Origin of the sequence: Bacillus sp. RO1, from assembly GCF_012524115.1 — a bacterium.
GTDB lineage: Bacteria > Bacillota > Bacilli > Bacillales > Bacillaceae_I > Sutcliffiella_A.
The window spans coordinates 1-44978 of sequence record NZ_JAAZWB010000038.1 but is presented as its reverse complement, the minus strand read 5'-3'; the positions used below and the strand labels follow the sequence as shown (position 1 = coordinate 44978).

Here is a 44978-nt window from a genome sequence, read left to right as displayed (position 1 = left end):
AAGTCACAGAGCCCAGCCGACGGGGTAGAAAGGGTAACAGAGATCGGCTCTCAATGCCTTGGTGCCGAGTTGCAGGAGAGAAACTGTAACAGAGAGCGGCCCACAAAGCCCGAATCCCGGTTGCCAGGAGAGAAACGGTAACAGAGAGCGGCCCTCAAAGCCCGAGGTCCGAGTTACAAGAGGGAAACGGTAACAGAGAGCGGCCCTCAAAGCCCGAAGCCCGAGTTGGAAGAGCGAAACGGTAACAGAGAGCGGCCCTCAAAGCCCGAGTTGTAGGAGGGAAACGGTAACAGAGAGCGGCTCTCAAAGTCCGAAGCCCGAGTTGCAGGAGCGAAAAAGTAACAGAGAGCGGCTCTCAAGGCCCGAAGCCCGAGCTGCAGGAGAGAAACGGTAACAGAGAGCGGCCATCAAGGCCCGAAGCCCGAGCTGCAGAAGCGAAACAGTAACAGAGAGCGGCTCTCAAGGCCCGAAGCCCGAGTTGTAGGAGCGAAACGGTAACAGAGAGCGGCTCTCAAGGCCCGAACGCCGAGCTGCAGGAGAGAAACGGTAACAGAGAGCGGCTCTCAAGGCCCGAAGCCCGAGTTGCAGGAGCGAAACAGTAACAGAGAGCGGCTCCCAAGGCCCGAAGCCCGAGTTGTAGGAGGGAAACGGTAACAGAGAGCGGCTCTCAAAGCCCGAAGCCCGAGTTGCAGGAGAGAAACGGTAACAGAGAGTGGCTCTCAAGGCCCGAACGCCGAGTTGCAGGAGAGAAACGGTAACAGAGATCGGCTCTCAAGGCCCGAACGCCCGAGCTGCAGGAGAGAAACGGTAACAGAGATCGGCTCTCAAGGCCCGAAGCCCGAGTTGCAGGAGCGAAACAGTAACAGAGAGCGGCTCTCAAGGCCCGAACGCCGAGTTGCAGGAGAGAAACGGTAACAGAGAGCGGCTCTACACCCCCGAGCATCTAACAAGTTAAAACAGGTAACAAAAACAAATCACTCAAAATAACTCCATCTATTACTTCCTTTATTGTTCAAATGTTTATCCAGTACGCGTCTTATTGTTTTTAGGGATTTTATCTGTCTGCACCATTCATGAATATTCTTTGTAGAAACAGGCTTCTCCGGAAACAACATCCTAAACTCCCTCACATGCCGCAATACAATCTCCTCAAGCGTCTCCACCTTATGACACCTCACACACCGCGCCGATCGCCCCTCAACAAATACAGACAAAGAGGCACATCCTGTACACACCAATCCCTTTTTAACTTGTTCATAAGAATAACCCGGCAAGTTCTTAAAAGGAGAATCCACCATATGAAGGGACGTCAGTTTTTCAGCAAGCGCGGTGTGCATGCTATTAAGCTTAGACGAAAAGTCATTTTCCAAGCCTTTAAGGTATCTGTTTATTTGGGTTGGATGAATTAATGGTTTATCAAGAGGGGATTGGTACAGAGTGAATTCGGAGTTGATGAAAACCACGGAAGCGAGAATGGGTAATTTGAATCCATAATTACTCAGCAGTTGGCGGAGCAACGAGTTGCATCGATTTAATTGAGTTAGGGGATTGGTAACTTCCAAGGGCTTAGATAACGATTTATAGTACATGTGATCAGACGAGGAATCATAATAGTAGTCCCCTTCAAAGTTCTTTACTTCAAAAAGATAACCATTCTGGGGAGTGATAATAAAGGAGTCAATTTGAAAAGTGGTGTTATTATGCTTAAGCAAGAGGTCATTTAAAATTAAGTGATTACCGCCCTCTAATTTTTCTGTCAGGGCATCAAACATGCACTCTCCTTCATAACCTTTCTCCAAATTCCACAAGTATTGCTTTTCTTTCTCAAGAAGTGTCATTCGTGCGTTCAAAGATTGATAAATTTGTATTTCGACTGACAAATTACGTGATTTTACTAGCATGTCCCACATCCTTTCTAATAATCTACTTAACTATAACAGTTCCACACTATTAATGACATAATTTTCAGTAAATAATTCGCGGTCCCATTTCCTTATTTTACCCTACTCCTTTTTATATAAATTAGATAGTCTATTAAAACCCTTTCAGTTATGATGAATGAAGTATGTTTTATTGGAGGAACTGAATGATTAAATTAATGGCGGATTCAACTTGTGATTTATCAAACGAAGTGTTGGAGATGTATGACATCAGTCTGGCACCTTTAAGTATAAACATTGAAGGAAGAACATATAAGGACCGAGTGGACATAGAGCCAGATGAATTTTACGGAATGATGGAGGCGCTTTCGGAATTTCCGACGACGGGGATGCCGAGTCCGGTAGAGTATTTGGCTATTATTAAGGACGCTGTTGAGAGCGGCTACAAAGAAATTCTGTGCATTTGCATGTCGAGCGGCACAAGCGGGTCTTATCAATCGGCGGAATTAGCCAAAGGCTATTTTTTTGAAGAATACCCAGGTTCACCTGTGAAAATTCATGTAGTAGATTCAAAGTGTATGAGTCATGGAAGCGGCTGGCTTGTGCTAAAAAGTGCGATGATGAGGGAGAGCGGTGCTTCTTTTCAGGAGTTAGTAAATTTTAACGAGAACCACAAAACCAATGTGAAGCATTTCCTCTCCGTAGATGACCTTGATCACTTAATTAAAAGCGGAAGGCTGACGAATGCGAGTGCATTCCTCGGTAAGTTACTGATGCTGAAACCAATCATGACGATGAAAAATGGTAAAGGGGCCATTGTCGCAAAAGAGAGAGGCTTAAAAAGGGTCCTCAAGCATTATGTGGAAGAGTTTAGTAAGCGAATGGACAAAAAGGTGACGGATTTTATCATTATCGGGTATACGTCAGATATCAAAATCGCGGAAAATCTGAAAATAAAAATAGAAAATGAAACAGATTTCACAGGGACCATCCACATCATGCAGATGGGGGTATCTGTTGGAACACATGTTGGACTTGGAGCACTTTCCATGTTCTTTGTAGAAAAAAATTAATGGCCACCTAATCCAAGGTGGTTTTTTTATGTGAATTTTTATACTTGCCTCTTTTATGGTAGTGTTAATTTATCAAAAAAATAGTGGGAATTTTAAAAAAGGAGGGTTTTAATAATGTCTTCAAAACAGAAGAATACATACACAGATTTACAACAGCCTACCAAGAGTAACTGGAGTGTCCTGCTTGGAGCGGCTTTCTTGATGGGGGCATCTGCTATAGGACCCGGATTTTTGACCCAGACGGCTGTCTTTACAGAACAGCTATTGGCAAGCTTCGGTTTTGTTATTTTAATGTCGATCATTCTAGACATCGGGGTACAGGTAAATGTGTGGAGAATCATTGCCGTTTCTAAAAAAAGAGGACAAGATATAGCGAACATGGTCTTGCCTGGACTTGGGTATTTCCTCGCTTTCGCAGTTGCATTGGGGGGGCTTGCATTTAACGTTGGTAACATAGGTGGTGCTGGGCTTGGAATGAACGTCCTTTTCGGCATAGATGTGCGAATTGGGGCCGTCATCACGGCTGCTATTGCCATAGGGATTTTCCTATCCAAAGAGGCAGGTGTGGCTATGGACAAAATTGCTCGTTACTTGGGATTGATGATGGTTTTGCTCACCCTTTATGTGGCATTCCAAAGTAATCCTCCTGTTGGAGAGGCTGTTTTCCGTACGTTTGCGCCGGAAACGATTGATGTGTTTGCCATTATCACCCTGGTTGGTGGTACAGTGGGTGGCTATATCACGTTCGCTGGTGGGCATCGACTGTTGGATGCAGGGATCAGTGGAAAAGAAAACCTTCATCAAGTTACAAAGAGTTCGGTATCAGGAATTGTTATCGCCTCTATCATGCGTATTTTCTTATTCCTTGCTGTGCTTGGTGTGGTGGCAACGGGCTTCAAGTTAGATCCAAACAATCCTCCGGCATCCGTGTTCATGGAAGCTGCGGGAACGGTTGGTTATAAAATGTTTGGCCTCGTCCTTTGGGCTGCAGGAATCACCTCTGTTGTCGGGGCAGCATACACATCGGTTTCCTTTTTACGAACATTATCCAAGAAAGTTGATCAGAATAACTCGAAGGTCATCATAGGCTTCATCATTGTCTCTACTATCATATTTGCTTTTATCGGCGAGCCAGTTCTGTTGTTGATACTAGCTGGTGCGTTTAACGGCCTTATTTTACCTGTTGCACTTGGGACGCTACTGATTGCTGCATATAAAAAAGAAATTGTAGGCGACTATAAGCATCCACTATGGTTAACTATTTTCGGTGCTATTGTGTTTATCGCAACCGCATATCTGGCGGCAATTACGCTGATCAACCAGGTTCCGAAGTTATTTTCCTAAATAAAAATTGAGGGGGGAAACAAATTGAAAATTGAATTTCACCCCTTGGGGGATACAGGTATACAGGTTTTATTTGGGTCCGACATATCGGAGGAAACCAATCAGCAAATCAGGATGTTTGCGGATTACCTTAAGAAGATTGAAATAGAGGGAATTACAGAGTTGGTTCCGGCATATACGACTCTAACCGTTTTTTATCGTACTGATAAAATCAGCTACAAGGATTTGTGCAACACGCTTGAGGCTATTAAGGAAGTATTGCAGAAGGAAGAAGTGAAATCGAGTGCCATCATCTATGAAATTCCTGTCCTTTATGGGGGAGATGTGGGGCCGGATTTATCAGAGGTGGCGAGCTACAACGAAATGACGGAGGACGAGGTGGTATCCACGCACTCAAGTCAACCATACCTTATTTACATGATGGGTTTTGTTCCAGGTTTTCCTTACCTAGGAGGCATGTCAAAGGAAATAGCTACGCCAAGACGGGAGAACCCACGAGCGAAAATTGAGGCAGGCTCTGTTGGGATTGCAGGGCAACAAACAGGGGTGTATCCATTAGAAACTCCAGGCGGCTGGCAGATTATCGGAAGGACTCCTGTGAAGCTTTATGATCCAGAGAGGGAGGAACCTATCCTTCTTTCTGCCGGTGCATATATCCGTTTCGTACCTGTTGGCCAGAAAGAATATGATGAGATAGAAGAAGCCGTTTCACGTGGAGAATACAAGGTGAAGAGTTATGCAAAAGGGGGAGCACACGATGAAGACCGTTGATATAAACAGTGATTTAGGGGAAAGCTTTGGTGCCTATACGATTGGAAATGACAAGGAAGTACTTCAGTATATTTCCTCTGCTAATATCGCCTGCGGTTTTCATGCTGGTGATTATAACGTTTTGATGAAAACGGTCCAGACCGCTGCGGACCTTGGAGTCTCTATCGGAGCTCACCCTGGTTTCCCAGATCTTGCAGGCTTCGGCCGCAGGGATATGCATATGAGCCAACAGGAGATCTACAACCTTGTCGTTTATCAAATTGGGGCAATCCAAGCCGCTGCGACGGTAGCTGGTACAAGTGTGCACCATGTAAAACCGCACGGCGCTTTGTATAATCTCGCCTCCAAAGATGATGTGGTTGCTTCAGCAATAGCAAAAGCAGTGCACGCGGTTGATCCAGACCTGATTTTATTCGGTTTGGCTGGAAGTGAACTTGTTCGGGCAGGGGAAAAAGTGGGGTTAAAAGTGGCGCAGGAAGTTTTCGCCGACAGGACATATCAACCTGATGGTACACTTACTCCAAGGTCCCATGCTAATGCGATGATCCATGAAGCAGACCTTGCTGTCAAGCGTGTGCTGAGGATGGTTACGGAAGGGAAAGTGACGGCTGTCAATGGAGAGGATATTTCCATCCAGGCAGACACCATCTGTGTGCACGGAGACGAGCCGGAAGCGTTGGAGTTTGTGCGGAAACTAAGAGCGAAACTTGAAGAAAACCAAGTAGAGATTCAAGCTTTTGGGGCGGTGGATCAACTATGAGCAGTCCGCTTTTTCAAGTAATGAAACCAGGCCTACTTACGACTCTCCAGGATTTGGGCCGAACAGGCTATCAGGAGTTTGGTATGGTAGTTGCCGGAGCGATGGATGCTTTTGCTCTTCAGATAGGTAACCTTTTAGTTGGAAACGATAAAGGAGAAGCTGCTCTGGAGGTCACCATCATGGGTCCGGAATTAAAGGCGCTCAAGGACGTGGTGGTTGCCATTAGTGGAGGAAACCTGTCTCCGAAAGTTAATGGAAAGCAAGCACCTATGTGGAAGAGCTTCAAAGTGAAAAAAGGGGAGCTTATCGAGTTTGGAAGGCCAGTGGAAGGAGCCCGCGCCTATATTTGTGTAGAGGGTGGGTTTGACGTACCAGTTGTTATGGGAAGTAAGTCGACATACTTGAAGGCTCAAATCGGTGGATTCCAAGGAAGGGCATTGGAAAAAGATGATGTATTATACGGAGAACCATCGCATGAGGCAACTACAGGTCGTTCCATCCATCCTGATGAAATACCATCTTATAAAAAAGAGATGGAAATCAGAGTATGCCTTGGCCCGCATCTTGATGCCTTTCACGAATCTTCTGTGGAAACGTTTTTGTCAGCGACATACGAAGTTACTCCACAATCCGATCGCATGGGGTACAGATTGAAAGGACCAAAAATCGAGCATAAAACTTCTGCAGATATCATATCAGAAGCGATTCCTCTAGGGGGAGTCCAAGTGCCTGCAGATGGAAGTCCGATTCTTTTAATGGCAGACCGCCAGACGACTGGGGGATATACAAGAATTGCCACGGTCATTTCCTATGATATTCCGCTTTTAGCTCAAGCTCAGCCAGGTGATACCATCCGATTCAGGGAAGTTTCGGTGGAAGAAGCACAAGCATTGTACTTGAAGAGAGCACAGCTTTTTAGTGTGTTAGAGAAAGTGACATAAATTTTGCTTATAAAAAAGCCTGCCCCCAATCGATTGGAGGCAGGCTTAGTCTTTATTTTAAGAACGCTTAGTTTGCATCTCCCACAGCTTTCCCCACACCTTTTCCAGTATTACCACGCTTCCAGAAAATCTGCAGTGCAAGCATGATACCAAAAGCAATGAATCCGAAGATATCTGTATTGGCTTCAGGGTAGATCAATAACAATCCAGTAGAGACGGTAAGAATTCGCTCAATCCAGTGAAGTTTTCTATACCAGAATCCGATAAGCCCGGCTCCGATAGAGATCATTCCAATGATGGACGTGACGAGTATCCAAGAAACCTCAGGAATCGTTGTATCAATCATCAATAACTGTGGCTGGAACACAAACATGTATGGAATGATGAACGCAGCGATTGCAAGCTTAGATGCATTAATACCTGTACGGATCGGCTCCCCTTTAGAAATACCTGTAGCAGCAAATGCGGCAAGGGCAACAGGTGGAGTGATATCTGCAACAATACCAAAGTAGAACACAAACATGTGCGCTGCAAGAACTGGTATTGCAACTTCCAATTGGTCGTTAAGTGCTAAAATGGCAGGAAGTGCAATCGTAGACGTAATGATATAGTTTGCAGTCGTTGGTGAACCCATTCCCAAGATGATAGATGCGATCATCGTGAAGAATAGAGTTAGTAATAATAGTAAGGTTGGTGTGGACGTAATGGCAGCAGCCATACTTACAAGACTGTTTCCAAGCTTAAGTCCAAGACCAGTTTTCGTTACAACCCCAACGATTATACCGGCACATGCCGTTGCAGCAGCGACACCAAGGGCGGTGCGTGCTCCGCTGGTTAGAGCAAGCATAAATTTAGCTGGCGTAATTCTAGTATCTTTTCTGAATAAGCTTACAATAATCGTACTTAAAATACCTAATAAAGCCGTTCTCTCGATACTGAAACCTTGGAACAATAGTACAACAATGACGATGATCGGCAGTAAAAGATGAATCTTTTTCAATACTTCCATTTTCTTCGGTATTTCTTCTTTCGGCAATCCAAGTAACCCTTGTTTTTTTGCTTCTAAGTGGGTCATGATCCAAATACCGGAGAAGTAAAGAATTGCAGGAATTGTTGCGGCTTTTGCTATCTCCCAATAAGGCACGCCTGCAAATTCAATCATCAAGAAGGCTGCTGCACCCATAATTGGTGGCATGATTTGCCCACCTGTGGAGGACGCTGCTTCTACCGCTCCAGCAAAGTTACGGTGATACCCTAGTCGTTTCATCAAAGGAATCGTGTAAGACCCAGTTGTAACGGTGTTAGCAACCGAACTTCCGGAAATGGTACCTTGTAAAGCACTAGAGAAAATTGCAACTTTTGCAGGACCACCTGTACGTCTGCCCGCTAATGAAATCGCCAAATCATTGAAATAGTTCCCGACACCAGTTTGAACCAAGAATGCACCAAATAATAAGAATAAGAAAATATAGGTGGATGATACCTGTAGTGGTGTACCAAGGATTCCGTCTGTTGTAAAGAACATAGATTGAATCAATTGTTCAAGACTAAGTCCTCTATGAATTAGCATTCCCGGCATGTAAGGACCGAAAAGGGCGTAAACCATAAACACAACGGCGATAATAGTAATCGGAAGTCCGATAGCACGCCTTGTTGCTTCGATAACTAAGAGGATGGCCAAGCCACCTATAACAGCCTGTGCGGAGGTGATGCTTCCAATCTGTTGCACTAACGTGTCATAGTAAACAGGCCAATACCCACATACAACAACGGTCAATCCCACTAAAATGTAATCATACCAAGCTATTTTCGTTTTATTTCCACCTTTTCTAGCAGGGAAAAGCAAGAATATTAACGTCAAAGCAAAACCTAAGTGAACAGTACGTTGAAGGTATGCCGTAAGCTGACCAAATATTCCAGTGTATAGTTGAAAAAGGGAAAAGGCAATCAACATAAAGAAGACAACTTTTGCTGCGTAACCGGAGAGATTTCTTGTTTGGGCATCCGGATCGTATTTTTCTAGCAATTTTTCTTGTTCTTCAGCCGTTAATTCCTGTCGGTCGTTTCTATCACTCATGTATTTTCATTCCTTTCATATACTGCCATAATGTCAACTCTTTAACTCTTACATTATACCAGTCTCCTGGAGTAAAGTATTCGTTAAACCATACCATCTTTTCTCCATTCACGCCCCAGGCAAGGCGGTTCTTGGAAACGGTTTTTCCGTTTCGGACATTCATGGAGGAGAATACGTTGTTTAAATCTTTTATATGATATTTTCCATTTTCATATACAAATTCTTCTCCCTCTTCCGCATTCGATGGCATGCCTATCCCGAATTCTTCGTAAATGATTTCTGTTTGGACGATGTGGTGATCATCTCGCACTCTATACTTTTCCACCACATCAGTCAAATGGATGGAGTGGGTAAAGATGATTTGGAATGTGTCCTCTTCATCGATGGGAAGGAATGCTTGTATTTGTTCGGTGTTTTGTACATGGAAAACTAGCGCGGTTCGAAAGGGGAGCAAAAAAAGCCCCAATAAGAGTAATACGGTTGTAGAGGATAATATAATGGCAATCACTTTCTTTTTCATGGTAACCCACCTAGCTTTTAAAAGCTTTGAAATAAAAAAAGAAGGACCGACAGCATAATGAAAATTAAGTGTCGGCCAATTTGGTCCAGTTTAGGATTCCTTAAACGCCGCTGTTGATTTGCGCATCGGGCTTCGCTTTCCTCGGGGCGCTTGCGGAGCCTCCTCGGCTTTGCAAGCGGGGTCTCCTCTAAGCGCTACCTCCCGTTGGAGTCTTCGTCCCATGCTCCAATCAACAGCTAGGTACCTCTAACTTTTAAATTATCAGTCTAATAGACCTTCTTCTTTAAAATACTTTTCAGCACCAGGATGGAAGTCGATACCGATTCCGTCTGTTGCTGTTTCAAGTGTGATGAATTCACCCTTAGCGTGGGAGATTGCATCTGTATTTTCATAGATTGCTTTTGTGATTTTGTAAACTAGGTCTTCAGAAAGATCTTTGGATACTGCTAACATAGCAAGAACCGCTACTGTATTTACTTCATTTTCCATGCCGTATGTTCCAGCTGGAATTGTATTTGCAGCATAGTAAGGATATTTTTCTACCAACTCATCTACTTTTTCTTGTGCAATTGGCACAATGCTTACAGGGTTTGTAGCGGATAAACCGTCAACCGCACCTGTAGGAGTACCAGAAGTGATGAAAGCTGCATCGATGTTACCATCTTGAATTCCACCAGTAGACTCACCAAAGTCTAAGTTTTGAGCATCAATATCATCCATTGTCATGCCATGAATCTCAAGGATTTGCTCAGCATTCACATAAGTACCAGAACCAGGAGCACCAACAGAAACTTTTTTGCCTTTTAAATCTTCTACGCTAGAGATACCAGAATCAGCAAGGGTAACAATTTGAACCGTTTCTGGATAAAGAGATCCGATTGCCAATACATTGTCAACCGCTTTCCCTTCAAATGCATTCGTACCTTCTACTGCGTTAGCCATAACGTCTGTCTGTACGAAAGCAAGCTCTGCTTCTCCCTCAGAAAGAGCGACTACATTATCAGCAGAAGCATTGGAAGAAACAGCGTCTGTTTGGATTCCAGTTTCATCAGTAATTACTTTTGCCATTGCGCCACCAAGCGGATAGTATGTACCACTCGTTCCACCTGTCAGCATGCTCATTAATTTAGGATCTTCAGAACTGCCTTCACCACTAGATCCATTATCCCCGCCACATGCAGCTAGAAATAAAGATAGTACTAAGACCATAGATAAGACTAGAAAACTATTCTTTTTCATCGAACTCCCCCTAAAAATTATTTTAACAACTCTATTTTACAGACATTACAGCCATTTATCAAATATTAACCCAGTATTTAGGTGGTTTACTGTTATAATCACGTATTTATTAGGTCGCGTGTGCTACTACACTTGTACTCTATCATGATAGAATCGTGTATATACAGATTAGCGGGGAGCGTTCATTTATGAAAATAACTAATATTCTTTTTACAGGTAGGTTGGTAAAAGAGTTAGAGAGATTATTGGATGTTGAGGATAGGTTGCAAGGGAGGAATTTTCGTTTTTTAACGGAGGAAGAAGTTTCGTTCGAGGATTTAGATTGGGCGGATGCTTATGTGGCATTTCATCCAGTGTCGAACTTTCATTTTGGGAATATAAAGTGGGTTCACTCACTGGGTGCCGGTGTCGATCGTTACATGGCAATTGGCGATACGTGGCCAGATGAGGTCATATTAACAAGAACCATTTCATCTTTTGGGAAGAAAATTGGTGAGTACACGCTTAGTTATATGTTAAAGGACCTGCAACATCATGATACTTTTCGTAATCAGCAAGTGCGTGGGGATTGGAAGATGGTTGCTCCGCGTGCCTTAGATGAGATGAAGGTAGTCGTTTTTGGAACAGGAGAGATCGGTCAGGAATTGGCTAGGATTCTAGCGTTTTTTGGTGTGCAAGTAGAAGGTGTTTCCCGCAGTGGGATGGACAAGGATCATTTTTGCAGGGTGATGTCATTGGAGGAAGTTAGTTTAAAGAAGGCAGATTTTATCATAAATACATTGCCGTTGACGATGGAGACGGAGCATTTGTTTGATGAACGCTTTTTTGCTCAGGTAAACCAAGCTGTGTTTGTTAATGTGGGAAGGGGAGGGACTGTGGATCATGATGCTTTGTTAAAAGCACTGGTTAGCGGTAGTCTTAAAGCGGCCGTCCTGGATGTTTTTGAAGAAGAGCCGTTACCTGTTGGCAGTCCATTATGGAGCCAGCCAGGTGTGACGGTCACCCCGCATATTTCCGCGATCACGACTCCTGAAGAAGGAGTGGCATGTTTTTTAGAAACGTTGGAGGCTGTGGAGAGCGGGCGTGAGTTGCGGAATAGGGTAGATGTTGGTAGGGGGTATTGAGGGGAGAGCATTGTTTAAGCTATTAAGTGTTGGAACGGTAAGCATGGGAGCTTTTCAAGACCAAAAGCAAGACCAAGAGCTATCCTCAAAAAGCTTATTCAGTAGCTGGTCAAGATTTTATAGGAAACAAAAAAACTATAGAAAAAGCAAGGCCCACCTGAAGTCAGGTCCAATGGAAGTGCTCGCTGCAGTAAAGGAGGATTCCTAAAACGATGAGGACGACACCGTGTCCGATTGTGTTGAATATACCCCAGACTTGTATAGCTTGATTTGATATTTTCTCGCTCGGTTCTTTGATGGTCAAATTCATTCTTTTTCACGCTCCTACTTTTTTATACGAAACAGGTATAAAGATAGTTTCAACAAAATAATTTACCTGGTTAGGGAGAACCTTAAAAGGGAATAAAAAGCAAAACGGATAAATTGGAGGAGTAAGCATGTTACTAAAGTATTTTTATGACGAACGTTTGGCGCAGGCTTCCTACATGGTCGGTTGCCAGGCTTCCAAAGAAGCATTCATCATTGATCCGGCAAGGAATATCTTACCTTACATAGAGGCTGCAACAAAAGAAGGGCTTCGTATTGTCGGCGCATTGGAAACCCATATTCATGCTGATTTTGTAGCGGGTTCGAGGGAACTAGCAAAACGCTTGGGGGCGAAAATGTATCTTTCAAATGAAGGCGATAAGGATTGGAAATATGAAAATATAGGTGAACTTCCCCATGAATTAGTGAAGGATGGGGATGAAATAAAGCTTGGAAATATTGTGTTTCAGGTGTTGCATACGCCAGGTCATACACCAGAAAGCCTTTCTTTTTTAGTAACAGATGGTGGAGCGAAAACAGAACATCCAATGGGTATCTTTACAGGTGATTTCGTATTTGTTGGTGATGTGGGCAGACCAGATCTTTTAGAAAAGTCCGCACATAAGGAAGGCACAGCTGATAAGGGGGCAAAAGACATGTATGCCTCTTTAACTAATTTTAAGAATCTCCCAGATTATGTGCAAGTGTGGCCAGGACATGGGGCGGGAAGTGCATGTGGAAAATCATTAGGGGCCATTCCTTCTTCCACTGTCGGCTATGAAAAAAGGGTGAATTGGGCATTTCAACATGATGATTTTGAGAGCTTTGCGTCAGAGTTGTTGGAAGGCCAGCCGGAACCACCGAAGTATTTTGGCATTATGAAACGAGTGAATAAAATTGGGCCGAACTTCACGTTAGATCTACGTAAACCAGAACGGTTGGATGACATAAATGCTTTATCTAAGAAAATAATAGAAGGGGCACAGGTTATTGATACGCGGGAAGCGGCCCTTTTTTCAAAAGAACATATAGAAGGAACAATCAATATCCCTTTCAATCAGGCTTTTACTAATTGGGCTGGTTGGATCATCAACTATGAACAACCCCTGTATTTGTTAACGGATCCTTCTAAGCTTGAGGAAATACAGAGAGCGCTTCAATCCATAGGAATTGATAATCTCCACTGTTATATGGATGTGGATCTTGCCATTCGAATGACATCTGCTCTTGAGTCCTATCACGATATTACACCGAAAGAGGCGAAGGAATTGCTGGCTGAAGGTGCGCAAGTCATTGATGTAAGGCATGATTCAGAGTGGAAGAGCGGGCATATTGAAGGAGCAAAACATATGATGCTAGGTACTTTACTGGATCGATTGGAGGAGGTACCAACGGATCGGCCACTTATTATCCAGTGTGGTTCCGGTGTCAGATCTGCAATTGCAATTAGTTTGTTGCAGGCAAAAGGGGTAAAGGATGTCCGTAATATGCTTGGAGGATATGCAAGGTGGCAAAAGGATATTAAATAAGGAGATGGCTGGGACAAAAGTGTTTTAGTTTAAATGAAACCCGAACTAATTTGAAATCTCAAATTAGTTCGGGTCTGTTTTCGTTTAAAAGATACATTTAGTTTTTTTGTTGCACCAGCTGTTGATTGGAACAAAAGGCGAAGACTCCTGAGGGAGATAGCGGTAGCTTGAGACCCCGCAGCGGAGCGAGGAGGCTCAAGCACCGCCCCTAGGAAAGCGGAGCCATTTGTGGAAATCAACAGCGGTATTTAGAGCCGAACCTATGTTACTTATATTGTTCGTCTTTTATTAGAATTTTTTAGTTTTGTCCCAGCCTCCTTCTCGCGTTTCACGTGGAACATAAATAAATCCTGAGAAAATGTTCAAAATAGTATTGACTTGAAAATGATTATCATTACAATAGGTAATGAGAGTGATTATCATTTCTAATGAGACTACATACATAGGGAGTGTACATAGTGAAAAAGTTTACTGTCATTTTAAGTATGATGCTAGCTTTAATGTTAGCTTTAACAGGCTGTGTGAGCAGCACCAATAACAACGGAGCAGAGAACAACGGAGAAGCAACGAACGAGCAAGGAGAAGTTGTAAACCTATATACTAGCCGTCACTACGAAGCGGACCAAGAGCTTTACAAAAAGTTCGAAGAAGAAACTGGCATTAAAGTGAACGTGGTAGAGGGTAAAGGCGACGAGCTAATGGAGCGCTTAAATATTGAAGGGGAAGCTACAGAAGCAGATGTATTTATTACTTCAGATGCCGGTAACCTACATCAGGCAAAAGAAGCTGAATTACTTCAAGCGGTTGAAAGTGATGTACTTGCTGAAAATATCCCAGAAAAATTACGTGATGTTGACAATCAATGGTTTGGCTTAACAAAGCGTGCGCGTGTTATCGTATATGCTAAAGAGCGTGTAAGCCCAGAAGAACTTTCCACATATGAGGCTTTGGCTGAACCGGAATGGAAAGATCGTGTAGTTATCAGAACTTCTGAGAATATGTACAACATGTCTCTTTTAGCATCATTCATTGACATCATGGGTAAAGATCAAGCAAAAGCTTGGGCGCAAGGAATTACAGATAACATGGCTCGTGACCCTGAAGGGGGAGACCGCGATCAAGCGAAGGCTGTTGCAGCAGGAGAAGCGGATGTTGCGATCATGAACACATACTATCTTGGTGTTATGTTAAATGGAACAGATGAAGAAGAGAAAAAAGTTGCAGAAAGTGTTGGCGTATTCTTCCCTAACCAAGAAACAACTGGTGCACACATCAACATTAGTGGTGCGGGCGTGACAAAGCATGCAAAAAATAAAGAAAATGCGATTAAATTCATCGAATTTTTAAGTAGCGAAGAAGCACAAGGTCAATTTGCGGAAGCTAACTCTGAATACCCTGTAAATGAGAAAGTAGAACCTTCTGAGCTATTAAAATCTTGGGGTGAATTTAAAGAGCAAGATATCAACCTTTCTAAGTTAGGTGAAAACCAACAAGAGGCGATTCGCATCTTTAATGAAGTTGGTTGGAAATAAATAAATATGAACAAACCTTGAACCGAAGCATACAAGATAGTGCTTCGGTTCTATTTATTTGGAATCTTTTGTTCCATTTGAGAATGATTTTCGTTATAATTTAGAATGGAGAAACAAAGAGGCAACGAAGGATGTGTCATCTGTGAATCGGTTTCATTGGTCAAGGGTACATCATAAAGGATGGGCGCTTGCAAGTCTTCTTTTTATAGCGATTATATTAATACCAAATTTACTCATAGCCGTTGAATTTTTTACAGAAGGAAACGACAACTGGCATCATATACGAGAATACTTATTAAAAGATTATCTGCAAAATTCCGCGGTCATTATAGTTTTTACTGCACTGGCAACGATGTTAATTGGCACAAGCCTTGCATGGTTGATTACCATTTACCAGTTCCCAATGCGAAACTTTTTAAAATGGGCATTGATTCTTCCATTGGCCATACCGCCATACATTGCTGCTTATACATTTCACGGTATCCTAAACTATACAGGTGTCGTACAAACCACCTTGCGAAACTCGTTTGATATACAGGTGAAACAGGCTTACTTCGATATCATGAGTATGCAAGGGGCTATCTTCATTTTCACGGTCACCCTGTTTCCTTACGTTTATGCGATAACGAGAAGCTTTTTTCAGAACCTATCAGCGTCGGTACTCGAGAATGCGAGATTGCTAGGCGGAAATGATGTGGATACATTCTTCCGTGTAGCCTTGCCGATTTCAAGAGCGGCAATTGTAGGAAGTGTGACTCTAGTTATTTTAGAAGTGCTAAATGATTATGGAGTTACAAGTTATTTTGGCATCCAGACAGTCAGTACGGCCATTTTCCGTACTTGGTATGGAATGATGGACCTAGATTCCGCTTTGAAGTTGGCAGGAACTCTGATGGTGTTGGTAATGGTTGTTCTAATGTTTGAGAGAGTGGTGAGGGGAAGAAAGAAATTCTTTGATCCTTCCTCAAAAGTTCGTCCCATTCAGCCGAAGAAGCTTACAGGAGCAAAAGCATGGGGGGTATTCGCTTATTGTTTCGGAGTGTTTACCATTGCATTTATCATACCTTTGCTACAGCTGTTGAGCTGGGCGTTCATGACCTATGAAAAAGTATTTAACGCAGAATTCATTATACTTGCAAAAAACTCAGTGTTTGTAGCATCGATTGCTGCTCTTATTATTATTTTGGTGGCACTGATAATTTCCAACTACACAAGGTTGCAATCAGGTCTGTTGACTAAGTTTATCTCTAGGGTGACAACACTAGGATACTCCATTCCTGGAGCTGCCATCGCAATTGCGGTCATTACGATATTTATTTCATTAGATCAGTATATTGTGACGTTCCTTGCGCAGTTTAACTTAAAACCTGAGTTTGTACTGCGAACGACTTTGATCATGTTGATTTTTGCTTATGTGATACGATTCCTTGCAATTGGGTTTAATAATATTGAAGCCGGGTTTGAAAAAGTGGGTAACAGGTATTCGGAAACTTCGAGGATGCTTGGTGCGTCAACTTTAAGGACGTTCTTTTTGGTGGACCTTCCGCTGTTACGTGGTGCCATCGCAAGTGGCTTCATCCTAGTATTTGTGGATATTTTAAAAGAATTACCGTTAACCTTGTTCTTGCAGCCTTTTAACTTTTCAACGCTTGCGACACAAGCTTTCAAATATGCAAATGATGAACGCGTGCAGGAAGCTTCCATTGCTTCCCTGATGATCATCTTCATAAGTGCATTATGTATCTTCATTTTTCACCGTGTACTTGATAAGGAGGCAAACTAATGTTTATCCAGATCAGAGACTTGCAGTTCCAATATAAAAATACAAAAAAGAATACACTTGATCATATTCAGGTGGATATTGACCGTGGAGAGATTATATCTATTCTTGGAAAAAGTGGAAGTGGGAAAAGTACGTTGCTACGCATCATTGCGGGGCTTGAAAATCCAACCTCAGGAAGCATGAAAATAAATGGAGAAGTAATGTTCGATCCAAGAAACTTCATTGTCCCGGAAAAACGTGGTATTGGGGTCGTATTCCAGGACTACGCGTTGTTTCCGCATATGACAGTGGCCCAAAATATTAAGTACGGATTGCGGAAAATGAACCGGAAGCAAAAGCAGGAGCGACTAGAAGAAATGCTTAGCTTGATCAACTTGTCTGAATATGGGAACCGTTATCCGTATGAGCTTAGTGGAGGACAGCAGCAGCGTGTAGCCTTGGCTCGAGCTTTGGCACCGGCACCATCTCTATTGTTGTTGGATGAGCCGTTTAGTAACCTGGATGCGCACCTTCAGGAGAAGATTCGCGACGAGTTAAAAGAGATCTTAAAGAAAACAGGCATCACCTCGATTTTCGTCACCCACGACTTTGCAGACGCCAAAGCCATTGCCGACCGGATACTATACATTGATGAGGGGCAACTTGTGAATAGAGCGTGTGACTTGGTAATGAGTTAAAGGGGTGAAGAGGGGTCTGACCCTCAGTGCTTTAAAGCACTGAAGGTCAGACCCCTTTTTTCGTCTCAAGGCCCGAAATGACTTTGCGGAAGCTTGAACGGTAACAGAGAAGGCGTCTCAAGGCCCGAAGCAGCTCCGGGGAAGCTTGAACGGTAACAGAGAAGGCGTCTCAAGACCCGAAGCAGCTCGTCCAAGGCACAAACGGTAACAGAGAAGGCGTCTCAAGGCCCGAAACAGCTCGGCCAAGGCACAAACGGTAACAGAGAAGGCGTCTCAAGGCCCGAAGCAGCTCGGCCAAAGCAAAAACGGTAACAGAGAGACCCTCTCAAGTCCCAAAACAGCTCGGCCAAAGCACAAACGGTAACAGAGAGACCGTCTCAACGTCCAAAGTGCCTCCGCGAAAGCAAAAACGGTAACAGAGCCCCCCTTTTATATTCCAAACCTCACTTCTTCAACAACAAAAACATAAAGTAAGGTGCCCCAATCAACGCGACCATGATACCTGCTGGAATTCCGCTATCAATCAGGTTTCGTCCCACTGTGTCCGCAAACAACAACAGCCAGCCGCCAATTAAGACTGCCACAGGCAGGAACAATTGGTTTCTAGGTCCCACCAACGATTTCGCCATATGAGGGGCCATTAAACCAACAAAAGCAATACCACCGGTCACCGAAACCGCAGAAGCGGCCAATGCTACAGCAGTCAACAACAAAATTATACGTTCTTTCTCAATAGATACCCCAACCCCGATTGCCACGGACTCACTCATGCCAAGCAAATTCAAACGGTTGGCTTTATACAACGTAAAAGGAACCAACACAAGTAACCAAGGCAACAAAGCCAGTATAAATGGCCAATCTGTCCCCCAAATGTTACCTGCCAGCCACTTGGCGATGAAATCAACTTTTACACGCTCAGCAGAGGAAATTAAGATGATCATCATACCGGAGAGTGCCATGGAAAACCCTACTCCGACCAACACCAGACGAACAGGCTGCAGCCCGCCATTTCGCTGATAAGAGAACAAATAAATCAACATAGCCGTGATAAGCGCCCCAAAAAATGCAACCGCCGGTAACATATAGACGAAAGAACCAACGTTAATCGGAACATACAAGAAGAAAACAGAGATAGCCACACCGGCCCCCGCATTTATTCCAATAATTCCTGGGTCCGCCAAGTCGTTACGGGTGATCCCTTGAAGAATCGAACCTGATAATGCAAGCGCCATGCCCGCAAGGATCGTGATGAGAATACGTGGAAGCCTGATGGAAAACAAAACAAACTCCTCTTTAAAGCTTCCTTGACCTAGTATGGTTGGTATTAATCGGTCGAACGACAATGATGCTGGTCCAATTCCGATACCAACAACAATGGTAGTCACAATAAGTAAAGCCAAAACCCCCACAATAATACGTTGCTTTTTTAAAATAGACGGATGGATCATGAGAATGCTTTCCCTCCCTTACGCACAATAACAAGGAAGAAGGGAAGACCGACCATTGCTACGATTGCTGCGACAGGCGTTTCAAAAGGAGCGTTTATGGTGCGTCCCAGTGTATCTGCAAAAAGCATGAAAGTAGCTCCAACTAGCGCGGACATCGGCAAGATAAAACGGTAATCCGTTCCCACGATGGAGCGGACAATATGAGGGACCATTAATCCAATAAAGGCCATATTTCCAACAAGTGCCACAGAAGCACCAGTTAATAAAATAATCACAACAAACAATACTGCTTTTACCGATGCAATTTTTTGCCCCAACCCGACCGCAACTTCCTCGCTGAGACTAAGAATGGTCAGTTGTCTGGATAGGTAAAGAGATACAAGCAAGCCAACAGTAATCAATGGAATAATCAACTGTAATTGGCCCCATGTGGTCCCGATAATTCCCCCGGCAGTCCACATAGAGACATCGCGTGACAATTTAAAGGTCAGCGCGACCCCTTCCGCTATGGCGAAAAGAAAAGCGGAAACAGCAGCACCTGCAAGCACGATGCGGAGGGGAGAAAATCCGCCCTTTTTCACGGCGCCTAAACCAAACACCATAATAGCCCCTAATGCGGCTCCAATAAAACAAGCAATGGTTATGCCATAATAGTTAATAGAAGGTAAAAATGCCAGCGTAATTGCGAGTGCCGCGTTCGCTCCAGCCGTCAAACCCAGAAGGCCTGGGTCTGCAAGGGGGTTCCTTGTCATCCCTTGCATAATGGCACCAGCAACCGATAAACCAGCTCCTACAAAAATTGCAGCTACTTCCCGTGGCAGGCGTATCTCGCGGATAATTAAGATCTTATCCCCACTCGTTCCTGGCGAAGTTAAAGCCAGCCAAACATCGCGAAGTGTGGTATCAGCTGCCCCAAAAACCATAGCAGCAAAAAATACCGCCCCCAAGACGATGACCGCCCCAATAAATTTTATTGTAAAAGGAATGCTCCGTTCCAACGCAATCTTCATGTGCCTCATCTTTTCTATATTAGAATGGGAGTTTAATATTATGTATAAAATTGTTGATCGCAGTGCAAGGCGCGCAGACTCCCGCGGAAAGCGAAGCGCCTGGAGGAGATCAACTCTGGTTCAAGCAAAAACAATGGATAGAATAAGAGGGACCTTCTATTAAAAGAAGTATCCCTCCAAAAAGGTCTTAGTTTCCTAAAAAGCTATCCTTAAAGAATTCCAACTGAAAATCAAGGGAAATCGGGTCGTTAAAATAGAATTCTTTGGCATCCGCTTCAAAAACCTGACCATTCTTCACAGCAGGAATATTTTTATACGTGTCTGTTTCCTGGAAAGAAGTATCTCCATCAGAATTCTTACTGAATACTACATAATCACCAGCAAACTCAGGTAGTACTTCAAAAGAAAGTGTATAATATCCAGCTTCTAATGCTTCTTCCTTCACTCTTTCCGGCATTTTTAACTTCATTTCTTGATAAAGAATCTCTGTTCCTCGTCCCCAGTTATCGCCGAAAACGTAAAGTTCTTTATCAAAGTTCTCGATAACGGATACAGTTGCGTCCTCACCGATTTTAGCGCGGATCTCTTCTCCTGCTTCTTGCGCGCGCGTCTTGAAGTCATCCACCCAATTTTGAGCTTCTTCTTCTTTGTTCAAAAGCTTTCCAACTTCCACGTGCTGTGTAAGATAGTCCACTTTCCCGTAAGTATACGCGACAGTTGGTGCAATTTCGCCTAACTGCTCCAGATTGTTTGTGTTGGAGGCTGCAATAATTAGGTCTGGATCTAACTCGATTATCTTTTCTAAATCTTGATCGGTCACTTCGACTGCATTTTTCAAATATTCTTCATAACGCGGATTTGCCATTGCCCAAGAATCTGTCCCAACAATATTTGTTCCAAGTGCCATGACATTTCCAGCTACAAAAGAGTTCAATACTACGACTCTTTGTGAATCTGCAGGTACTTCAATTGGTCCTGTTTCTGCTTCATAAGTAATCGTTTCAGATGAGGAAGCATTTCCTTCATTGGAACTATCATTACTATTATTACTACTAGCATTATTATTGGTGTTTCCGCAGGCACTAATGACCAGCAATAGCAGGAATACGAATGGAATCATTAATTTTTTCATCTTGGTTGTCTCCTTTAAGTAAGTTATAAGTTAAGCACATGGGCTTATTTGTTCTTGGATCTCTCCCAATCTCAGCATCGATATGAAAGACGCTTTTTAAAACTTCCGATGTAATTACTTCTTCGCAATCACCAGACTTGATGATGTTGCCGTCTTTTAAGGCAATCAGGTAATCAGCGAATCTTGCAGCCTGGTTCAAATCGTGCAGGACCATGATAATGGTTCTTTCTTGCTCACGATTGAGGCGTTGCAACAGTTCGAGCACTTCCAGTTGGTGTGCCATGTCTAGATAGGTGGTAGGCTCATCTAGGAAAATGATTTCCGTTTCCTGTGCAAGGGCCATGGCAATCCAGACGCGTTGTCGTTGACCACCAGATAGAGCATCAACTGGTCGGTATTTAAACTCGGTTGTTCCTGTTACCTCTAGTGCCCAGTCTATGACTTCATAATCCTTTTTGGCTAATCTTTCAAATCCCTTTTGATAAGGGAAACGGCCGTAAGAAACCAGTTCGCCAACGGTTAATCCGCTTACACTTTCAGGTGTCTGAGGCAATATGGCCATTTTTTTCGCCAATGATTTGGTGTTTTCTCTGGCAATCTCTTGTCCATCTAGCAGGATAGCTCCAGATTGGTGGGAGATAATTCTGGTGATAGCTTTTAGTAGCGTTGATTTTCCACAACCGTTAGAACCAATAATCGTCGTGATCTGTTTATCAGGTATTTCTATGGATAGATCTTTTATGATTAAGCGTTCACCATAGCCAATGTTCAGTTCCTTTGTATATAGGCGAACCATTATGTAACCCCCAGTTTATAGTCAGTTTACATTATTGATAATGATTATCAGTTTCGTTACAAGTATTACTATAAGACTATAAGAGTAGTATGTCAACGACTAATTGAGAAACAAAATCAATTAGATGTAATTCCCATTTTAAAAGTAAAGAGTTAGAGGTTGTTCAGTATGTAAGGCGGAATCGCGTTGGGGAGGCAAAAACCAGGCATCTGTTTGCCTATGAGCTAGATTTGACTGCGATGTGAGAGTTTTCGACGTTTGTCCCATCCGGCTTCCTTTATACAAGCTTTCTTCATGATCAAATCGGTAAGTTTGACCTATATATGAAAAATTATTGGGATTGGGATTTTTTCTTGAGGGTATCTGAAAGGTTCAACATTGCAAGATTAGAAGTGGCAGGGGTTCTTAATGATCTTTCTGCGGAAAACAGTAATCAGTCCAAAGGTTTGACTGGTATGAGGTTCTATTCAAATTGTCTGGGACGGGAGGCTTGAAGATGCATAGAAATAGGAAAGGAATGAATTCCTTTCCTACGCTAGACAAGCATCTTCTTTACCATTCCTTAGGCTCATAATTCAATTCAGCAAACAACTGGCGCTTTTCCTTTTTGCTAAGGTCGCGCCACTGTCCCATCGGCAGATTTCCAAGCTCAATATTCATGATTCGTGTGCGCTGCAGTCTTAAAACTTCATACCCAAGCTCTGCACACATGCGACGGATCTGACGGTTTAATCCTTGAGTCAAAATAATCTTAAAATCAAACTTTGATAACTGTTCCACTTCACATGGGAGTGTCTTAGTACCTAGTATCTTAACGCCTTCAGACATCTGCTTTACAAAATCCGGCGTAATCGGTTTATCGACAGAAACAATATATTCTTTTTCATGCTTGTTTTCTGGGCGCAAAATTTCATTAATGATATCACCGTCGTTTGTTAGCAGAATCAAACCTTCCGATTCCTTATCAAGACGCCCGATATGGGAAAGACGTAACGGATGGTTCACTAGGTCAATGATATTTCCCTTTACTTTCTTTTCAGTGGTGCTAGTAATCCCAATTGGCTTGTTCAACGCGATATAAACATTATCTCTAGCAATCCGGATAAGTTGTCCGTTGACCAATACCTCATCTCCAGGGTTTACCTGACCACCAATCTTGGCTACCTTCCCGTTAATCTTGACTCTACCTTCTTCGATCAATTTATCTGCTCCGCGTCTCGAAGCAACACCAGAGTCACTAATAAATTTATTTATTCTCATTCTCTTACACGTCCTTATATGAAAAAATGAACTCACTCTTATATAGGAAGAAGTGAGGAATAATTCTATATATGTACCCTATCATACAATAAACAAAGGACCGCTTACAAATGGTGGCGGAACTAGTAGAAGCTTTGAGGTTTTTAGTGGTGCTTTAACGCTTTAACGGGGAGCGGGTCAGACCCCTATATACCTTTATGTAATTTCTACCATTCAAAATACTAGAAACCTAGTATTTATCTGCAAATTTTCGACATTTTTCTTTTCTAGGTATTTTTAATCATGAAAATATGTTCATCTTTGAAAAACATATATTGAAATATTGGAAGTTTACGAATATAGTTAGTATAGTAAGGGTTTTCACTTTACTATAAATTTATAATTTTGGGGGAATTATGGCATGAAAAAGGGTTTAATTGCAACGATCGTCACTGTTTTAACTACGATGATCTTTCTAGTAGGTTGCGGTACAGACAATAATGGCGGTTCTGACTCTGCTTCTGGCGATGGCAGCGGTTCTGACTTAATGGTCGGAATGGTAACGGATGCTGGAACGATTGATGACAAATCTTTTAATGAAGGTACTTGGACTGGGATCCTTCAAGCTAAAGAAGACTTCGGCATTAAAGAGAAATACTTAAAGCCAGCTGGTACTACAGAAGCTGACTACATGCAAGAAATCACAAACTTATATGATGCAGACTTTAAATTTATTGTTACTCCTGGATTTAAATTTGAAACAGCGGTATTCCAAGCACAAAGTCAATATGAAGATGCAAAGTTCGTTCTGATCGATGGATCTCCACATAATGGTGACTTCAACCCTGTTGTAGGTGAAAACACAGTATCTATCTTCTTCGCTGAGCACGAAGCTGGATTCTTAGCTGGTGTTGCTACGGCTCTTGAGTTAAAAGAAGGCGAAGCTGGTTTCATCGGTGGTATGGAAATTCCTCCAGTTCAAAAGTTTAACTGGGGCTTCCAACAAGGTATTGCGTATGCTAATGAAAACCTAGATACAAATGTAAGCATTAAAGAAGAAAACGTTGTGTACCAAGGTACATTTGATGATGTAGCTGCAGGTCAGCAAATTGCTGGAGCAATGTTTGACCGTGGCGTAAATGTAATCTTCGCAGCTGCGGGTGGAGTTGGCGTTGGGGCAATCAACGAAGCGAAAACACGTGTAGCAGGCGGAGACGAAGTATGGATGGTAGGAGTAGACGTTGACCAATACGAAGAAGGTAAAATGGACAACGGTGAATCTGTAATCTTGACTTCTGCAATGAAGAAAATTGACACAGCTGCTGCTGATATGATTAAAGCTGAAATCGATGGAGAGTTCCCAGGTGGAGAAACACTTACATTCGATGCGAAAAACGATGGCGTAGGACTTCCTGAAGAAAATCCAAACTTAAGTGATGAAACATCTACTAAAGTTAATGAGATCTTTGAACTAATCAAATCCGGTGAAGTGGAAGTATCTGCTGAGCAAGGCGATTTGATCAAGTAATACGTGCACTACCTGGCGTAATTATCTAAAGCAAATTCGTTTGCTAGATTCAGATTGATAAAGTAAAGGCGGGGTGACCCGCCTTTTTTAATGCAAATGTAAGAGGTTAGTTGTCTGTCCTCTTGGGATAAATAAACTGTTTTGGCAAAGTTTGTTGGAGTTTATAGAGTGTTGGATATTAGTGGATTGGAGTGGAAGCCACTTGACTCCTGCGGGAGATAGAGGGAAACGAGAGACCCCGCAGGCAAAGCCGAGGAGGCTCTCGGCCCTCCCCGAGGAAAGCAAGTGGCTGCAACGAAAAGAAACGGGACAGCTTATAAACGGCAACCTTTGCGAAAAAACCAAAAACAAAAAAGGGAGAATCACTCTATGGACTATGTAGTGGAGATGCTCAATATCCGGAAAGAGTTTACTGGAATAGTTGCCAATGATGATATTACACTTCGTCTGAAGCAAGGGGAAATTCACGCCCTTCTTGGAGAAAATGGTGCCGGGAAATCAACACTGATGGCTATTTTGTTCGGTATGTATCAACCGGATAGAGGATCTATAAAAATTAATGGCAAGGAAACGAAGATTGCCAATCCTAATGTCGCGACAAAACTTGGTATCGGGATGGTCCACCAACACTTCAAGCTGGTCAGTAACTTTACGGTAACAGAAAACATCATGCTTGGTTCTGAATTGCATAAATTGTATGTGCTTGATAAGAAAACGGCCAGCAAAAGAATTGAAGAATTGTCTAAAAAATATGGCTTGAATGTGGATCCACATGCCAAAATTGAAGACATTTCTGTCGGCATGCAACAGCGTGTTGAAATTCTAAAAATGCTTTATCGTCAAGCGGACGTATTAATTTTGGACGAGCCTACCGCGGTTCTTACCCCTCAGGAGATTGAGGAACTAGGTAAGATTATGAAGAACCTTATCGCAGAAGGTAAATCCATTATCATTATCACGCACAAACTGAAAGAAATTAAAGCGATGGCAGACAGGTGTACGGTTATCAGAAGAGGAAAGACAATTGGCACGGTGAATGTGGCGGAAACGTCAAAAGAACAAATGGCGGAAATGATGGTCGGACGCGAAGTCAACTTCAAGGTCGAGAAAAGAGAAGCGACTCCAAGCGACGTTGTGTTGAAGATGGATAATGTATCAGTAAAGAAGGGGAAAGACGTTGTTGCCCTTAAGAATATGTCCTTAGAGCTTAAAAAAGGTGAAATCCTTGGCATTGCAGGGGTAGACGGAAACGGCCAGGCTGAAATTGTGGAAAGTATTACTGGCTTAAAGCAAGCGGACTCCGGGACCATCCTTTTTGAAGGAAAAGACATTACTAAAATGCCGGTGCGTTCTAGAATCGCAAGCGGGATTGCCCATATTCCAGAAGACCGTCATAAGCACGGACTTGTTTTGGATTATACGATTGAGGAGAATATGGTGCTCGAGCTTTATCATAAAGAGCCATATTCTAAACGCGGCGTGCTTAATTTTGCTGCGATTAAAAAGCATGCTGATAACATTATCAACAGCTTTGATGTCCGTTCAGGTGAGGGCGGGAAGTCCATTGCCAGATCCCTATCAGGTGGTAACCAGCAAAAAGCGGTTATTGGACGCGAGATTGAACTAGACCCAACACTGCTAATTGCCGTGCAGCCTACTCGCGGACTAGATGTTGGTTCTATTGAATATATCCACAAAAGACTAGTGGAACAGCGTGATAAAGGGAAGGCTGTTTTACTTGTGTCCTTGGAATTAGATGAAGTATTAAATGTTTCAGATCGCATCGCCGTTGTGAACAATGGCCAACTAGTTGGAATCGTGAATGCAAAGGAAACAAACGAGAACGAACTTGGTCTGATGATGGCAGGCGTGATGAAGGGGGAAGAAGAATGAGAAATGGCATAATCTCGTTACTTGCTGTCCTTTTCGGTTTGATTGCAGGTGCGATATTGATGGCAGTCACAGGAAACAATCCTGTGGAAGGATACAAATATTTGTTTGAAGGCGGATTGAAGAACCTGTCCAGAATGGGAAATACACTAGCAACAGCGACGCCACTTATTTTCACAGGTTTATCAGTTGCTTTTGCATTCCGTACAGGGTTGTTTAATATCGGAGCGGCAGGGCAAATGCTTTTTGGTGGTTTTTGTGCCGTTGCTGTCGGGCTGACTTTTGATTTGTCCAGACCGCTTTTATTAGTAGCGATGGTCGTGGCCGGTTTTATCGGTGGGGCACTTTGGGCTTTTATTCCAGGACTATTAAAGGCAAAGTTCAACGTACATGAAGTTGTTTCTACGATTATGATGAACTGGATTGCCTACTGGACAGTATACTATGCGGTTCCTGCCTACTTTAAAGGCGAGTTTTTGGAAACAGAATCCAAAAAGCTACCGGAGTCTGCATCTTTACGTACACCAATTTTAACAGAAATGTTTGATGGGTCTTATATTAACCTTGGTTTATTTATTGCTGCCATTGCAGTAATCATCTTCTCCTTCATCATCAATAAAACCACACTTGGTTATGAGTTGAAGGCAGTAGGATTTAACCGTGATTCAGCGGAATATGCAGGAATTGCGGTAAACAGGAGTATTGTGACTTCCATGGTCATTGCCGGTGGTTTGGCTGGTCTTGGGGGAGTGGCATTCTATGCTGGAAATGCGACAAGTATCCAAATTGGTATCCTGCCATCACAAGGTTTTGATGGGATTGCCGTGGCACTTCTTGGAGCAAACACGGGTATTGGGGTATTACTTGCGGCTGTTTTCTTCGGTCTTTTATATTCCGGTCGCGGATTTATGAATGCCATGACAGATATTCCACCTGAGATTGCAGATTCCATTATTGCTATCATCATCTATTTTGCTGCAACAAGCATTCTGATCGATCGCATGATTCGCTACTTTATTAATAAAAAGAAAAATAGACAACCAGTAGCAACTCAAAACAACGTTCAAAAGAAGGAGGAGGTTTAAGGTATGTGGACAGTGATTCAACAGATAGCACCGTACGCAATCATCTTCACTATCCCTCTTTTGATCACAGCGTTGGGAGCTTTATTCAGTGAGCGAAGTGGAGTTGTTAACATTGGTTTAGAAGGATTAATGGTCATCGGGGCATTCACAGGAGCCCTTGTCATTTTGAACATGCAGGAAATGATGCCAGGCCAACAAAAAGCAATCTGGATCGGGCTAGCACTTGCTACCTTGATGGGATTATTGTTCTCCCTTCTTCATGCGTTTGCAAGTATCAATCTTCATGCCAACCAGATTATCAGTGGTACAGCCATCAATATGATTGCTGCAGCTATCACCGTCTTCTTGGCTAGAAATATTACAGGTAGCGGAAACATTCAAATCAGCACATTAAAACCTTTTAATGTTCCGTTTTTATCAGATATTCCTGTGATTGGCAGCTTGCTCTTCACGAGAACCTATGCAACGACTTGGCTTGTTCTTGCCATTTTGTTAGTAAGTGCATTCATGCTATATAAAACACCTTTTGGACTTCGTCTTCGTTCTTGCGGTGAGCATCCACATGCAGCAGAAGCAGCTGGGATCAGCGTAAGTAAAATGCGTTATATTGGGGTAATGATTTCAGGAGCTTTCTCTGGTTTAGGAGGAGCAGTTTTCATCGTAACAACTGGTGGAGAATTCAACGGAACGGTTGCAGGTCTTGGATTCTTAGCACTTGCGTCCTTGATTTTCGGCCAGTGGAAGCCACTTGGGATCCTGGCGGCAACTCTGTTCTTCGGTTTTGCCACTACGGTTGCGAACGTTTCACAGGTAATCCCTTCTTTGGCTGTCATTCCGCCAGTATTTTTGAAGGTATTTCCATACGTGGTGACGTTAATTGCGTTAATCGTATTCTCTAAATCCTCTCAAGCTCCAAAAGCTGTGGGAGAACCATTTGATTCTGGAAAACGATAAGGTTAATATTAGCTTTAGACGCGCTCTCTTTATTGGGGGCGTGTTTTTTGTCGTTATTAGCACAATTAAACGCTTACATATCTGACTTTTTGAAATAAAATGTGTTGACAGAATTTTCTCCAGGTTTATAATTAATTTAACATATGTTCAAATATGAATTTACAAAAGTTCACTAATTTCCTAATTTGCTTAGAATAAGACTATCATTCTACAAGCGTCACCATGATTCTAAGCAATTTTGTACGCTTATCATGAACATAATTTGAAAATCGGGTGAAGTGAGTATGCAAAATGAAAAGATAGCCCGTTTGGTAGAAGTGGCTAAAATGTACTATCTCTTTAATTATAGCCAGCAAGAAATTGCCAAGAAGCTGGGGGTATCTCGCCCTACCGTATCCCGTCTTCTTGATCAGGCAAAACAAGATGGGGTTGTACATATCAAGATTTGTGATCCAACAGAAGATTTGAACGGGCTGGCTTCCCAACTCATGGAAAAATATAAACTGAAGGATTGCGTGGTTGCATCCGTACCAGCTTATGAAGATAGTCATATCAAACAGAAAATCGGGGAGGCAGGAGCTGAGTATTTATACAGCATTGTCAAAACTGGTGATACAATCGGTATCACTTGGGGCACAACGCTGTACCAATTATCTCAGCAGCTTAAGCCTAAAAGTGTGCATGATGTGGAAATCGTGCAGTTGAATGGCGGCGTTAGTTATTCGGAATTAAATACGCACGCCTCAGACATTATTAATGGACTGGCAACGGCTTTCCATACTACACCACACTTTCTGCCTGTGCCGGCAGTAGTCGATCATCCTGTCGTAAAGCAGGCAATAGTCGCTGACCGTCACATTAATAAGGTTTTAGAGCTTGGGAAAAAGGCTAATATCGCTATTTATACAGTTGGGGAAGCTGGGGAGCAATCCACTCTGATGAGAGCGGGTTACTTTTTGGACAGTGATGTGGAAACGTTAAAGAAAAACGAAACAGTGGCAGATATCTGCTCACGGTTCATCGATATAAACGGACACATCAGCAATCAATCATTGAACGAACGAACTATTGGCATTGAGCTTTCTCAACTTGCTGAAAAAGAATATAGCATTCTTGTAGCAGGGGGAAATAAAAAGATGGAAGGCATATTGGGGGCACTCAACAGTAAATATGCCAATGTCCTCATAACCGATCAGTACACAGCCAAAGCTTTGTTGGAAATGGGGGAGAGATAAAATCATGGATCGAGCAACGATAAAGGCGCTGGTGCAACAGGTGGTTCAAAACACCATGCAAACAGCCAAGAAACAGGTCCCGATTGCTGTATCTAACCGGCATGTCCACTTGTCTCCTGAGCATGTGGAACGGCTATTCGGGCGGGGCTATGAACTAAAAAAGCTGAAGGAGCTCTCGCAACCCAACCAGTTTGCTGCGAAAGAAACAGTAACACTCATTGGTCCAAAAGGGAGAATCCCAAATGTACGGGTATTAGGCCCGGCGCGGGGTAAAACCCAAGTGGAAATTTCACTCTTTGACGGATTTACATTAGGGGTAACACCGCCAATTCGTCAGTCTGGAGAATTAGAAGGATCAGAGTCCATCACTCTCATGGGGCCAAGAGGACAATTGAAGTTAGACGAAGGATTGATCTGTGCCTCCCGTCATATTCATATGCATCCAGAGGATGGGACTAGATTTGGTGTGAAAGACGGAGATATGGTGGACATTAAAGTGGACGGTCCCAGAGGCGTCACTTACACGAATGTCCTTATCAGGGTCTCCCCAAAATACAGGTTGGAAATGCACATTGATCTTGATGAGGCAAATGCTGCCAATATAAAAAATGGTCAGCTTGGCGAAATCACTGCCATTAAATGCTCTCCAGATATGGAGGGAGGTTGTGGCTGTGGATGTAAAGGAAAAAGTTAAGGAACTTGTCAGACAGGCGGTCGAAGCGTACATTTCCGAGCAGGGCAACGAGGAAAAAAAGCCGAACATAACCGTCCTATTAAATTATCATTCTATTAATCCAGAACTGATTTTGAAAGCGGTTACGGAAATCAAACAATCCTTTGCGGTGAAATTAGTAGCATCAAAGGATTGGGAGGAACAACTTGATGGGGAGCAGGAGGTTTTATCTTTGGCTCAAGCAAATCAGCGAGATTTAGAGAAGCTCTGGAATACTACAGACCTGCTTATCCTCCCGGTTGCCTCTTTTCAATTAGTATCAAAGCTTGCATTGATGATGGATGATGATCGAACGGCCCACACAGCGATCCAATTTCAGCTGTTAGGCAAGCCAATCGTCATTGCTAACAACGAAGTGGAGCTTGGAGTATACCAACAGATTCTTGCACCACATTCCGTTCAGGAGAAATTACAAGGTTACATGCGTACCACTCAAAAAGACCAAGTGAAGTGGGTACCCTTAAATCAGCTTGTACGCACAGCAAAAGAACAGCTCCAACATTACAAGGAAAAGCAACCGCTTATCAAGGCGAAGCACATTGAACATGCAGCAAGGGCAAACGTAAAAAGCATCACCGTTCCAAAAGAAAGCAAAATCACCCCCGTTGCCAAAGACATGGCAAGAGAAATGAAGATTGATATACAAAAAGAAACATAGGTTTGAAGAGATTAGTGGATTGGAGCGGAAGGCACTCGACTCCTCGAAAATGCTACGCATTTTCTTCGTGCGATGTTTCGCTGCCGAAGCCTTCCTTGTCCTGCGGGGGAGTAGCGACAATGTTGAGACCCCTGAAGCGTTGTGAGGAGGCTCAAGGTCGCCCCGCGGAAAGCGTGTGCCTGCAGCGAAAAGGAACGGTTAGAGTTTAAGAATAAGCAACATGCTCCTAGAAAGGAGGCAACGCACTCATGATCATAGCAAAAGTGACAGGCTCCATCGTCGCTACCACCAAAGCGGAAAAACTAAAAGGAAAAAAACTACTAATCATCACACCACTAGACATGAAAAGCATCGAGGAAGACGGCAAACCCATTGTGGCCATCGACACCGTGGGCTCTGGTGTGGGTGAAGTGGTACTGGTCGTAAGCGGAAGCTCTGCGAGACAAACGGAAATAACGAACGGGGTACCGGTCGACGCCGCCATCGTGGGAATTGTGGATCAGATTGAACTTAACGGATCCTTGACCTTTTCAAAAGGAGGTAATTAACTATGCAGTTAAAGGAAAGCGACATAAAGGAAATGGTTGCACAAGTGCTTGCTCAGCTTGGTAATGAAAGCAAGCAGCCTTCATCTTCCAAGGAACAGGGAAATAGCGAAGTTCCACTTAGAAATGGCGTGTTCCAAACCGTCGATGAAGCGGCAGAAGCTGCAACAGAAGCATGGGACAAACTGAGAGCAACTTCACTTGAAATAAGAAAGAACATGATCAAAAAGATGCGGGAAGTAAGCCGAGAGCACGCGAAAGCGTTGGCAGAACTTGCCGTGAATGAAACAGGGCTTGGGCGTGTGGAAGATAAGGTGGCGAAGAACCTTTTGGCTGCCAATAAGACGCCAGGGGTGGAGGACATTGTAGCCACCACCTACTCAGGAGACGGGGGTCTGACCCTTGTCGAATATTCACCGGTTGGCGTATATGGCGCCATCACGCCATCCACCAACCCTGCAGCAACGATTATCAACAATTCTATCTCTCTAGTAGCGGCAGGAAATGCAGTGGTTTTCAACCCGCATCCAAGTGCCAAGCAAGTATCGATTAAAACGATGCAGCTTTTGAATGAGGCGATTGTGGCAGCTGGAGGTCCAGCCAACACACTTACTTCTGTTGCAAACCCAAATATTGAAACATCAAACGAAGTGATGAAGCACCCGAAAGTAAAGGCGTTAGTCGTTACAGGAGGTGGGATCGTGGTACAGGCGGCAATGAGTGCCGGGAAAAAAGTAATCGCTGCAGGTCCTGGGAACCCACCGGTGGTCGTGGATGAAACAGCAATCATCTCCAAGGCTGCAAAAGACATCGTAACGGGCGCAAGCTTTGATAACAATGTCCTTTGTACTGCTGAAAAAGAAGTGTTTGTTGTCGAAAAAGTAGCCAACACCTTAAAAAGTGAGATGACTAAAAATGGTGCCATCGAACTGAAAGGCTACCAGTTGGACAAGCTTCTCGGGAAAATTTTAATTAAAAAAGGCGATAAATACTATCCGAACCGCGAATTTATCGGAAAGAACGCATCCGTCCTACTCGAAGCGGCAGGCATCAGGGCAGACGCCAATGTAAAGCTCATCATTGCGGAAACAAAGGAAGATCACCCATTGGTACACACAGAGATGCTGATGCCGATTCTGCCGATTGTCAGGGTGGCAGATGTAGATACAGCAATCAGCCTGGCGGTCAAAGCTGAAAAAGGCAACAGACACACTGCTATCATGCATTCTCAGAATGTTACTAATCTGACAAAGATGGCTAAAGAAATTCAAGCGACCATCTTTGTGAAAAACGGTCCATCTGTTGCAGGTCTAGGCTATCAAAGTGAAGGGTTTACCACCCTTACCATTGCTGGTCCGACGGGAGAGGGGCTGACTTCAGCCAAAACCTTTACCCGCCAAAGACGCTGTGTGCTGGTAGATGGCTTCAGAATCATTTAGGAGGGGGATGAACAATGGCAGAACTGAATGAATTACCTCAAGAGGGACAGCCTGTGGAACCACCTGAAAAAGTGAAAAAGCAATCCAAATCAAAATCCAAAACTATTAAACAACCATTAGGAGGAATTCAAATGAGTCAAGAAGCATTAGGAATGATCGAAACAAAAGGTCTTATCGGGGCAATCGAAGCAGCAGACGCAATGGTAAAGGCAGCAAACGTAACACTTGTAGGAAAAGAATTCGTAGGCGGCGGTCTTGTAACTGTAATGGTTCGCGGGGATGTAGGTGCGGTTAAAGCAGCAACAGAAGCAGGAGCAGATGCAGCAGGAAGAGTTGGAAACCTGGTATCTGTACACGTAATCCCACGTCCAAACTCCGAAGTAAACGGAATTTTACCGGCAGCGAAATAAGGTAGAGTAGGATGGATCAATCCATAAAAGCCTATATTAGACAACTTGTCCAAGAGGCAGTACAGCAATCAGCAAGCTCACTGAGCAATTTGCCATCCAGTACAGGCAGGAAGCAATACGTCATCGCCAATTGGAAAATGAACAAGAACATTCAGGAAACACTGGAGTTTTTACAACAGCTTAAAGAAGGAACAGGAGTGGAAGTGGTGGTTTGCCCACCTGCCCCACTCCTGTATCCGGCAAAGCTTTACGTACAAGGACAAAATAAAGAGATACAAATTGGTGCCCAAAATGTTCACCAAGAAGATAAAGGTGCATACACAGGCGAATCGGCAGCAAGCCTGTTAAAAGATATTGGCTGCTCCTACTGCATCATCGGACATTCCGAAAGAAGGCAATATGCACAAGAAGATGATGCAACTGTGAACCAAAAAGCAAAACAAGCATTAAAAAGGGGTCTGACCCCTATCATCTGTATTGGGGAAACCTTAGAACAAAAACAACAGAATCAAACAGAAAAGGTCTTGACCACACAGATACTCGGCGCCATGGATGGAATCAATGTATCTCAGGTGATATTTGCATATGAGCCGGTTTGGGCAATCGGGACCGGGGAATCGGCAACAGCGGAGGAAGCGCAACGTATCCATGCATATATCCGTGCCGTCCTAGCTCATATTGATAAACAGAATGCCGAGAGAGTCAGTATTTTGTATGGTGGATCTGTAAATGACAATAATGCACAAGAATTCGAAGCAATGAAGGATATTGATGGAGTTCTTGTCGGTGGTGCAAGCTTACAGGTTGATTCTTTTCAGAAAATAATCGCTGTATTTGCCAAAGGAGCATAGAAAATGAAAAAAGTTGCAATTGGTAGCGACCATGGTGGATACGAGCTAAAAGAAGCATTAAAAGGCTATTTGACAGAGCTTGGATACGAATACCTTGATTTCGGCTGCAAGGCCAAAGAATCAGTAGATTATCCAGATATTGCATTCCTTGTTGGAGAGTGTGTCGCGACCAATCCAGATTACGTCGGCATCATGATTGATGGTGTGGGGGTAGGAAGCGGTATGGTATTGAATAAAATACCTGGAGTGCGAGGAGCAGTATGCTGGGACCTGTCTTCTGTGATCAATAGCCGAGAACACAATAATGCCAACGTTTTATCCATCGGTGGTCAGTTCATCGGGGAAGGCCTTGCCAAGCAATTGGTGAAAAAATGGCTGGAAACCGAATTTGCAGGAGGCCGCCACGATCGTCGCGTCACAAAAGTAATGGAAATTGAAAGTCGTTTTATTAAACGCTGAAAGCAGGTTTAAAACATGTTTGTAGCAAAAGTGATTGGAAATATGATCTGTACCCATAAAGACGAAAATCTCAAAGGGTTGAAGCTATTAATTGTCCAACCAGTAGATGATCAGTTGCAGGATAAAGGAAAACCACTTGTTGCTATTGATACTATCGGTCAATCGGGAGAAGGAGACCTTGTTTATCTTGCAAAAAGCAGGGAATCCTCTCTGCCGTTGAACAAAGAACTTGTCGCATCAGACGCAGGAATACTTGGAATCATTGACTATTACAACGTAAAACGAATGGAGGAAATATAAATGAGTAACGCATTAGGGATGATTGAAACAAAAGGTCTAGTAGGTGCAATTGAAGCAGCAGACGCGATGATGAAAGCCGCAAACGTATCTTTAGTAGGGAAAGTTCAAGTTGGCGGCGGGTTAATCACTGTCATGGTACGCGGTGATGTAGGAGCTGTTAAAGCAGCAACAGAAGCGGGAGCAGATGCAGCTCAACGTGTAGGTGAATTTCTATCTGTGCATGTGATTCCAAGACCACATTCCGATATCGAGAAAATCCTTCCTACCACTCTATGAAACTAGCAAAAGTCGTTGGAAATGTCGTTTCGACGATTAAAACACCAAGTCATCAAAATAAAAAGCTCATGGTCGTTATCCCTGTAGATGCTGCAGGCAAGGAGTGCGGCGAGGCCATGATTGCTTTCGATCGCTTTCATGCAGGAGTGGGCGACTATGTGCTGATACTAGAAGAAGGTGGAGCGGCAAGGGATATATTAGAAGACCCCAAAGGTTCTTTTGATGCCGTCATTGCCGGGATTGTCGACCGATTAATATAATGCGAGGTGAACACAATGCAAATGGAAGCATTGGTGGAACAAATTACGAATCAAATCATGGAACAACTGACAAATAAACAACAGCTTGCAGAAGGAAAACCTGCAGCTTCCAATACAACTTCAACAAATGGGAATTCTTTTACAAATTCATCATCCAACCTAATCACAGGGCCTTCTATCGCACGAATGATCGACCATACGCTGCTAAAGCCAGAAAGTACGAAAGAGCAGGTCGTCAAACTTTGTGAAGAAGCGAAAGAATACAATTTTGCAACAGTATGTGTGAATCCTTACTGGGTTTCCACAGCTGCTCAAGAATTGAAGGGTTCTAATGTAGGTATTACAACGGTAGTCGGCTTCCCGTTAGGAGCTACCAATAGTTTTGTGAAAGTCTCCGAGACACGCGATGCCATTGCAAGTGGCGCAACGGAAATTGACATGGTTATGAACATAGGTGCCCTTAAATCAGGTGACTTTGAAACGGTAAAAAAAGACATCGAAGCAGTAGTGCTTGCTGCTAAGGGTTATGCACCAGTTAAGGTCATCATTGAAACGGGTCTTTTGGAAACAGAAGAAAAGAAAAAAGCTTGTATTCTAGCAAAAATGGCTGGAGCAGATTTCGTCAAAACTTCCACAGGCTTCGGACCAGGTTGTGCAACAGCTGAAGACATCAAGCTTATGCGCGAAGCAGTCGGCCCTGACATGGGCGTTAAAGCCTCTGCATGCGTACGTGACCTGGATACGGCAAGGAAGTTGGTTCAAGCAGGTGCAACCAGAATCGGTGCTAGCTCCGGTATCGCCATCGTAACAGGTGGAAAAGGGACTGGCTACTAAGCTTAAGTAAGGTAACAGGATGCTTTTGGATAATCTCCTTGCATCCTGTTGTTTTATAATCAATGAGGTAACCTAGCTGGTGATTGGAGCAAAAGGTGAAGACTCCTCGAAAATGCTACGCATTTTCTTCGTGCGATGTTTCGCTGCCGAAGCCTTCCTTGTCCTGAGGGAGATAGCGTTAGGTGGAGACCCTGCAGGCGTAGCCGAAGGAGGCTCACGTCAGCCCCTAGGAAAGCGAAGCCATTTGCGGAAATCAACAGCGGTGTAAATGAAGACAACTTTAATATTGAAAAATTCAAACTATTATAATATAATTATATGCAAACGCTTTCAATCATTAAGTAGTTCCAGAGGGGGATTAGGGTGAAACACATTGGAAATCAACTAAAGAATGCAAGAACAAGACAAGACATAGAAATAGATCAACTTGCCATGCTAACAGGACTGCCGGCAGACACCATCGCTGCAATAGAAGCTGGAACCCTGGATGTGCAGGTATCCACCTTACATAAACTCTCTGAAGTGTTACGATGCTCTTTCGCTGTAGGAGATATGTCCATATAATATAATCATGAAAGGAACCGGATGTTTATTCGGTTCCTTTCATTTGGTTATAATAAATATAAGAAGACCCTACTAAGGAGAAATAAGATGCATACTTCAGAACAAGAGAAACTGATAAATCAAATGGTAGATTACATAGAAAATAATCTAGAAAGCTCCCTAAACCTCGAAGAGCTTGCATCCATCTCTACTTACTCTCCCTTTCACTTTCAACGACTTTTTAAAGCTCATGTTGGGGAAACTCCTGCTAACTATGTAAAGCGACTTAGAATGGAAAAAGCTGCGCATCTTTTAATATATGAACATAGCATACCTATTACTCAAATTGCGTTCATGTGTGGCTTTACTTCTCTTTCCTACTTCATTACTTCCTTTCATACATTTTTTCAATGCAATCCCACTAAATGGAGAGAAGGTGCTTATTTAGAGAGATTCCCGAGAGAATATGCTGATAATAGCAAGAAATCTAAACAGCTTCGCAACATGGAGCAAGAACAGCAAGCCAACAAGGGATATACTAAGTTCCAGTGGCTCAATCTTGAAAAAGTAAAGATCATGGAGTTTCCAGCCTGCACAACTGTAAAAAAGCAAAATGTCGGCCCTTACACACAAGGGATACCGGATGTTTGGGAAAGGGTGTACCATTGGGCAAAGGCTCGAGATATTATTACGGTAAACACAGTCATGTTTGGAGTGCCTAAAAATAATCCATATATAACTCCAGCGGAAATGAGCAGATATGATTGTCATCTAGCTGTAGAAGGGTTGATGGATGATACTCTAGTGACCTATCACTTTAAAGGGGGAAAGCATGTAGTCTATGAGTTCGATGAGCCTGTAGATTATATGGAAAGGAATAGGCTGATAGAGTGCTACTCGGAGCTATACAGCTTTTGGCTTCCTAAAAGCGGATATAAATACTTGGATAACCCTGTGGAACTTATATCCATAGAACCTAAAAAAGGCAGCTTGGAAGTGGATGTCAGAGTGAAGGCCATTTCATTAGCCATTGAGCCGAAATAAGAGTATAAGCGAAAAAGAGGAGAATAGAAAAAATGATGGATTGGTCCGAATTAAATGTTGTTGCGATACTTATAGGTGCTCTTCTGTATGCATGTTATGGAGGAATCTATTACACAATTATGCTTGGAAAAAAGAAAGACACGCAATTCAAACAGACGGAAGGCCCGCTTAAATATATAGTGTCTATAATAATTGCATTTGTCAGCTCTTTTATAGTAGCATCTTTCGTGCAGGCAGCAGGAGCAGAAGGTATCCTGAGCGGTCTGATTGTAGGATTATTAATAGGAATAATAATTACTCTAGTCTATTTAAAAAATACATTGTTTGGGCTGGTAACTAAAAAAGCATTCTATATTGCTGTAGGAGACCATCTCATCATATTCACATTACTAGGTATGATTCATGGAGTCATAAATGGCATGTAAGGTTAAATAAGCACTATGCGGGTTCATTTCCGGTGTAGTGTTTTTTTATTGTTTAATAAATTATTAAATAATGGAATAGTCTTCTGAGTCATTCTTGATCGTTGGGATGAAGACCTCAGTGCCGAGGAAAAGGAGGAGAGAGGTCTTCATCGAGGTTATGAGGACCTCGGTGACGAGAAATCAGAAGGAGAGAAGTCTTCATTGGGGTTATGAAGACCTCGGTGATGAGAAATCAGAAGGAGATAAGTCTTCATTGGGGTTATGAAGACCTCGGTGACAGGGAAAAAGGAGGAGAGAGGTCTTCATCGCGGTTATGAGGACCTCGGTGACAAGGAATCAGGAGGGGAGAGGTCTTCATCGCGGTTATGAAGACCTCGGTGACGAGGAATCAGGAGGGGAGAGGTCTTCATTGGGGTTATGAAGACCTCGGTGACGAGGAATCAGGAGGAGAGAAGCCTTCATCGCCAATATGAATCTCTTGGTGACAAGGGATTCTATTAAAATAGTCAAAGATGAGAGCAAAGGAAAGATCAAGCCAAGGCCAATATTTCAAAGCTATGCTAAAAGCGAGAAAACGTCCCAAAAGATTAGGATTTTTGGGACGTGGTTTTTAGGTCGTGTTAACAATATGCTCTATTGTATTGCCTACCTTGCCCTTGCAAAATAAAACTACAAAATAATAATTGATTTACGAAACTATATTTAATAAAGTTAAAAGTAAGAAATATCTGAAAAAAAAGAATGCTATATGAAAAGAGAACTGATTTTTATCCAAGAAAGTTTGCATACATTCAAACCATCAGAACGAAAAGTAGCAGAATTCATTTTAGAAAAACCTGCGGACGTTGTAAACATATCCATTCAGAAGCTTGCTGAGAGTACCCTTACATTGAAGCGACCATTATCCGACAATCCCGCTCGCTCCAATGTAAGGGGTTTAAAGAACTTAAAGTAAAAATTGCCTACGATTTGGCAAAGGCGAAAGCAGAGAAAAAGCTGGAGGGTTATGAGGATATTCCAAGAGATGACTCAGTATCTTCCATGATTCACTCTGTTTCTCAAAATAATATTCAGGCAATCCATAACACAGCGGTGTGTTGGATGAAATAGAGTTAGAGAGGGCCATTGAGTTAATTTCAAGAGCAAGAATCGTTGTCGTTTGTGGAATTGGAGCATCTGGAATTATTGCTATGGACTTTAAACAGAAGATAACCCGCATTAACAGATGGTGTGAAGCGGCCTATGACAAAGATACCCAGGTGACCATTGCTGCCAACCTATCGAAAGCGGATGTAGCATTTGGGATATCTTATAGCGGTCATACGGAGGATATCATCGAATCGCTGAAGGTAGCAAAAGAGAACGGGGCATCTGTGATTACTTTGACAAGGTCAGGAGAGAATCCGACTTCGGCCGTTGCAGATGTGAAGCTGAACACGACAAGCTTGGAGAGAAATGTACGAAGTGGTGCAACGAGCTCCAGAATTGCCCAGCTGAATGTCATCGATATACTCTTTTTCGGCGTCATGAAGCTGGATCAAGACCGGAATATCAAAGCGTTGGATAAAACGCGTAAAGCAGTGGAGGCGTCCAAGCGGCATGTATAAAAATTATATCGATAGGTTGATAGAAAACAAGGAGCTTCCAGGAGCGGTCCTTTATGTGAGCAAAAAGAAGCAACTTCTGTGTTACAAAGCAGTCGGTAGCTTTATTGGGGGAGATGCACACAATTATCCCGTAACGGAAAATACTTTATTTGATGTTGCCTCCCTGACAAAAGTGGTGGCAACTCTACCTGCAAGTCTATTGTTGTGGAGCAAAGGAGACTTGCACCTTGAAAAGCAGGTGCAACATTATCTGCCTGATTTCAAACATGAAAAAGTGAAGGTAGAGGACCTGCTGACCCACCGCTCCGGGCTACCGCCAGACCTTCCATATGTGGCAAGGGATGGACAAAGGGATGTGATGGATTTAATCTATCAGACCAAGCTTCATCAGGAGCCTGGAATTTCTGTTGCTTATAGTGATCTGGGAATGATTTTGTTAGGAAAAATCATTGAGAAAATTGCTGATCAGCCACTTGATATCTTTACGAAGGAACACATTTTTACACCTTGGGGATTACATAACACAGGCTACAAACCTCCACCAAGTGTGAAAGCGTTTACTGCCTCAACAGAGAAATTCGGAACTCGCTATATACAAGGAGAAGTTCATGATGAAAAAGCCTTGCACCTAGGAGGAGTGAGCGGCAGTGCCGGGTTATTTTCCACTGGGAAGGATATTGCCATGTTCTCTAAGCACTTTTTATATCCAGAGGAACAGGACGTTGTACCACCAAACTTAATGCGAATGGCAACTGGCCATAAGCAAAATAATCGGGGATTAGGGTTTGAAGTTTGGAACGGAGAAGGGGACGCGTTATCATGCGGGCCCAACTGGTCAATAGGTTCATTTGGCCATACGGGGTTCACGGGAACCAGCGTCTGGATTGACCCACAAGAAGAAATAATCGTGGCATTTCTGACCAATGCTGTTCATTACGGCAGGACGACGAAAATAAGAACCATCCGAAAAACGTTACACTCGATGATTTACTCCTACGTACGAGGGGAGACTTCATAAATATTCTTTTAAAAACAAGGGGGATTCACGGTGTGATTATCTTATTCTTTGTCGCATCTAAGCAATTTATGGATGGCCTGACAGCAGGTGCTGTGAAATAACGGGGTAAAATCTTTTAAAAGTATGGAAATAGTTGTTTGGCATGCACTCTTAGCAGGGGTGTATGCCTTTTTAGGTTAGTTTTGCACAGCTGGTTTTATAAGCCAAATTTTAAAGTTTATTATCCAACTTTTCAATTTATTGTCCGAATATTTAATTTATTATCCACTTTTCCTCATATATATGCCATTCGACATAAACTAACAAAAAAACGACGACCGAAATACCATCCTGTAGCCGCCTGTTCTTCTTTAAGAGAAGAAAGTCCTGGTAAACTTTATCCATTTTCCTAACTTTTACTTTCATACCGTTTGCACCAGTATTTAACAGGGTAGGTTAAAGAGGTATGTCCTTTTTTACATAGTCTAATTTAAGGAGTGGAGCGGCGAAGTGAGTAAAAAAGTAAACGAGCAAAGCAAACATGACCAATTAGAACAGTATCGTGTAGAGGATGAAGGGAAGACAATGACGACCAACCAAGGAGTCAAGGTCTCAGAGGATGAGTTCTCTTTAAAAGCAGGAGAACGCGGACCTACCTTAATGGAGGACTTCCATTTCAGAGAAAAGATGACCCACTTTGACCATGAGCGCATACCGGAGAGGATTGTCCATGCAAGGGGATTTGCAGCCCACGGCGAGTTTGAATTATATGAATCAATGGAGAGATATACAAAAGCGAAATTCTTGCAAGACACTTCAGTCAAAACGCCTGTATTTGTGCGCTTTTCAACGGTTGCCGGGTCTAGGGGTTCGGCGGAAACGGTTCGTGATGCACGTGGTTTTGCGACGAAATTCTATACAGAAGAGGGGAACTACGATCTTGTTGGAAACAATATTCCGGTATTTTTCATACAGGATGCGATAAAGTTCCCTGATTTAGTACATGCCCTAAAACCTGAACCGCATAATGAGATGCCGCAAGCAGCTTCTGCTCATGATACGTTCTGGGATTTTATCGCAAACAACCAAGAGTCTGCACATATGGTCATGTGGGCAATGTCAGACCGCGCTATTCCGAGAAGTCTCCGGATGATGGAGGGCTTTGGCGTTCATACATTCCGTTTTGTTAATGCAGAAGGGAAAGCTCACTTTGTTAAATTCCACTGGAAACCGGTGCTTGGAACCCATTCCCTTGTTTGGGACGAAGCACAGAAAATTAACGGAAAAGATCCTGACTTTCATCGTCGTGACCTTTGGGAGTCTATAGAAAATGGAGATTATCCGGAGTATGAGTTTGGTGTACAGTTACTTCCTGAAGAAGACGAGTTCAAGTTTGACTTTGATATTCTTGATCCGACGAAGCTTTGGCCGGAAGAAGATGTACCTGTAAAGATTATCGGAAAATTAACATTGAATCGCAATGTTGACAATGTGTTTGCCGAAACGGAACAGGCAGCATTCCACCCTGGCCATGTCGTACCCGGCATTGATTTTTCCAATGATCCGTTATTGCAAGGGCGTTTATTCTCCTACACGGATACCCAGCTTATTCGACTAGGCGGTCCTAATTTTCACGAACTTCCTATCAACAGGCCGGTATGCCCGTTCCATAACAATCAGCGTGATGGGTACGGCCGCCATACGATCAATAGGGGCCCGGTAAGCTATCATAAAAATTCATTAGCTTCCAATACCCCAAGACCTGCAAGTGAAGCGGAAGGCGGGTATGTCCATTATCAAGAAAAGGTCGAAGGTAGAAAAGTGAGAACGAGAAGTGACAGCTTCAAGGATCATTTTTCTCAAGCGACTTTATTTTGGAATAGCATGACAAAACCTGAAAAAGATCATATCAAACAAGCGTTCAGCTTTGAGCTTGGAAAAGTAAAGAGCAAAGACGTTAGGCAACAAGTGGTCGACATGTTTGCAAATGTCAGCATGGAGCTTGCAGAAGCTGTAGCGGTAGCAATTAATGCTACTAAACCTAGTGGATCAGGTTCTTCTGTAACAAAATCATCGCCTGCGCTCAGTCAGGAGAATACGGTGAAAAAGCCTGCCACACGTAAAGTGGGGGTAATCATTTCTAATGACTTTCAAGGTAAGGAAGTAGCATCCGTTCTTAAATCTTTAAAGGCGGAGGGAATACTGCCGGAACTGATAAGTGCCAAGTTAGGAAAGGTGAAAGGTAGTGGCGGCGTCGAGCTTGAGGTGGACCATACGTTCCTGACATGTGATTCTGTCTTGTTTGATGCGCTTTACGTGGTTGGTGGGAAAAACGTTGATAATAAATTTGACCGAGAAACCACTTATTTTGTGGAGGAAGCCTACGATCACTTTAAACCAATTGGTGCTACCCATGATGGTAAGCAATGGCTGGAGAAACTAGAGATTTCTGGAGCTCCAGGTGTGGTGCTAGGTGATGAAGCGGACCAGTTTGTGACTGGCTTTGTGGATGCTGTTTCTGCGCATAGACATTGGAATAGGGAAGAGATTTAACATAATACTTAACAAGAAAAAGCAGCCCGATTTAATTAATTGGGCTGCTTTTATCTGTATCTAAGTCTACATTTCTTTTTCCCCGCATTCCCCAGTCCCCCATCTACACAACGATTTCATAGTCGGTTGAAGGGTGAGTGCTTCTTCTGTTAGCTCATATTCTACATGCAACACTTTGCCGGGATATTCCGTTCTTTTTACCATACCTAATTGCTCAAGTTCACGGAGCTGATCGGTTAAAACCTTTCGATTAATTTCTGGAATGTCTCTTTCCAGCTCGGAAAAGCGTTTAGGACCATTTTCAAGGGCACAATAAACTTGCGGTCGCCATTTACCACCGATAACATTAAGCGCGCGGTTTACTGGGAAATTTGTCGGTTCCACATAAAACAGTCCTTTCTATATCAGGTCAGTTACCTAAAAGTGCGTACTTTTTTATTTATGCATTATATTTTACCCTATCATTATTAGCAAATTATATTATTTGAGGAGGAAGAACAATGAGATATCCAAGAACTTTTTCACATATAGGTTTATCTGTTCCTAACTTGGAGCAGGCAGTTAAATTTTATACAGAAGTGATGGGGTGGTACATTATTATGCAACCAGCAGAAGTGGTGGAGGATGACTCTGCAATTGGTGTGATGTGCACAGATGTCTTTGGAAAAGGCTGGGGCAAATTCCGCATCGCGCATCTTGCAACTGGAGACAAAATTGGAATTGAATTATTTGAGTTCCCGGGAAATGAGAAGCCGGAAAACAACTTTGAATACTGGAAGACAGGAATTTCCCACTACTGTGTTCAAGATCCTGATGTAGAAGGGCTTGTTGAAAAAATCATAGAGCATGGCGGCAAACAGCGCATGCCAATACGTGAATATTATCCTGGAGAAAAGCCATATCGCATGGTTTACTGTGAAGATCCATTCGGAAATTTGGTAGAAATCTACTCACACTCCTATGAGCTAACATACTCAGAGGGGGCTTATTAATCATTATCAACTTTTCTAGCTGGTGATAGGAGCAAAAGGCGAAGACTCCTGAGGGAGATAGCGCTAGGTGGAGACCCCGCAGGCTTGCCGAGGAGGCTCCAGCAGCGCCCCTAGGAACGCGAAGCCTTTTGCGGAAATCACCAGCGGTGTTTATAGAATATATATCCAATCTAGGAGGA

General features: G+C 43.1%; 45 protein-coding genes. 35 read left to right on the top strand and 10 right to left on the bottom strand.

The window, feature by feature from the left end:
* Positions 1-974: 974 nt before the first annotated feature.
* Positions 975-1901 carry a nuclease-related domain-containing protein gene (locus HC179_RS03355; protein ID WP_168863054.1) on the bottom strand — a complete coding sequence of 309 codons (927 nt, stop codon included), beginning with the start codon at positions 1899-1901 and terminating at the stop codon, positions 975-977.
* A gap of 185 nt (positions 1902-2086) precedes the next feature.
* On the opposite strand from HC179_RS03355, the gene HC179_RS03350 reads away from it, so the two are divergent.
* The 5 genes from HC179_RS03350 to HC179_RS03330 all read left to right on the top strand — a co-directional run bounded on the left by HC179_RS03350 (position 2087) and on the right by HC179_RS03330 (position 6769).
* A complete protein-coding gene (locus HC179_RS03350; protein ID WP_168863053.1) occupies positions 2087-2953 on the top strand; it encodes a DegV family protein in 867 nt (288 codons plus the stop codon).
* A gap of 114 nt (positions 2954-3067) precedes the next feature.
* A complete protein-coding gene (locus HC179_RS03345; RefSeq protein ID WP_168863052.1) occupies positions 3068-4297 on the top strand; it encodes an NRAMP family divalent metal transporter in 1230 nt (409 codons plus the stop codon).
* Between the two features lie 24 nt (positions 4298-4321).
* Entirely contained in the window at positions 4322-5068 is a 747-nt protein-coding gene (gene pxpB / locus HC179_RS03340; protein WP_168863051.1) for a 5-oxoprolinase subunit PxpB, read from the top strand.
* Positions 5055-5828 carry a LamB/YcsF family protein gene (locus HC179_RS03335; RefSeq protein ID WP_168863050.1) on the top strand — a complete coding sequence of 258 codons (774 nt, stop codon included), beginning with the start codon at positions 5055-5057 and terminating at the stop codon, positions 5826-5828. The genes pxpB and HC179_RS03335 overlap by 14 nt, the downstream gene beginning before the upstream one ends.
* Positions 5825-6769 carry a 5-oxoprolinase subunit C family protein gene (locus tag HC179_RS03330; RefSeq protein WP_168863049.1) on the top strand — a complete coding sequence of 315 codons (945 nt, stop codon included), beginning with the start codon at positions 5825-5827 and terminating at the stop codon, positions 6767-6769. Before HC179_RS03335 ends, HC179_RS03330 begins: the two co-directional genes overlap by 4 nt.
* Positions 6770-6836: 67 nt before the next feature.
* Here the strand turns inward: HC179_RS03330 and HC179_RS03325 are convergent, their stop codons facing one another.
* From HC179_RS03325 to HC179_RS03315, 3 genes are all read right to left on the bottom strand, one after another.
* Entirely contained in the window at positions 6837-8846 is a 2010-nt protein-coding gene (locus HC179_RS03325) for a TRAP transporter permease (RefSeq protein ID WP_168863048.1), read from the bottom strand.
* Positions 8839-9366, bottom strand: a complete 528-nt coding sequence (locus tag HC179_RS03320; RefSeq protein WP_168863047.1) for a DUF1850 domain-containing protein — start codon at positions 9364-9366, stop codon at positions 8839-8841. The genes HC179_RS03325 and HC179_RS03320 overlap by 8 nt, the downstream gene beginning before the upstream one ends.
* Positions 9367-9627: 261 nt before the next feature.
* Positions 9628-10605, bottom strand: coding sequence for a TAXI family TRAP transporter solute-binding subunit (locus HC179_RS03315; RefSeq protein WP_168863046.1), 978 nt, complete (start codon positions 10603-10605; stop codon positions 9628-9630).
* Positions 10606-10793: 188 nt separating this feature from the next.
* Here HC179_RS03315 and HC179_RS03310 point away from each other — a divergent pair, with 188 nt between their 5' ends.
* The 6 genes from HC179_RS03310 to HC179_RS03285 all read left to right on the top strand — a co-directional run bounded on the left by HC179_RS03310 (position 10794) and on the right by HC179_RS03285 (position 17556).
* Positions 10794-11729 carry a D-2-hydroxyacid dehydrogenase gene (locus HC179_RS03310; protein ID WP_168863045.1) on the top strand — a complete coding sequence of 312 codons (936 nt, stop codon included), beginning with the start codon at positions 10794-10796 and terminating at the stop codon, positions 11727-11729.
* A 10-nt stretch (positions 11730-11739) separates the two neighbouring features.
* Entirely contained in the window at positions 11740-11937 is a 198-nt protein-coding gene (locus tag HC179_RS03305) for a hypothetical protein (protein ID WP_168863044.1), read from the top strand.
* A 229-nt stretch (positions 11938-12166) separates the two neighbouring features.
* Complete coding sequence (locus HC179_RS03300; protein WP_168863043.1) at positions 12167-13564, top strand: MBL fold metallo-hydrolase; 1398 nt, start codon at positions 12167-12169, stop codon at positions 13562-13564.
* Positions 13565-14022: 458 nt separating this feature from the next.
* Positions 14023-15096: a Fe(3+) ABC transporter substrate-binding protein gene (locus HC179_RS03295; protein WP_346775109.1), complete on the top strand. Its 1074-nt coding sequence runs from the start codon at positions 14023-14025 to the stop codon at positions 15094-15096.
* Between the two features lie 142 nt (positions 15097-15238).
* Complete coding sequence (locus HC179_RS03290; RefSeq protein WP_168863042.1) at positions 15239-16879, top strand: ABC transporter permease subunit; 1641 nt, start codon at positions 15239-15241, stop codon at positions 16877-16879.
* Positions 16879-17556, top strand: a complete 678-nt coding sequence (locus tag HC179_RS03285) for an ABC transporter ATP-binding protein (protein WP_168863041.1) — start codon at positions 16879-16881, stop codon at positions 17554-17556. Before HC179_RS03290 ends, HC179_RS03285 begins: the two co-directional genes overlap by 1 nt.
* A 443-nt stretch (positions 17557-17999) precedes the next feature.
* Here HC179_RS03285 and HC179_RS03280 read toward each other — a convergent pair whose 3' ends face one another.
* The 5 genes from HC179_RS03280 to rluF all read right to left on the bottom strand — a co-directional run bounded on the left by HC179_RS03280 (position 18000) and on the right by rluF (position 23202).
* Positions 18000-19004: a FecCD family ABC transporter permease gene (locus tag HC179_RS03280; RefSeq protein ID WP_168863040.1), complete on the bottom strand. Its 1005-nt coding sequence runs from the start codon at positions 19002-19004 to the stop codon at positions 18000-18002.
* Positions 19001-20014 (bottom strand): FecCD family ABC transporter permease, encoded by a 1014-nt coding sequence (locus tag HC179_RS03275; RefSeq protein ID WP_168863039.1) that lies wholly within the window; start codon positions 20012-20014, stop codon positions 19001-19003. Before HC179_RS03275 ends, HC179_RS03280 begins: the two co-directional genes overlap by 4 nt.
* A 187-nt stretch (positions 20015-20201) precedes the next feature.
* Positions 20202-21146 (bottom strand): iron-hydroxamate ABC transporter substrate-binding protein, encoded by a 945-nt coding sequence (locus HC179_RS03270; RefSeq protein ID WP_168863038.1) that lies wholly within the window; start codon positions 21144-21146, stop codon positions 20202-20204.
* The gene (locus HC179_RS03265) at positions 21097-21942 is read right to left on the bottom strand and encodes an ABC transporter ATP-binding protein (protein ID WP_168863037.1); all 846 of its coding nucleotides are present in this window, start codon (positions 21940-21942) and stop codon (positions 21097-21099) included. The genes HC179_RS03270 and HC179_RS03265 overlap by 50 nt, the downstream gene beginning before the upstream one ends.
* Before the next feature lie 552 nt (positions 21943-22494).
* Complete coding sequence (gene rluF / locus HC179_RS03260; RefSeq protein ID WP_148987084.1) at positions 22495-23202, bottom strand: 23S rRNA pseudouridine(2604) synthase RluF; 708 nt, start codon at positions 23200-23202, stop codon at positions 22495-22497.
* A 400-nt stretch (positions 23203-23602) separates the two neighbouring features.
* Here rluF and HC179_RS03255 point away from each other — a divergent pair, with 400 nt between their 5' ends.
* The 23 genes from HC179_RS03255 (at position 23603) to HC179_RS03150 (ending at position 43807) form a co-directional block, all read left to right on the top strand.
* A complete protein-coding gene (locus tag HC179_RS03255) occupies positions 23603-24709 on the top strand; it encodes a BMP family lipoprotein (RefSeq protein WP_168863036.1) in 1107 nt (368 codons plus the stop codon).
* Between the two features lie 369 nt (positions 24710-25078).
* Complete coding sequence (locus tag HC179_RS03250; RefSeq protein ID WP_168863035.1) at positions 25079-26602, top strand: ABC transporter ATP-binding protein; 1524 nt, start codon at positions 25079-25081, stop codon at positions 26600-26602.
* A complete protein-coding gene (locus tag HC179_RS03245; RefSeq protein ID WP_168863034.1) occupies positions 26599-27684 on the top strand; it encodes an ABC transporter permease in 1086 nt (361 codons plus the stop codon). The genes HC179_RS03250 and HC179_RS03245 overlap by 4 nt, the downstream gene beginning before the upstream one ends.
* Before the next feature lie 3 nt (positions 27685-27687).
* Positions 27688-28638 carry an ABC transporter permease gene (locus tag HC179_RS03240; protein ID WP_010197704.1) on the top strand — a complete coding sequence of 317 codons (951 nt, stop codon included), beginning with the start codon at positions 27688-27690 and terminating at the stop codon, positions 28636-28638.
* A gap of 284 nt (positions 28639-28922) precedes the next feature.
* Positions 28923-29873, top strand: coding sequence for a sugar-binding transcriptional regulator (locus HC179_RS03235; protein WP_168863033.1), 951 nt, complete (start codon positions 28923-28925; stop codon positions 29871-29873).
* A gap of 4 nt (positions 29874-29877) precedes the next feature.
* Positions 29878-30567 (top strand): phosphate propanoyltransferase, encoded by a 690-nt coding sequence (locus HC179_RS03230; RefSeq protein WP_205825206.1) that lies wholly within the window; start codon positions 29878-29880, stop codon positions 30565-30567.
* Complete coding sequence (locus HC179_RS03225; RefSeq protein WP_168863032.1) at positions 30545-31264, top strand: hypothetical protein; 720 nt, start codon at positions 30545-30547, stop codon at positions 31262-31264. The genes HC179_RS03230 and HC179_RS03225 overlap by 23 nt, the downstream gene beginning before the upstream one ends.
* A 248-nt stretch (positions 31265-31512) precedes the next feature.
* Entirely contained in the window at positions 31513-31812 is a 300-nt protein-coding gene (locus HC179_RS03220) for a EutN/CcmL family microcompartment protein (RefSeq protein ID WP_168863031.1), read from the top strand.
* 2 nt (positions 31813-31814) lie between these two features.
* Positions 31815-33248: an aldehyde dehydrogenase family protein gene (locus tag HC179_RS03215; RefSeq protein WP_168863030.1), complete on the top strand. Its 1434-nt coding sequence runs from the start codon at positions 31815-31817 to the stop codon at positions 33246-33248.
* A 131-nt stretch (positions 33249-33379) separates the two neighbouring features.
* A complete protein-coding gene (locus HC179_RS03210; protein WP_064099827.1) occupies positions 33380-33658 on the top strand; it encodes a BMC domain-containing protein in 279 nt (92 codons plus the stop codon).
* 11 nt (positions 33659-33669) lie between these two features.
* On the top strand, positions 33670-34509 hold the full coding sequence (gene tpiA / locus HC179_RS03205) for a triose-phosphate isomerase (RefSeq protein WP_168863029.1): 840 nt from the start codon (positions 33670-33672) through the stop codon (positions 34507-34509).
* Positions 34510-34512: 3 nt separating this feature from the next.
* Positions 34513-34968 carry an RpiB/LacA/LacB family sugar-phosphate isomerase gene (locus tag HC179_RS03200; RefSeq protein ID WP_168863028.1) on the top strand — a complete coding sequence of 152 codons (456 nt, stop codon included), beginning with the start codon at positions 34513-34515 and terminating at the stop codon, positions 34966-34968.
* Positions 34969-34983: 15 nt separating this feature from the next.
* On the top strand, positions 34984-35268 hold the full coding sequence (locus tag HC179_RS03195; protein ID WP_168863027.1) for a EutN/CcmL family microcompartment protein: 285 nt from the start codon (positions 34984-34986) through the stop codon (positions 35266-35268).
* Complete coding sequence (gene eutM / locus HC179_RS03190; RefSeq protein WP_088019922.1) at positions 35269-35544, top strand: ethanolamine utilization microcompartment protein EutM; 276 nt, start codon at positions 35269-35271, stop codon at positions 35542-35544.
* On the top strand, positions 35541-35804 hold the full coding sequence (locus HC179_RS03185; RefSeq protein ID WP_168863026.1) for a EutN/CcmL family microcompartment protein: 264 nt from the start codon (positions 35541-35543) through the stop codon (positions 35802-35804). The genes eutM and HC179_RS03185 overlap by 4 nt, the downstream gene beginning before the upstream one ends.
* A 186-nt stretch (positions 35805-35990) precedes the next feature.
* On the top strand, positions 35991-36638 hold the full coding sequence (deoC, locus tag HC179_RS03180) for a deoxyribose-phosphate aldolase (RefSeq protein WP_148987498.1): 648 nt from the start codon (positions 35991-35993) through the stop codon (positions 36636-36638).
* Between the two features lie 363 nt (positions 36639-37001).
* On the top strand, positions 37002-37202 hold the full coding sequence (locus HC179_RS03175; RefSeq protein ID WP_168863025.1) for a helix-turn-helix domain-containing protein: 201 nt from the start codon (positions 37002-37004) through the stop codon (positions 37200-37202).
* Positions 37203-37289: 87 nt separating this feature from the next.
* Complete coding sequence (locus tag HC179_RS03170) at positions 37290-38225, top strand: AraC family transcriptional regulator (protein ID WP_168863024.1); 936 nt, start codon at positions 37290-37292, stop codon at positions 38223-38225.
* 32 nt (positions 38226-38257) lie between these two features.
* Complete coding sequence (locus tag HC179_RS03165; RefSeq protein WP_168863023.1) at positions 38258-38650, top strand: DUF1761 domain-containing protein; 393 nt, start codon at positions 38258-38260, stop codon at positions 38648-38650.
* Between the two features lie 748 nt (positions 38651-39398).
* Positions 39399-39605, top strand: coding sequence for a hypothetical protein (locus HC179_RS20960; protein WP_240948454.1), 207 nt, complete (start codon positions 39399-39401; stop codon positions 39603-39605).
* A 139-nt stretch (positions 39606-39744) separates the two neighbouring features.
* Entirely contained in the window at positions 39745-40257 is a 513-nt protein-coding gene (locus tag HC179_RS20955) for a MurR/RpiR family transcriptional regulator (protein ID WP_346775106.1), read from the top strand.
* Positions 40250-41275, top strand: coding sequence for a serine hydrolase domain-containing protein (locus HC179_RS03155; RefSeq protein WP_168863022.1), 1026 nt, complete (start codon positions 40250-40252; stop codon positions 41273-41275). The genes HC179_RS20955 and HC179_RS03155 overlap by 8 nt, the downstream gene beginning before the upstream one ends.
* 489 nt (positions 41276-41764) lie before the next feature.
* A complete protein-coding gene (locus tag HC179_RS03150; RefSeq protein ID WP_168863021.1) occupies positions 41765-43807 on the top strand; it encodes a catalase in 2043 nt (680 codons plus the stop codon).
* A 66-nt stretch (positions 43808-43873) separates the two neighbouring features.
* Here the strand turns inward: HC179_RS03150 and HC179_RS03145 are convergent, their stop codons facing one another.
* Positions 43874-44191: a winged helix-turn-helix transcriptional regulator gene (locus HC179_RS03145; protein WP_168863020.1), complete on the bottom strand. Its 318-nt coding sequence runs from the start codon at positions 44189-44191 to the stop codon at positions 43874-43876.
* 116 nt (positions 44192-44307) lie between these two features.
* Between HC179_RS03145 and HC179_RS03140 the strand changes: the two genes are divergently transcribed.
* A complete protein-coding gene (locus HC179_RS03140) occupies positions 44308-44799 on the top strand; it encodes a lactoylglutathione lyase family protein (RefSeq protein WP_168863019.1) in 492 nt (163 codons plus the stop codon).
* Positions 44800-44978 lie beyond the last annotated feature (179 nt).

Bases quoted from the DNA above. Each gene is read 5' to 3' on its own strand.
- HC179_RS03355 (WP_168863054.1), bottom strand. From the start codon at position 1,901: ATGCTAGTAAAATCACGTAATTTGTCAGTCGAAATACAAATTTATCAA.
- HC179_RS03350 (WP_168863053.1), top strand. From the start codon at position 2,087: ATGATTAAATTAATGGCGGATTCAACTTGTGATTTATCAAACGAAGTG.
- HC179_RS03345 (WP_168863052.1), top strand. From the start codon at position 3,068: ATGTCTTCAAAACAGAAGAATACATACACAGATTTACAACAGCCTACC.
- HC179_RS03335 (WP_168863050.1), top strand. From the start codon at position 5,055: ATGAAGACCGTTGATATAAACAGTGATTTAGGGGAAAGCTTTGGTGCC.
- HC179_RS03330 (WP_168863049.1), top strand. From the start codon at position 5,825: ATGAGCAGTCCGCTTTTTCAAGTAATGAAACCAGGCCTACTTACGACT.
- HC179_RS03325 (WP_168863048.1), bottom strand. From the start codon at position 8,846: ATGAGTGATAGAAACGACCGACAGGAATTAACGGCTGAAGAACAAGAA.
- HC179_RS03320 (WP_168863047.1), bottom strand. From the start codon at position 9,366: ATGAAAAAGAAAGTGATTGCCATTATATTATCCTCTACAACCGTATTA.
- HC179_RS03315 (WP_168863046.1), bottom strand. From the start codon at position 10,605: ATGAAAAAGAATAGTTTTCTAGTCTTATCTATGGTCTTAGTACTATCT.
- HC179_RS03310 (WP_168863045.1), top strand. From the start codon at position 10,794: ATGAAAATAACTAATATTCTTTTTACAGGTAGGTTGGTAAAAGAGTTA.
- HC179_RS03300 (WP_168863043.1), top strand. From the start codon at position 12,167: ATGTTACTAAAGTATTTTTATGACGAACGTTTGGCGCAGGCTTCCTAC.
- HC179_RS03285 (WP_168863041.1), top strand. From the start codon at position 16,879: ATGTTTATCCAGATCAGAGACTTGCAGTTCCAATATAAAAATACAAAA.
- HC179_RS03280 (WP_168863040.1), bottom strand. From the start codon at position 19,004: ATGATCCATCCGTCTATTTTAAAAAAGCAACGTATTATTGTGGGGGTT.
- HC179_RS03275 (WP_168863039.1), bottom strand. From the start codon at position 20,014: ATGAAGATTGCGTTGGAACGGAGCATTCCTTTTACAATAAAATTTATT.
- HC179_RS03270 (WP_168863038.1), bottom strand. From the start codon at position 21,146: ATGAAAAAATTAATGATTCCATTCGTATTCCTGCTATTGCTGGTCATT.
- HC179_RS03265 (WP_168863037.1), bottom strand. From the start codon at position 21,942: ATGGTTCGCCTATATACAAAGGAACTGAACATTGGCTATGGTGAACGC.
- rluF (WP_148987084.1), bottom strand. From the start codon at position 23,202: ATGAGAATAAATAAATTTATTAGTGACTCTGGTGTTGCTTCGAGACGC.
- HC179_RS03255 (WP_168863036.1), top strand. From the start codon at position 23,603: ATGAAAAAGGGTTTAATTGCAACGATCGTCACTGTTTTAACTACGATG.
- HC179_RS03250 (WP_168863035.1), top strand. From the start codon at position 25,079: ATGGACTATGTAGTGGAGATGCTCAATATCCGGAAAGAGTTTACTGGA.
- HC179_RS03245 (WP_168863034.1), top strand. From the start codon at position 26,599: ATGAGAAATGGCATAATCTCGTTACTTGCTGTCCTTTTCGGTTTGATT.
- HC179_RS03240 (WP_010197704.1), top strand. From the start codon at position 27,688: ATGTGGACAGTGATTCAACAGATAGCACCGTACGCAATCATCTTCACT.
- HC179_RS03235 (WP_168863033.1), top strand. From the start codon at position 28,923: ATGCAAAATGAAAAGATAGCCCGTTTGGTAGAAGTGGCTAAAATGTAC.
- HC179_RS03230 (WP_205825206.1), top strand. From the start codon at position 29,878: ATGGATCGAGCAACGATAAAGGCGCTGGTGCAACAGGTGGTTCAAAAC.
- HC179_RS03220 (WP_168863031.1), top strand. From the start codon at position 31,513: ATGATCATAGCAAAAGTGACAGGCTCCATCGTCGCTACCACCAAAGCG.
- HC179_RS03215 (WP_168863030.1), top strand. From the start codon at position 31,815: ATGCAGTTAAAGGAAAGCGACATAAAGGAAATGGTTGCACAAGTGCTT.
- HC179_RS03210 (WP_064099827.1), top strand. From the start codon at position 33,380: ATGAGTCAAGAAGCATTAGGAATGATCGAAACAAAAGGTCTTATCGGG.
- tpiA (WP_168863029.1), top strand. From the start codon at position 33,670: ATGGATCAATCCATAAAAGCCTATATTAGACAACTTGTCCAAGAGGCA.
- HC179_RS03200 (WP_168863028.1), top strand. From the start codon at position 34,513: ATGAAAAAAGTTGCAATTGGTAGCGACCATGGTGGATACGAGCTAAAA.
- HC179_RS03195 (WP_168863027.1), top strand. From the start codon at position 34,984: ATGTTTGTAGCAAAAGTGATTGGAAATATGATCTGTACCCATAAAGAC.
- eutM (WP_088019922.1), top strand. From the start codon at position 35,269: ATGAGTAACGCATTAGGGATGATTGAAACAAAAGGTCTAGTAGGTGCA.
- HC179_RS03185 (WP_168863026.1), top strand. From the start codon at position 35,541: ATGAAACTAGCAAAAGTCGTTGGAAATGTCGTTTCGACGATTAAAACA.
- deoC (WP_148987498.1), top strand. From the start codon at position 35,991: ATGATCGACCATACGCTGCTAAAGCCAGAAAGTACGAAAGAGCAGGTC.
- HC179_RS03170 (WP_168863024.1), top strand. From the start codon at position 37,290: ATGCATACTTCAGAACAAGAGAAACTGATAAATCAAATGGTAGATTAC.
- HC179_RS03165 (WP_168863023.1), top strand. From the start codon at position 38,258: ATGATGGATTGGTCCGAATTAAATGTTGTTGCGATACTTATAGGTGCT.
- HC179_RS20960 (WP_240948454.1), top strand. From the start codon at position 39,399: ATGAAAAGAGAACTGATTTTTATCCAAGAAAGTTTGCATACATTCAAA.
- HC179_RS03155 (WP_168863022.1), top strand. From the start codon at position 40,250: ATGTATAAAAATTATATCGATAGGTTGATAGAAAACAAGGAGCTTCCA.
- HC179_RS03140 (WP_168863019.1), top strand. From the start codon at position 44,308: ATGAGATATCCAAGAACTTTTTCACATATAGGTTTATCTGTTCCTAAC.